The sequence below is a fragment of the Slackia isoflavoniconvertens genome (genome assembly GCF_003725955.1).
GTDB lineage: Bacteria > Actinomycetota > Coriobacteriia > Coriobacteriales > Eggerthellaceae > Slackia > Slackia isoflavoniconvertens.
In genome coordinates this window covers 115,343-162,276 of record NZ_QIBZ01000006.1, presented here as the reverse complement: position 1 = coordinate 162,276, position 46,934 = coordinate 115,343, and the positions used below count along the sequence as shown (strand labels likewise).

General features: G+C 58.6%; 45 protein-coding genes and 1 pseudogene (1 of these 46 cut by a window edge). 7 read left to right on the top strand and 39 right to left on the bottom strand.

Annotated features, from left to right (window positions below):
• Window positions 1-205, top strand: a pseudogene (locus tag DMP05_RS09820) (IS30 family transposase); the annotation flags it as partial.
• Window positions 206-457: 252 nt separating this feature from the next.
• Window positions 458-1,444: an MBL fold metallo-hydrolase gene (locus DMP05_RS04940; protein WP_123219425.1), complete on the top strand. Its 987-nt coding sequence runs from the start codon at window positions 458-460 to the stop codon at window positions 1,442-1,444.
• Window positions 1,445-1,695: 251 nt separating this feature from the next.
• Here DMP05_RS04940 and DMP05_RS04935 read toward each other — a convergent pair whose 3' ends face one another.
• The 13 genes from DMP05_RS04935 to rpe form a co-directional block, all read right to left on the bottom strand.
• Complete coding sequence (locus DMP05_RS04935; RefSeq protein WP_244595048.1) at window positions 1,696-2,256, bottom strand: YceD family protein; 561 nt, start codon at window positions 2,254-2,256, stop codon at window positions 1,696-1,698.
• 11 nt (window positions 2,257-2,267) lie between these two features.
• On the bottom strand, window positions 2,268-2,735 hold the full coding sequence (locus tag DMP05_RS04930; protein WP_114615077.1) for an ATP synthase subunit B family protein: 468 nt from the start codon (window positions 2,733-2,735) through the stop codon (window positions 2,268-2,270).
• A gap of 117 nt (window positions 2,736-2,852) precedes the next feature.
• Window positions 2,853-3,332 carry a pantetheine-phosphate adenylyltransferase gene (gene coaD, locus DMP05_RS04925; RefSeq protein ID WP_114615076.1) on the bottom strand — a complete coding sequence of 160 codons (480 nt, stop codon included), beginning with the start codon at window positions 3,330-3,332 and terminating at the stop codon, window positions 2,853-2,855.
• A gap of 42 nt (window positions 3,333-3,374) precedes the next feature.
• On the bottom strand, window positions 3,375-3,974 hold the full coding sequence (gene rsmD / locus DMP05_RS04920) for a 16S rRNA (guanine(966)-N(2))-methyltransferase RsmD (RefSeq protein WP_123219423.1): 600 nt from the start codon (window positions 3,972-3,974) through the stop codon (window positions 3,375-3,377).
• Entirely contained in the window at window positions 3,971-6,196 is a 2,226-nt protein-coding gene (locus DMP05_RS04915) for an ATP-dependent DNA helicase RecG (RefSeq protein WP_123219422.1), read from the bottom strand. Before DMP05_RS04915 ends, rsmD begins: the two co-directional genes overlap by 4 nt.
• A gap of 15 nt (window positions 6,197-6,211) precedes the next feature.
• Window positions 6,212-7,849: a DAK2 domain-containing protein gene (locus DMP05_RS04910; RefSeq protein WP_123219421.1), complete on the bottom strand. Its 1,638-nt coding sequence runs from the start codon at window positions 7,847-7,849 to the stop codon at window positions 6,212-6,214.
• A 39-nt stretch (window positions 7,850-7,888) separates the two neighbouring features.
• Complete coding sequence (locus tag DMP05_RS04905; RefSeq protein ID WP_114615072.1) at window positions 7,889-8,236, bottom strand: Asp23/Gls24 family envelope stress response protein; 348 nt, start codon at window positions 8,234-8,236, stop codon at window positions 7,889-7,891.
• A gap of 144 nt (window positions 8,237-8,380) precedes the next feature.
• Complete coding sequence (gene rpmB, locus DMP05_RS04900; protein ID WP_114615071.1) at window positions 8,381-8,569, bottom strand: 50S ribosomal protein L28; 189 nt, start codon at window positions 8,567-8,569, stop codon at window positions 8,381-8,383.
• 308 nt (window positions 8,570-8,877) lie between these two features.
• Window positions 8,878-9,615, bottom strand: a complete 738-nt coding sequence (locus DMP05_RS04895) for a zinc ribbon domain-containing protein (protein WP_123219420.1) — start codon at window positions 9,613-9,615, stop codon at window positions 8,878-8,880.
• Window positions 9,615-10,523, bottom strand: a complete 909-nt coding sequence (locus DMP05_RS04890; RefSeq protein ID WP_123219419.1) for a Nif3-like dinuclear metal center hexameric protein — start codon at window positions 10,521-10,523, stop codon at window positions 9,615-9,617. The genes DMP05_RS04895 and DMP05_RS04890 overlap by 1 nt, the downstream gene beginning before the upstream one ends.
• Window positions 10,524-10,650: 127 nt before the next feature.
• Entirely contained in the window at window positions 10,651-11,457 is an 807-nt protein-coding gene (locus tag DMP05_RS04885) for a histidinol-phosphatase (RefSeq protein WP_123219418.1), read from the bottom strand.
• Complete coding sequence (locus tag DMP05_RS04880; protein WP_123219417.1) at window positions 11,454-12,644, bottom strand: cysteine desulfurase family protein; 1,191 nt, start codon at window positions 12,642-12,644, stop codon at window positions 11,454-11,456. The genes DMP05_RS04885 and DMP05_RS04880 overlap by 4 nt, the downstream gene beginning before the upstream one ends.
• 7 nt (window positions 12,645-12,651) lie before the next feature.
• Complete coding sequence (gene rpe, locus DMP05_RS04875; RefSeq protein ID WP_123219438.1) at window positions 12,652-13,380, bottom strand: ribulose-phosphate 3-epimerase; 729 nt, start codon at window positions 13,378-13,380, stop codon at window positions 12,652-12,654.
• A 110-nt stretch (window positions 13,381-13,490) separates the two neighbouring features.
• On the opposite strand from rpe, the gene DMP05_RS04870 reads away from it, so the two are divergent.
• Window positions 13,491-13,973, top strand: a complete 483-nt coding sequence (locus tag DMP05_RS04870) for a methylated-DNA--[protein]-cysteine S-methyltransferase (RefSeq protein ID WP_114615066.1) — start codon at window positions 13,491-13,493, stop codon at window positions 13,971-13,973.
• A gap of 228 nt (window positions 13,974-14,201) precedes the next feature.
• Here DMP05_RS04870 and DMP05_RS04865 read toward each other — a convergent pair whose 3' ends face one another.
• The 6 genes from DMP05_RS04865 to DMP05_RS04840 form a co-directional block, all read right to left on the bottom strand.
• The gene (locus DMP05_RS04865; protein WP_123219416.1) at window positions 14,202-16,388 is read right to left on the bottom strand and encodes a transcription antitermination factor NusB; all 2,187 of its coding nucleotides are present in this window, start codon (window positions 16,386-16,388) and stop codon (window positions 14,202-14,204) included.
• A complete protein-coding gene (gene fmt / locus DMP05_RS04860; RefSeq protein WP_123219415.1) occupies window positions 16,389-17,342 on the bottom strand; it encodes a methionyl-tRNA formyltransferase in 954 nt (317 codons plus the stop codon).
• Between the two features lie 27 nt (window positions 17,343-17,369).
• Window positions 17,370-17,912, bottom strand: a complete 543-nt coding sequence (gene def / locus DMP05_RS04855) for a peptide deformylase (RefSeq protein ID WP_123219414.1) — start codon at window positions 17,910-17,912, stop codon at window positions 17,370-17,372.
• 228 nt (window positions 17,913-18,140) lie between these two features.
• Window positions 18,141-20,264, bottom strand: coding sequence for a replication restart helicase PriA (gene priA / locus DMP05_RS04850; RefSeq protein WP_123219413.1), 2,124 nt, complete (start codon window positions 20,262-20,264; stop codon window positions 18,141-18,143).
• Window positions 20,265-20,355: 91 nt separating this feature from the next.
• Window positions 20,356-21,618 carry a methionine adenosyltransferase gene (gene metK, locus DMP05_RS04845; RefSeq protein ID WP_123219412.1) on the bottom strand — a complete coding sequence of 421 codons (1,263 nt, stop codon included), beginning with the start codon at window positions 21,616-21,618 and terminating at the stop codon, window positions 20,356-20,358.
• A 201-nt stretch (window positions 21,619-21,819) separates the two neighbouring features.
• Window positions 21,820-23,271 (bottom strand): radical SAM/SPASM domain-containing protein, encoded by a 1,452-nt coding sequence (locus tag DMP05_RS04840; protein ID WP_123219411.1) that lies wholly within the window; start codon window positions 23,269-23,271, stop codon window positions 21,820-21,822.
• A gap of 215 nt (window positions 23,272-23,486) precedes the next feature.
• Here DMP05_RS04840 and DMP05_RS04835 point away from each other — a divergent pair, with 215 nt between their 5' ends.
• Window positions 23,487-24,083 (top strand): TetR/AcrR family transcriptional regulator, encoded by a 597-nt coding sequence (locus DMP05_RS04835; protein WP_123219410.1) that lies wholly within the window; start codon window positions 23,487-23,489, stop codon window positions 24,081-24,083.
• Between the two features lie 31 nt (window positions 24,084-24,114).
• Here the strand turns inward: DMP05_RS04835 and DMP05_RS10120 are convergent, their stop codons facing one another.
• The 6 genes from DMP05_RS10120 to DMP05_RS04805 all read right to left on the bottom strand — a co-directional run bounded on the left by DMP05_RS10120 (window position 24,115) and on the right by DMP05_RS04805 (window position 29,945).
• Window positions 24,115-24,702, bottom strand: coding sequence for an NUDIX hydrolase (locus tag DMP05_RS10120; RefSeq protein WP_244595047.1), 588 nt, complete (start codon window positions 24,700-24,702; stop codon window positions 24,115-24,117).
• Between the two features lie 6 nt (window positions 24,703-24,708).
• Window positions 24,709-24,852, bottom strand: a complete 144-nt coding sequence (locus DMP05_RS10115) for a hypothetical protein (protein ID WP_244595046.1) — start codon at window positions 24,850-24,852, stop codon at window positions 24,709-24,711.
• Window positions 24,853-24,980: 128 nt separating this feature from the next.
• On the bottom strand, window positions 24,981-26,048 hold the full coding sequence (locus DMP05_RS04820; RefSeq protein WP_123219409.1) for a 4Fe-4S dicluster domain-containing protein: 1,068 nt from the start codon (window positions 26,046-26,048) through the stop codon (window positions 24,981-24,983).
• A 79-nt stretch (window positions 26,049-26,127) separates the two neighbouring features.
• Window positions 26,128-27,711, bottom strand: a complete 1,584-nt coding sequence (gene gltX / locus DMP05_RS04815; protein ID WP_123219408.1) for a glutamate--tRNA ligase — start codon at window positions 27,709-27,711, stop codon at window positions 26,128-26,130.
• Between the two features lie 25 nt (window positions 27,712-27,736).
• Window positions 27,737-28,567: a lipoprotein intramolecular transacylase Lit gene (locus tag DMP05_RS04810; protein ID WP_244595045.1), complete on the bottom strand. Its 831-nt coding sequence runs from the start codon at window positions 28,565-28,567 to the stop codon at window positions 27,737-27,739.
• 1 nt (window position 28,568) lies between these two features.
• On the bottom strand, window positions 28,569-29,945 hold the full coding sequence (locus tag DMP05_RS04805; RefSeq protein WP_123219406.1) for an ATP-grasp domain-containing protein: 1,377 nt from the start codon (window positions 29,943-29,945) through the stop codon (window positions 28,569-28,571).
• A 156-nt stretch (window positions 29,946-30,101) separates the two neighbouring features.
• Between DMP05_RS04805 and DMP05_RS04800 the strand changes: the two genes are divergently transcribed.
• The 3 genes from DMP05_RS04800 to DMP05_RS04790 all read left to right on the top strand — a co-directional run bounded on the left by DMP05_RS04800 (window position 30,102) and on the right by DMP05_RS04790 (window position 33,762).
• Window positions 30,102-31,523, top strand: a complete 1,422-nt coding sequence (locus tag DMP05_RS04800) for a helix-turn-helix transcriptional regulator (protein ID WP_123219405.1) — start codon at window positions 30,102-30,104, stop codon at window positions 31,521-31,523.
• Between the two features lie 87 nt (window positions 31,524-31,610).
• The gene (locus tag DMP05_RS04795) at window positions 31,611-32,798 is read left to right on the top strand and encodes an Mbeg1-like protein (RefSeq protein WP_244595044.1); all 1,188 of its coding nucleotides are present in this window, start codon (window positions 31,611-31,613) and stop codon (window positions 32,796-32,798) included.
• A gap of 67 nt (window positions 32,799-32,865) precedes the next feature.
• A complete protein-coding gene (locus tag DMP05_RS04790) occupies window positions 32,866-33,762 on the top strand; it encodes a prenyltransferase (protein WP_123219437.1) in 897 nt (298 codons plus the stop codon).
• A 117-nt stretch (window positions 33,763-33,879) separates the two neighbouring features.
• Here DMP05_RS04790 and DMP05_RS04785 read toward each other — a convergent pair whose 3' ends face one another.
• The 14 genes from DMP05_RS04785 to DMP05_RS04720 all read right to left on the bottom strand — a co-directional run.
• Window positions 33,880-34,026: a helix-turn-helix transcriptional regulator gene (locus DMP05_RS04785; protein WP_244595043.1), complete on the bottom strand. Its 147-nt coding sequence runs from the start codon at window positions 34,024-34,026 to the stop codon at window positions 33,880-33,882.
• A 66-nt stretch (window positions 34,027-34,092) separates the two neighbouring features.
• Window positions 34,093-35,028: a tRNA glutamyl-Q(34) synthetase GluQRS gene (gene gluQRS / locus DMP05_RS04780; RefSeq protein WP_123219402.1), complete on the bottom strand. Its 936-nt coding sequence runs from the start codon at window positions 35,026-35,028 to the stop codon at window positions 34,093-34,095.
• A 63-nt stretch (window positions 35,029-35,091) separates the two neighbouring features.
• Complete coding sequence (locus DMP05_RS04775; RefSeq protein ID WP_123219401.1) at window positions 35,092-36,258, bottom strand: iron-containing alcohol dehydrogenase; 1,167 nt, start codon at window positions 36,256-36,258, stop codon at window positions 35,092-35,094.
• Window positions 36,259-36,344: 86 nt separating this feature from the next.
• Window positions 36,345-37,700 carry a phenylacetate--CoA ligase family protein gene (locus DMP05_RS04770; RefSeq protein ID WP_244595052.1) on the bottom strand — a complete coding sequence of 452 codons (1,356 nt, stop codon included), beginning with the start codon at window positions 37,698-37,700 and terminating at the stop codon, window positions 36,345-36,347.
• A 13-nt stretch (window positions 37,701-37,713) separates the two neighbouring features.
• Entirely contained in the window at window positions 37,714-38,166 is a 453-nt protein-coding gene (locus DMP05_RS04765) for an amino acid-binding protein (protein WP_123219399.1), read from the bottom strand.
• 242 nt (window positions 38,167-38,408) lie between these two features.
• Entirely contained in the window at window positions 38,409-38,999 is a 591-nt protein-coding gene (locus DMP05_RS04760; protein ID WP_123219398.1) for an indolepyruvate oxidoreductase subunit beta, read from the bottom strand.
• A 12-nt stretch (window positions 39,000-39,011) separates the two neighbouring features.
• Window positions 39,012-40,742 (bottom strand): thiamine pyrophosphate-dependent enzyme, encoded by a 1,731-nt coding sequence (locus tag DMP05_RS04755; RefSeq protein WP_123219397.1) that lies wholly within the window; start codon window positions 40,740-40,742, stop codon window positions 39,012-39,014.
• Window positions 40,743-40,820: 78 nt separating this feature from the next.
• Window positions 40,821-41,303 (bottom strand): FHA domain-containing protein, encoded by a 483-nt coding sequence (locus tag DMP05_RS04750; RefSeq protein WP_244595051.1) that lies wholly within the window; start codon window positions 41,301-41,303, stop codon window positions 40,821-40,823.
• A 69-nt stretch (window positions 41,304-41,372) separates the two neighbouring features.
• A complete protein-coding gene (locus DMP05_RS04745; protein ID WP_161957470.1) occupies window positions 41,373-42,782 on the bottom strand; it encodes a D-alanyl-D-alanine carboxypeptidase family protein in 1,410 nt (469 codons plus the stop codon).
• Window positions 42,775-43,200: an amino acid-binding protein gene (locus DMP05_RS04740; RefSeq protein WP_114615045.1), complete on the bottom strand. Its 426-nt coding sequence runs from the start codon at window positions 43,198-43,200 to the stop codon at window positions 42,775-42,777. The genes DMP05_RS04745 and DMP05_RS04740 overlap by 8 nt, the downstream gene beginning before the upstream one ends.
• A 16-nt stretch (window positions 43,201-43,216) precedes the next feature.
• Window positions 43,217-44,533 carry a phenylacetate--CoA ligase family protein gene (locus tag DMP05_RS04735; protein WP_123219395.1) on the bottom strand — a complete coding sequence of 439 codons (1,317 nt, stop codon included), beginning with the start codon at window positions 44,531-44,533 and terminating at the stop codon, window positions 43,217-43,219.
• Window positions 44,534-44,764: 231 nt separating this feature from the next.
• Entirely contained in the window at window positions 44,765-45,451 is a 687-nt protein-coding gene (locus DMP05_RS04730) for a CDP-alcohol phosphatidyltransferase family protein (protein WP_123219436.1), read from the bottom strand.
• A 290-nt stretch (window positions 45,452-45,741) separates the two neighbouring features.
• Entirely contained in the window at window positions 45,742-46,212 is a 471-nt protein-coding gene (locus DMP05_RS04725) for a 4Fe-4S dicluster domain-containing protein (RefSeq protein ID WP_123219394.1), read from the bottom strand.
• A 4-nt stretch (window positions 46,213-46,216) separates the two neighbouring features.
• On the bottom strand, window positions 46,217-46,934 hold the 3' portion of the coding sequence (locus DMP05_RS04720) for a hydrogenase large subunit (protein WP_123219393.1). 371 nt of this gene lie beyond the right edge of the window; the window shows 718 of its 1,089 coding nt (coding positions 372-1,089); the start codon falls outside the window, past its right edge — the gene reads right to left on this strand; its stop codon occupies window positions 46,217-46,219.

Below are 46,934 nucleotides of genomic sequence, written 5' to 3'. Positions count from 1 at the left end.
GATGTCGCAGCTCAACTCCGAGCCGAGGCCGTCCCTGGGCGGCATGTGCGCCATCGACATGCTGCTGGCGGCGCTCGGCGCCGACGGGCGCGAGCTGCTCGACGCGCTCGGCGTCGAGAAGGTCCCCTACGAGGAGCTGAACATGACGGCCGAGGCGATAGAGGCAGACCGCAGGCGCCGCGGCGAGGGGCCGCTGGTGCCGTAGCGGGCGGCCGGCAAACCGAATAGGCGGGGCCCTCCAGCCCGTCCGGATGAGTCCGAAAACCGACCCGGGCGGGCCGGCGGAGCCGTGCCCAAAACTCAGCCGAACGCCGCGATCGACCGAGATTGGAGCCATATCGACCTGGGAAGACGCAGGACGGGCGTTTGCACGCCCGTCCTGCTAACTGCGAAAACGCCGGTTACGGCACGAGTGTTCGGCTAACAATGAAAATCAACCTATCGAAAGGGGTCTCACGTGGCGGACAACCAACATTCATGCGAAATCGCACCAGGCATTTTCCTTATCAAGGTGCCCCTGCCCGAAAACCCACTCAAGCAGCTGAATTCCTACTTAATCCTCGATGAAGACCGTCCCGCGCTCGTGGACGTCGGCTTCAACCGCATAGAGTGCGAGCAGGTATTGCGCCGAGCCCTCGATGATTTTGGCCTCGACTTCCAAGACATCGATGTGCTTGCGACACACAGCCACCCCGATCACGTGGGCAACCTCGATCGCATTTGGCGTCCGAGTATGCGCGTATACGCCCATATGCATTCATTCGAAGAGCCGCGCATCATGAATAAGCTGCAGAGCAGCACGTTTTTGCCCATCGTCGATGCGGTGACCCTGTGCGCCGAATCGCAACGCCAGCCCTCGCGCGTATTCTCGACCGACCTTTCCGCCGTGAAGGGCGACTACCCCGTGACCTATCTGAAAGATGGCGACATCTTCCGCCGCGGAAACTACCGCTTCCAAGTCATCGAAACGCCTGGCCACCATATGACGCATATCTGCCTCTATGACGAGGCATCGAAAATTATGCTCACGGGCGACCATGTGCTCGAGCGCATCACCCCGAACATCTCGTCATTCATGCTCGAGACCGACGAGCTCGGCGACTTCCTTGCGAGTTTGCGGAAGGTACGCGACTACGACGTGAAATTGGCGCTCCCCGGCCACGGAGAGCCCTTCAGCGGGCTTGCGCGACGCGTAGACGAGCTCATCGCCCACCACAAGGCGCGCCTTACCGAAATGGAAGACCTTGTGCGCGCCGGCCATCACGACATCATCGACATCACGAGCAGCGCGAGCTGGAAATACCCCAATTGGGAAAGCTGGGCAATGGAGCAGAAGTTCTTCTCCCTCGGCGAAACGCTCGCCCATCTCGTGCATGCCGTGCATTGCGGGACGATACGCATGATTATTGAAGGCGAAGTCGTCGAATTCTACCTCGCGGAATAACGAGAAGGTTTCGTTTCGCTATACACGAACAAGCTTGGTCACGGCGGTTCTGCCTTGCGGCGGCCTCCCCAAGGGCCGTCTGAGTTCATGCATGCTTTTATTCAAAAGCTAAACGAAGCCAGGCGAGCGCATAGTGAGCGCAGCGAACGGTAGCGAGCCGTGGCCTTGGGGAAGCCGCCGCAAGGTAGAACCGCTCGCCCAAATATCCAACAAAGGCGCATAGAAAGAAGGACGCTTACGCGTCCTTCTTTCTATTCGAACTTGAAATTCTTAAGCGCGGCGAATTGACTCGGCTTGCCGGAATCGGTTCGCACGACATCGTCCTCGACGGGCTTGCAGCCGCAAGGGCCGTCGTTGAGGTTCGCGCCGCATTGCGGGCACAAACCCTTGCAGTCTTCAGCACACAACGGCACATAAGGCAAATCGACCAGCACGGCAGCCCTGAGGATAGGCTCGAAATCGAGCTGATTGCTCTCGGGAAGATAGTCGAACTCGTCTTCATCCATATCTTCGGGCGCTTCCGATTCGCCCGGAATAATAAGATAGGCCTCAAGCTCGCCATTCACATCGTATTCGACTTCGTCGAGGCAGCGAGAGCATTCGGTCGCAACAACGCCGGTGATGGAGCCCGTAACAAGCAAGGCACCGCCAACATTGCTCACAAAAGCGTTCCACTGCATGGTGCCAACCGTTTTGTAATGGTCGGGGCCGAAGTCAAACTCGCCCATGTCATAGGTTCCCTCGAAAGAAGAGCTCTCCGCCGGGGCGAAGAGCTCTGCAGGAACGTCTATGACCAGCGGATTATTTTCCACGGTCGCAGCCATTAGCGGCCGATTCCCTGGTTGTTCAAGCGATCGCGGCAACGGCGAACGCTCGTGATAAGCGTATCGAGGCTCTGCTCGACGTGGCCAAACACCTCGTCAGCGTAGTCTTCGGCGCCAGCGCGCGTCTGACGCTCGAGCTCGCGGGCGTCGGCCATGATGGTGTCGGCCTGCTGCTGCGCGATGCGCACGATTTCCTGCTCGCTGGCAATCGTCATAGCCTGGCTGCGAGCGTCTTCGATGAGGCGAGAGCTCTCGGCTTCCGCGTCGTCGAGGAGGCTCTGGCGCTCACGAACGATTTGGCGCGCCTGCGCGAATTCGCCCGGGAACGTATCGCGAATTTCATCCATAATCTCAAAAGCCGCGGTAATGTCGACTTGACGAAGATTGTTCTTGCCGAACACCGGTTTCGAATCCTCAAGAAGGATAGAGAGTTCCTCAATGAGACCGAGAACTCCTGTTTCGTCCATTGCATCCCTTTCATGCCTGCTGCGAATATGCTGCATTTCAATACACTGCGGAAGGCCGCAGGTTGCTTTCATTGCAATCGATAAGATACTTGGCACCTTATCGCAAGTCAAACTATTCTAGCATGAAAAACGAGCGCGCAAGGCTTTCTCCACACCAGGCGTCACAAGCTCAGAAATATTGCCATGGAACGAAGCGATTTCGCGCACGATGGAGCTCGACAGGTACATATATTGCGGCGGAGACATGATGAACACGGTCTCGATTGAATCATTCAAGCGATAATTCGCCGCGGTCATTTGGAATTCGTATTCGAAATCGGTAATGGCGCGCAGGCCTTTCACGACGAACTTGCAGTCGATTTCCTCGGCGAAATGCACGAGCAAGTCGTCAAAGCCCACAACCGAGACATTGTCCAGGTGGGCCGTGGCTTCCTTCGCGAGCGCGACGCGCTCTTCGAGCGTGAACAAGGGGCGCTTTTTGTCGCTTTTCGCAACGCCAACAATAACCTCGTCAAACATCTGAGATGCGCGGGCAATGACGTCGATGTGCCCATTGGTAATAGGGTCGAATGTACCCGGAACCAACGCTCTTCTCACGATAATCCTCCTTATATGGGAAACGCATTCCCTTCCACTGCGTTATTCCGCAGGCTCAACGTCTTCCTGAAACGAAAACAGCACGAAGCCAACCTTGGACTTGCCAAAGATTTTGTTCGCATGAATCTCAACGGACTCGCCCGTTTGCTCGATGAAACCCGCTACGTCAACCTTCGAATGGTGCTCGTAGGTTATCACTGCATCGGGCGCGAGCATACCACGCTCACGCAACGTTTGGACGAACGCCCACACTTCTTCGGTAGGATACGCATACGGAGGATCCAAAATCACGATGTCGAAAGGCGCACCGTACACGGGCGGCGTGGCAAGCACATCGGCCTGGCGAACGCGAGCGCGCTCCTGCGAAAGCTTCAACATATCGATATTGGAGCGCAATGCTTCGAGAGCAGCCTTGTCGCGTTCGAAAAACACCGCCGATTCGGCACCGCGCGAGAGACATTCGATGCCAAGGGCGCCGCTGCCCGCAAATGCATCGAGCACATGCGCGCCTTCGAGCGAGCCATAGGCCGAAATGAGCGAGCTTATGAACGATTCCTTCACGCGATCGGTAGTCGGTCGCGTATCCATTCCCGTGGGGGCTTTAAGGTTTCTGCCCTTGAAATCTCCTGCGATAACCCTCATCGCACGCCTCCTTTTTTCGCTGTGTGCGTCTTTCGCTGCGCTTCAGCGGAAAACACCGCATCCACTTCGCGCAGATAAAGCTTTGATTCAAGCGTATTCGCACGAACCTGAGTTTCCATATATTCACGCGCGTCGGCGTGAGCGGCCTCGATCACGGCCCCGTCGCGAACCACGTTCACGAGCTTGAGCACCGAGGCGCCATGTTGGCGATTGCCTAAAATATCGCCTTCGCGGCGAAGTGACAAGTCATATTCGGCGAGCTTGAAGCCATCTTCGGTTTTCTCCATAGCCGAAAGGCGCTCGCATGCCGCCTTATCGCCCGTGGCTGAAATCAAACACATGAAACCGGGTTTTTCACCGCGGCCCACGCGTCCACGCAACTGATGAAGCTGAGAAAGGCCGAATTTATCAGCGTCTTCCACAATCATCACCGTTGCATTGGGCACGTCAACGCCGACCTCGATGACCGTCGTGCTCACAAGCACATCAATCTCGCCTGCACGGAAGCGCTCCATGACCTCGCGCTTCGCCGCCGCCTTCATGCGACCGTGCAAAAGCCCCACCCTATACGCCGAAAATGTTTTCGCTTGCAGGAATTTCGCCTGAGCCTCGGCCGCCTTCGAGTCATCGCCCGAGAAATCGTCGAACGAATCGATATACACCGGCTCGTCCTGCTCTCCGGCGGTTCCGGAATAGCCGAAACGCGAGCGCTCTTTAGGGCGCGGCCCAGAAGCTTGCGCAGCCGCGCCGCCCTGAGAGCCGACCAAGGGGCACACGATATAAGCTTGCTCTCCCCTTTTACATGCCTCAAGCGCCACGTCGTAAGCGCGGCCACGCTCGCGAAAGCCATACACCTTCGTCGTGCGTGGCGGGCGCTCGAAGGGAATCTCGCGCAAATACGACTGCGTCATAGAGCCATACAGCGCCAGGGCGAGCGTGCGAGGAATGGGCGTCGCGGTCATTTCGAGCACATCGCACGCCGCACCCTTCGCCATAAGGGCTTCACGCTGGTCAACGCCGAAACGTTGCTCCTCATCAATAATCACGAGCCCGCAATTGCGGCACACCACATCGTCCACAAGCAGCGCATGCGTGCCAAAGCACACCGAAATCGAGCCCGAGGCCAAACCTTCGAGAATCGCCTCGCGTTCTGAAGCGGGCGTCGAACCCGTAAGCTTCGCCCAGGTCACGCCCGATTTTTCGAGAAGGGGTCCCAAGCCTTGCGCATATTGGTCGACGAGCACCTCAGTGGGGCCCATCATGAGAGCCTGCTCACCAGAATCGGCCGCCATAACGAGCGCAAACGCCGCCACCATGGTTTTGCCCGTACCCACATCGCCCAAAAGCATATGGCGCATGCGCTCGGGGGCCGCCATGCGCTGCGAGATATCGGCAACCGCGCGCTGTTGGTCGCCCGTCAAAGAGAAGGGCAAATGTTCCTCAAACGCCCTGCGGGCCGGGCCGTCAACGACGTGCGTGCGCGGCGAAGCATCACCGAGTTCCGCCTGCGCCTGCTGCATCAAATGCATTTCAAGCGCAAGCACTTCCTCATACACCAAACGACGGCGTGCCTGGGCTTGCTCGGCCATATCGACGGGGAAATGAATCGCGCGCAATGCTTCCGCACGCGGCATAAGGCGATACTTCGCGCGAAGCGAAGCAGGCAGCGGATCGTACACGCGCCCGAGCTGAGAGAGCGCCCCACGCACGATGCGACGCATTTGGCCTTGCGGCACCTTCTCGGATGCGGCATGCACAGGAATCACCTGACCGGTGACTTCTTCGACGTTGTCGCCATCGACCTTATCGAGGAAAGGCATAGTCATGCGCAAGAAACCGTAGTTGAACTCAACTTTGCCCGCAACGCTTACACGCATGCCGGGGGTAAGCGTTTTCACAAGCCAGGGCTGCTTGAAAAACGTGACGATAAGCGTACCCGTGCCATCGACGAGCGTGACTTCCACCAGATCGAACTTCGGCTTGGGGCGCTTGAGAACAGCCTCATGCACCGTAGCGACAATAGTGGCATTTTCGCCAATGCGCGCCTGTCCGATGGTGCAGATATTCGACATATCAAGGTAACGCTTGGGGTAATGCGCAAGCACGTCACGAATTGTCGTGGCTCCAAAACGCGACAAAGCCGCCGCCCTGCCCGACGAAACGCCCGGAATAGAAGTCACGGGTGCGTCGAGAGCCAGGGTGGCGGCCAAGCGGTCAGACATGATGCAGTTGTTGCGCTACTCGAGCGAGAACACGACGGGGTAAAGCGCCTGCTCGCCGCGATGCGGGTCAATCTCAAGGTCTTCGTAGGCCTCTTCGATGCGAGCGACCAGCGCCTCAAGGTCTTCGTCGCTGAAATCTTCGCCAGCAAGAATGGTCATGGTATCGGCGTCGTCGGCCTCCATGGTTTCAAGCAACGCGAGCACAACGTCGGAAACGTCGGAGCCAACGGCTTCAATGGAGCCATCGGCAATGCCAATGACGTCGCCATCTTTGATGGGATTGCCGTGGGCGTCTTTCGAGTCTTTGATGGCATGGGTGACTTCGCCGGTTTTCACCTCGGCGAAAGCCTCCGTCATGGCTTCGACGTTTTCTTCGAGCGAAGCTTCGCCATCGAAGCCGAACATCGCAGAGAACGCCTGCGGCACGCTCGTGGTGGCAACGACTGCGCATGGCTTCTCGGAAACCTCGACACAGGCCTGAGCAGCCATGATGATATTCTTGTTGTTGGGCAGAATAACGACCGAGTCGGCGTTGACCTTGTTGACGGCAGCAAGGATGTCGGCCGTAGACGGGTTCATGGTTTGACCGCCGGAAATAACGACATCGACACCGAGGGATTCGAAAATCTTGGCCGTGCCAGAGCCGGGAGCCACAGCAACGACGCCAAGCGGCTTGTGCTCTGCCTCGAGCTGCGCCTCGATTTTCTCGTTGCGCTCGTCGCTTTGCAGCTTCATGTTGTGGACATGCACTTCAGAGATCTGGCAATCGTGCGTAAGGAACCAGCCCAGAACCTGGTCGGGGCGGTTGGAATGCACGTGCACCTTGAAGTTGGGGTGCATGCCGACCATGAGGTCGCAGTCGCCCATGGTAGGCAGGAAGTCTTTCGCAGCATCAACGTCAATCGTGTTGGAATGCACGAGGAATTCGGTGCAGTAACGGAACGCGGAATCGACATCCCAGTCGTCAATCTGCTCGATTTCCGCCTTCGGAGCAGGACGAGACATCGCGAGCGCGTCGCCAGCGAAGCCCTCCTTGCCCGTGAGGGTTGCGGCGAACGCGTCGATGAGAATAGCCAGGCCAAAGCCGCCAGCGTCGACGACGCCGTTCTCTTTCAGCACAGGCAGAAACTCGGGCGTGCGCTGCACCGATTCATATGCGCCGTTCACGATGAAGTCGAGCGCCTCTTCGGTGCTGAGCTTCTTCTTGCGAGCCTTCTTCGCGGCGGCCGCGGTATCTTTGATTACGGTAAGAATGGTGCCCTCAACCGGTTTGCGCACGGCCTGGAACGCCACTTCGGTCGCGCGGGCGAAGCAAGAATCGAGAGACGCGGTGGTAATGCCCTCTTCTTCGAAGCCCTCAAATCCCTCGCACAAGCCGCGCAGAATCTGCGACGTAATAACGCCGGAATTGCCGCGGGCGCCCATGAGCGCACCCGTGGTGATGGTCTTGCGAATTTCCGCACTCGAAGCGCCAATCGGAAGCTTCGCAAGGTTGTCGACGACCATTTGCATGGTGAGCGACATGTTCGTGCCGGTGTCGCCATCGGGCACGGGGAACACATTGAGGCGGTTGACCTCGTCTTTGCGGTCGGAAAGCGCCTTTTGGGCAGCAGCGATCGCGTTCAGAACTTCATGCGTAGAATAGTTGCTCATATTAGGTGGTGTCTCCTCGATGACCTTTAGCAAAGCTCGCTATTTGCGAACTTTGATGCCCTGAACGTGCACTTCAATGCCATCGAGCGGCACCTGCGCAAACTCATTGAGCACATAGGTAACGTTGTCGATAAGGTTCTGCGAAACGACGGTGATGTTGGTGCCGTATTCGATAACCACATACAAATCGACGTGAATGCCAGCCTCGCGGGGCGTCACGATAACGCCGCGGCGCAGGCGGTTGGCGGGAAGAATCTTCGCGATGCCGTCTTGCAAAGAAGGCGCTGCCATGCCAACGACGCCGTAGCAGCCGAGGGCGGCGGTACCAGCGAGGTCGGCCAGCACGTCGTTAGATACGTGAAGATTGCCGGAAATCTTTTGCGTCATGAATCGTCCTTTCCCACGACTGCGAGACAAACGTTAAGTATACCCGTTTCAGCGCAGGCGCGGTGATACTTTGATACTCAAAGTACTCTTGCACACAAAAAAGCCCGCAGAAGCGGGCTTTTGCGTTTGTGCAGTTGTCGCGCTTTAGCCGCGGACGACCTTGCCGGCCTTCATGCAAGAAGTGCAGACATTCATCTTGCGGGACTTGCCGTCAACGACGACGGAAACCTTCTGAATGTTCGGACGGAAGGTACGATTGGTTACGCGGTGGGAGTGGCTGATGCTGCGACCGGCCACGGGGTGCTTACCGCAAATTTCACAAACCTGGGACATTTCTCTCACTCCATTACTTCAGATAATCTCTGATTACAGGCAAAAAAGCTTGATTACTATAACACACGATTAGAGGTCACACAAGAAAAGTTATGACTTCTTGTGTTCTGTGTCGAAAACGTGAACGGCAACCTACAAACGGTTTCCGATTCGCATCCGATCGGCTCGCGCTCGCGAGCAAAAACCAGGCCCGCACGAACGAGGATGCATCCCTGATGTTTTGAAACCCGGGAACCTGTTAAACGCTACGAGCATTTAACAGGTTCCGATAGCAAAAAAGCCAAGGTTGAAGGCCATGCAACGAACGCCTAGCCGCGATACTTCTTATCGACGACCATAAGGCGGCCGCAACTCGGGCATACCGAAAGCGGAGACTCGGCACGAAGCCCCAACACGCGACTGTGGTCGAACGTCGTGCGGCATACCGTGCAAGCATTTTCGTTCAAGGCGGAAAGCGCCACCCCGCCCTTCGCCTTCGCAATGCGCTCGTAAGTCGCAAGCAGTTTTGAGTCGTTGACGAATGCAACCATGCGATCGCGTTCAGGCTTGAACTGGTTCACCCTCGCCAGAATCTCACCGCCCTTCGCGCGGTATTCGGCGATGAGCTTTTCCTCTTTCGCACACAGCGAAACCTCAATGGTGTCGATTTCGCCCTCGAGTTTCTCCATTTGAGCGAGCTTTTCTTTGTAGCCAGCGATTTCATCGACGAGTGTGTCGCGACGCTTTTGGTAGCCCGAAAGCTCCTTGCTGTGCAGCGTAATGGAGCGGTAGTCACCGCCCGCCGTATCGATAAGGTCTTGCGCCACCTTTGATTTGCGCGCCAAATCGGCATCTTCGCCCTCGGCGTGCGCAAGCTGAGTTTGCGTATCTTTATGCATGCCCACAATGGTGCGGCGTTTTTCGGCTAGCGCCGCCTTCTTATGGCGCACGTCGAGAATCGCCATTTTCTGGGGAAGCTCGTCGAGTTGCTTGTTCAGTCGCGCGCATTCCGAATCGATCGTCTGAAGCTTCAACAGCGCCGCGATTTGCTCTTGGGTTACCTGCACTAGACCCTCCTCGTTTCGGGATGCTGCCACGCATCGTTTTGATCGAGCAACGTTATCTTCTCACGTGCAACGCCCACGCGAGCGCACGATTCGGCGAGAATTCGCGCAAAAGGCAATTCCGACACATCGTGGCCAAGCTCAATGATGCACAGGCCCTGCTGCGACGCCTCAAGCGCGGCATGGTATTTCACTTCGCCGCACACAAGCACGTCAATCCCGCGCTTCACGCACTCGGAAGCCGCATCGCCGGCGCCGCCCGTCCACGTGCATACCGTGGAAAGAGACGTATCCATGGCGCCCCACACGCGCGGTGCCCGACCGAACACCGCCATGCAACGAGCCGATAGGTCGCCGAGCGTGAGGCCCTCGCTGGCATCGACGGCACAGATTTGACCATAGCCGAGCGATTCGTCGCGAGCAAGCGGCTCAAGCACAGTCGAGGGCTTCAAGCGCAGCATGCCCGGTAGCATAGATTGCGCAGGCGCACTCACATCGAGCGCCGTGTGCCAATTCGCAAGCGCCACACCCAAGCGCGCCGCTTCGAACACCACTGAACCCGGCACGCAGGCACGAGCCGAAAGCGGCATGAACTCATCGGGAGCGTCGAGAAACGCAGGATGATGCGTCACGAGCACGTTCGCGCCGAGCTGCGCGGCTTCGCGAACGGCAGGCACCGTAGGGTCGAGCGCACAGGCCACGCCTTCGATTTTTGCCGAAGGGTCGCCCACGAGCAGGCCGGTTCGATCCCATGGTTCGGCGTCGGCCGGCGGAAACATGCGATTCAGAGCCGAGACGAGCTCGCCCACCAACGCAAGAGCCTGCGTGCCCTTTTCCGCAAGAGGCCCACGGCCCACATGGCGCAGCCCCCGCTGTTCCTCATCAATCTCGTATTCCTCTTCATTCGCCATAATCGGCCTCCTTGTCTTTCGAGCCGTATTGGTTATTCGCACCTGTTAAATGCTCGTAGCGTTTAACAGGTCGTAAGCACGTGCCAGGCGCTATAAAGAAGTCGCCTCGAAAGGCGGCTCGTCAACATCACAAATCAACCATGCGCACACCACGGCCACGCGCAGGAACGGCGAGCTGCGTATAGCCGGCAGCACGCATGTAATCGTAAGCGCGTTCGATATCGCGCGCGATGTGCTCCTTGCAATGCGCGTCGGTTCCCACCGTGCACGCAACGCCCTCGGCGCGAAACGCCTGCAAAAGCGACGGCGATGGATAGTACTCGGCGCACTCGGCATACGCGCCCGAGGTATTCACCTCGACCATGCGCCCACCCTCGCGCGCCGCTCGAGCCATACGCTCATACAAAGGCTCGAGATCGAATTCGGGCTTCGGGCTGAACTTCTTCACCACGTCGGCGTGCGCCATCACGGTAAACGGCATGTCGCTTTTCGCAGCCTCGCACCAAAGCTCGACATAACGGTTCCAGAACGCTTCAAGGTCAACCGACTTCCAACGCGACATATTCTTATGGCTCACCATAAGCCAACGGTCAACGAAATGAATCGAGCCGAGCACAACGTCGAACCGGTCAAAATCGCTCGCATGCAAAGCGCGCGTTTCGTCTTTGCCAAGCCAATCGAGCTCACAGCCCAAAAGCACGTCGATATCGTCGCGTTTCTGCTGCTCCCGCACAGCGTCAATATAGGCCTCAAGCCGCTCTGCCGGCATGGTGGAGCGCTTCGACGGGTCGAGCTCATCGGGAATAGGATAATGCTCCGTCGCCGCCATATGGGCAATGCCTGCATCGACCGCCGCTTGCACCATGTCGCCGAGCTGATCTTTGGCATGATTGCAGAACGTGGAGTGCGTGTGCATCGTTATGAGCTCGGTCATGCAATCGCCTCCTTGAACGCTTCGAAGAATGCATCTATGTCGGCTTGCGTGTTTTCCACGCCAATCGATACGCGCAGCTCGCCTTGGGCAAGGTTGCGTTCGACGCCGAGGGCGGAAAGCACGTGCGAAGGATCGAGGCTCCCCGATGCGCAGGCCGAGCCGCCCGAAATGCAGATACCGCGCATGTCGAGCTGCAAAATAAGCGTTTGGCTCTCGAAGCCGCGCACGCATACATTCACAATGTTGGGCAAGAACTCTTCGCTGCCACAAGGCACGCAAACCGACGGCACCACGCGTTTAATGGCGCCCAAACGCGCGTACAAATCGTCGCGCATGGCACGGGCGCGCGCCGCATAAGCAGGCTGCTCAGCCACAGCGAACTCAATGGCCGCCGCAGCACCTGCGATGCCGCACACGTTCTGCGTGCCGCTGCGACGCCCATTTTCCTGACCGCCACCAGGCAGATACGCCACGTAGGGCGTTTTCGCCGCAAGATAGAGCACGCCAACACCCTTCGGACCGCCCACTTTGTGCGCAGAAAACGAAGCCGCATCGACACCCCAGCCCTTCAGATCGACGGGAATTTTCCCAAGCGCCTGAACGGCGTCGACGTGAAACAGCGCGCCGGCGGCATGAGCCACGCTGCACAACTCGGCCACAGGTTCGATGGTGCCCACTTCGTTGTTGGCAGCCATAACGCTTACCACCAGGGTGTTTTCATCAACCACGCGCTTCAGTGCTTCAGGCGTTACCCTGCCCAAACCATCGTTGTCGACAAGCTCGAACTCGAAGCCGAGCGCGCGTAACATATGGCTCGTTTCGAGAACAGCCTCATGCTCGATGCGCGAGGTCACCACCTTGAACGGCCCATGCTTGCCCGCCAAACGAGCCCTTTCGCGCGCGCCAAGCGCCATGCCCACGATTGCCGAATTGTCCGATTCGGTAGCGCCGCCTGTGAATATGATTTCGTCGGGACGATGGGCCTTCAGGGCGCGAGCCACGCGAGCACGCGCGTCTTCGAGCACGGAGAACGCCTCGCGGCCAATGGAGTGAAGCGAGTTCGCATTGCCGAAAGGCGCCTGCGCTCCCGACTCCATATAAGGCGCCATGGCCTTTGCGGCCGCATCGCACAATGGCGTGGTTGCCGCGTTGTCCAAATATATGCGCTTGGTTTGCATTGCCTGCATGCCCCTTTTATGCCTGCACGTCGTTTGTCCACGGAGCCACGAAACCGTTTTTCTTGGCCTCGGCGGCGACCGCCTTCATTTCCGCAATCGCAGCCGCGCGGTCGGACGCGCCGAACACGCCGCTGCCCGCAACAAGCACGTCACAGCCCGCCGCGCACACTGCGCGCGTTGGGTCGTTCGCCTTCAAGCCGCCATCGACCTCGATGAGCGGCGAGACGCCCGCCTCACGAGCCATCTCAACGATACGGGCAACCTTGGCCTCGGTTCCTTGGATATAGCTCTGGCCAGAAAAGCCCGGGAACACGCTCATGGGCAGCACCATGTCGAGCTTCGCGATGTAAGGCTTGATGAGCTCGACATCGTAATCGGGCTTCATGGCGATGGCGGCCTTGCAGCCGGCGTCGTGAATCATATCGATTGCCAAATCAAACTGGCCGGCATCGGCGTTGAGCGCCTCAGCATGCACCGTGACGATATCGGGCGTATGCTCCAGATACCAGGGAAGCTGTTCGAGCGGGTTGGAAATCATCAAGTGCACGTCGAGCGGCAGCTTCGTGATCTTCTTCAAGCCGGCGACAAACGGCACGCCGAGCGTAAGGTTCGGCACAAAATGACCGTCCATGACGTCAACATGCACGAAGGCGGCACCGCCTTCTTCGATTTCGGCCACATCACGGGCCATATTCATGAAGTCGGCGGACAGAATTGATGGTGCGATTTTCGGCTCGGTGAACACATTGGCTCCTTGCATGCATGAATTTCGGGCGAGGCCCCTGCCTTTTCATTCATTCTAACGCAGCCGCAGCGCTTGCCGCCTATAATCGAAGAACACACGAAAGGATGACCATGCAACGCTGCACGAACTATTTTGTATACGCCATGCCCATGGGGCGACTGAGCATCGCCGCCGACGAGGCGGGCATTTGCGCGATTGCTTTTGGCGACGTTGCACACGATGGCCCGCGCCGCCCGAGCGCGCTTACGAACAAGGCGGCTACGCAACTGCAGGAATATTTCGCAGGCAAGCGCCGTTTCTTCGATATTCCCCTCTCGCCACACGGAACCGAATTCCAGCTCAAGGTATGGAAAGCCCTTGAAACCATTCCCTATGGCCAAACGCGCACGTACGCGGAAATCGCCGAAATGGTTGGCAGCCCTAAAGGCTTTCGCGCGGTAGGGCTCGCCAACAACAAAAACCCACTGCCCATTGTGGTGCCGTGCCACCGCGTTATTGGAGCCGATGGCAAGCTCGTGGGCTACGCGGGCGGAGTGAAAATCAAGAAATACCTACTCGATCTCGAGGGCATCGATACCTCGAAAATGAAATAGGTCAAGCAACGCGAAAACGAGCGATTCGATCAAAGCAAGACCGCAAAGGGCATCACGCGCGGTATTCGAACCCGACACGCACCGCCGAAAGACGGTATGCGCATGCCCGATGAGCTCCGAACGAACGTCAACCTCGCGTATTGCCCATGCGAAGAAGCCTACAGAACAAGAAAAGAGCCCCGATTGGGGCTCTCTTCTTGTGAGTTCGCGTTCAAGCGCGTCAATTCGTTATGCGCGGCGGCGCAGGCGCGCGGCGTAATGGGCGTCGGGGCCGTTCGTCGTGAGCGTGGTTTGCACCTGCTCCTCAATTTCGAACTGCTCGCCGAACTTCGTCTTCAGGAAGCGCTCGACAACCTGCTCGTTTTCCTCAGGGAAAACGGTGCAGGTAGCATAGGTGATAACGCCGCCCGGCTTCACCATCTTGGTCGCCTCAATGAGCAAGTCAAGATTAATGGAGGCCATGCTGGTGATATCTTCGGGCTTCAAGCGCCAACGAATCTCGGGGTGGCGACGCAGCGTGCCCACACCCGAGCACGGAGCATCGAGCAGCACGGCGTCAAAGCTTGCCTCGGGCAGCTTTTGCGAAAGAGTGCGCGCGTCGGCCGTGAGAGGCTCAACCGTGTCAATGCCATACGCGGCACAGCGTTCGCCAAGAATCTTGCCCTTGAACTCATGGTCGTCGACCGAGGTCATAGGCACGCAATGGCCAAATGCGCGATGCGCGGCGCTCTGGAGCAGAATGGTCTTCGTGCCACGGCCAGAGCCAATTTCGAGGAAGCTTGCGGGCTCTTCGGCAGGCATGGCCAACTGCGCCACGGTTTGCGCACCCTCGTCGGACACGAGCAGCTCGCCAGCCTCGAACAGCGCTCGCACGTCGGCGCTGCGCAGCGAACGAGCCTCCTTCACGCGATAGCAACCCTGCACGTCTTCCGACGCCTCAAGCAGCGAACCGGCCTGGTCAAAAGCCTCTTCGATCTGCTCGAAATCGCCCTTCACGGAATTCACGGCGATAAACACCGGAGCATCGGTGTTGCAGGCATGCATGAATGCGGTCGCCTTCGGCAGCGTCATTTCGTTCATGAGACGCTTGGCGAGCCACATCGGGAAGGCCTGCGAACGAGCAAGCACCTGCAGGCTCAGGTTCGGGTTGCCAAACGGGAACGTTTTCGCGCTTTCCGACATGCGGCGCAGCACGGCGTTAGCAAGGCCGCCCGCCTTGGGGGCAACGGAGCACACGAGCTCAACGCCCTGGTCAACAACTACATAGGCGGGCTTGTCGAGGAACAACAGCTCATAGGCGCTCACGCGCATAGCGTCGCGAACGACCTCGTCGATGTCGTTCGGGGTTTTCATGTTGCGGTTAATGAACTCGTCGAGCGTGCCGACCGTCGCAGTCACGCCACGCGCGATTTTCGTGGCGAACGCAGCATCTTCAGGGGAAATACCTTGGAATTTGGCGAGCACGGCAGGCGTGACTTCGGCAACATAGGCGTTGCGCTCACGCACCACGCGACCGATGGCGCAGGCAGCCTGGCGAGCAGGCGTCACATGCACTTGGCCCTTAGGCTTGCGGTAACCGCCGCCCGTGCCGCGATAGCCTTCGCCCTTGCGACGATGTTCGCGGTATTCGCTGCGAGGAGCATCATCGTCAACCTGGGCGTCGAGGCGGTCGTCATCGCGGCGCGGCTTGAAGCCACGCTTGTCGTCGTCGAAGCGCTTTTTCGGGCGGTCGCCGAAACGACGGTCCCCACGACCCTCGAACTTGCCGCCATCGCGCTTGTCAAAGCGGCAGTCGTCGCGCCTGTCGCCATCGAAGGAGCGCTCACGCTTCGGACCGCGATCGTCGCGGTCGAACTTACGGCCTTCACGGTCGAACTTGCGCTCGTCCTGCTCGAACTTACGCTCGTCACGGCTGAAGTCTTTCTTGTAGCCGCCCTTCTTGAAATCATGATCGCCGTCGCGACGATCGCCGCGAGGCTTGCGGTCGAAGTCGCGGCCGCCCTTGTAGCCGCCACGGTCGCCATCGCGGTCGAATTTACGCTCACCGTCGTGCTTCTTGTAGCCGCCACGATTATCGTCGCGCTTGAAATCGCGCTTCGGGCCTCGATTGTCGCGGTCAAACTTACGGCCTTCACCGCGATCGTCGCGATTGCCACGGCCTTTGTAGCCGCCCTGAGGCTTGCCGCCCTTGTAGCCGCCACGATTATCGTCGCGATCGAATTTGCGCTCGCCGTCGCGCTTCTTGTAGCCGCCCTGGCCCTTCGAGCCACGGAAGCCGCCTTTGTCGCCGTTGCCGCGTCCGCGAGAGTCGCCGCCCTTGCCGCGGTATCCGCCGTTGGCGTGGCCGTTGCCGCCGCGGTTGTTGTTCGGTCGGTTGCCGCGAGAATCTCCTGCGCCCTTGTTATCGTATGCCATTTACAATGTCTCCCACTCAATCTCGCCCGACTTGATGTTCTGCACGCCCGCAGCGAACGAACGAGCATCCATTTCCTTTTTCCCGTCAGGCTTTATTTCCAAAATCTCGAAAACGCCGTCGGCGCATCCGAGGAACAACCGTTTTTGCGCGAACAACACCTTGCCCTGCGCAAGGCCCGATGCGGCCTCGAAGCATGAATCGTCTTGCGAAAGCGCTGCCGCGGAAAGCACCGTGACGCCTTTGCCCGCGATGGAGCACTTCGAAGGGTGCTGCACGCCCGATGCCTGCACATGGCGAAGGTTCTCGACGCACTCGATCGCGGGGTTCAGATTCAACTCACCTTTTTCGATTTTGGGCGCCCACGTAGCATCTTCCTCAGCCTGCTTGACCCAACGCTGTACGCCATGCTCCACATCGTAGAGGGCCGAAAGCAGTGCATACGCGCCTTTGTCGGCAAGTTCGCCCGTCAAACGCTCGGCATTCATGCCCGCGATTTGGCAAGAACGGCAAATGCAGTAATCGCCCGTATCAAGACCTGCCTCCATGCGCATGATGCACACACCCGCCTCGTCGTCGCCATTCAGAATGGCGCGCTCGATGGGGGCCGCGCCGCGATACTTCGGCAGAAGCGACGCGTGCACGTTCAAGCAACCATACTTCGGAATGTCGAGCACAGCCTGCGGCAGAATCATGCCGTACGCGGCGACGCAAATAACGTCGGGATCGAGGGCGCGAAGGCGTTCGACTTCAACTTCGTCGCGAAGCGTGCGGGGTTCGAACACCGGAATATTCGCGCCAAGAGCGACTTCCTTCACCGGAGACGGCACGAGCTTCTTGCCACGGCCGCGCACCGCATCGGCGCGCGTGTACACGGCGACGACATCGTGCTGTTCCTTCAGCTCGATAAGAATGCTCGCCGCAAAATCGGGGGTTCCCATGAACACAACGCGCATGGAATCACCGCCTTTCGAAAGTGTTTGCTAGTCGATGCTCGTTTCACCCGGCTTGGCGCCTGCCGCTCGCGCGATCTCATAATCGCGCAGCGCCTTGAGGCGTGCAGCGGGCGCAGCGCTTTCGAACAGCGTTTTGCCGTTCAAATGGTCGATTTCATGCTGCAGGCAGCGACCGAGCAGGCCGTCGCCTTCGATGATGTAGTCTTCGCCGTCGAAGTCGGTGAATTTCACCACGGCGTATTCTCGGCGGCATTCAGGCACAGAAATGCCAGGGCATGAAAGGCAGCCCTCTTCTTCAGTAACCAATTCGCCTTTGAGTTCAAGAATTTTAGGATTGATGAGCGTGATGGGGTCTTGGCGGCCATCTTCCTGGTCGCAGTCAATCACGATGATGCGCTTAAGCACGCCCACCTGCGGTGCGGCAATGCCGCAGCCGTTGTTCTTGTACATCGTTTTCGCCATTTGCTTCGCGAGCTTCTTCAAGCTCTTGTCTTTGATGTCGCACTCCTCGCACACCTGGCGAAGAATGGGGTCGGGGTATTCCACCACCGGGAGCGTGTCAAAAGCCATATTCAGTTCCTTTTATCGAAAGGGCCACGAATCAGGCCCCGTTTCAACAAGCAAAGTTTGCAGTCGAGAGTATATCAAAGAGTGACAGCTGGGCCGACAAATGCGCAGATGGTACACACAAATACGCGGACGGCGGCAATAGAGGACACATGCGCGCTTGGCAAGTGGCCGATTGGGCGCTCTGCCACGTTACCCCAGCGCGACGCACTGGGGCAGAGTTCGCGCCAACTACAGTAAGCTGTACGGGTCAACGTCCACGGCGACATTGACTTTCTTGTTCGCGCGTCGCTTGCGAATCACCGGTTCGGCGAGCTTTGAGATGTCGGCCCCTGCAGGCGCCTTGATTAAAATGTGCCAGCGGTGTTGGCCGCGCAGCTTATCAATGGCGCACGGGGCCGCGCCCAGGCTCTGCCAGCCATCGCCCACAATATCGTCAATCTGCTCCTGCACGCGCTTCGCCAGCACTTCGGCTTCGGCGCGCACGGCCCCCTCTTCGGTGCCCCATACCAAAATATTCGCCAAGCGCGCATACGGCGGGTACCCGAGCATCTTGCGTTTCGGAAGTTCGTCGGCAAGAAAACGCTTACGATCGTAATGCGCAGCTGCAAGAATGGCCATCGCGTCGTGCATATAGGTTTGCACGAGCACGCGGCCCTCGAAGTGCCCGCGGCCCGCACGGCCTGCAACCTGCTCCACCAAGTCGAACGTGCGTTCCGCCGAGCGGAAATCGGGCAAGCGCAGCTGCGTGTCAGCGTTGATCACGCCCACGAGCACGACATCGTCGAAATCGAGACCCTTCGCAATCATCTGCGTACCCAAAAGCACCGCCGCACCGGGCTGGCCAAATTCGGCGAGCAGCTTTTCATGCGCATCGCGCGTCGCAGTGGTGTCGGAGTCCATGCGCACCACGCGCGGAAGCGGCCGGCCCGTTGCGCTCGCGTGGTCGTCGAGTATGCGTCGCAGCTCCATCTCCACACGCTGCGTTCCCGCACCGAACTTCTTCAAATAGGGACTTCCACACACCGGGCACGTTACAGGTGCCTGAGAGGTTTTGCCGCAATGGTGGCACACGAGCTTTCGGCCCACTTCGTGATAGGTCAGCGAAACCGAGCACGTAGTGCATTCGGGCACATAGCCGCAATCGCGACACAGCAAGAAGTTCGCGAATCCGCGCTGATTGAGCATGAGCACGACTTTGCGGCCCGCATCGACCGCGGCGAACAGGTTTTCCTGCAGCTCTTTAGCGAACATGGAACGAGAGCCGCGGCCGAATTCCTTCGCCATGTCGATAATGCGCACCTCGGGCATAGGCTTGCCATTCGCGCGCGTCGGAAGTACCACGCGATGCCACATATCGTCGACCTTGCAGCGGCACAGCGTCTCGATCGAAGGAGTCGCGCTGCCCAGCACAAGCGCGGCGCCTGTGCGCTGAGCCATCCATGCGGCCACATCGCGCGCGTGGTAGCGCGGCGCGCTTTCCTGCTTATAGGTACTTTCGTGCTCTTCGTCGATAATGATGAGGCCAAGCGTTGCCATAGGACAAAAGAGCGCACTTCTCGCACCCACGACCACGCGTTTTTTGCCTAGGCGCACCGCTTCCCACTGGTCAAAGCGCTCGCCCGCCGTCATGCGCGAGTGCATAACGGCCACGGTATCGCCGAAGCGGCCCTCGAAGCGCGACACCGTTTGAGGAGTGAGCGCAATTTCAGGTACGAGCACAATGGCGCCACGCCCCAACTCGAGCGCATGGCGAATCGCACGCAGGTACACCTCGGTTTTGCCCGACCCCGTCACGCCATCGACCACGCACGTCTCGCCGGCACAGCGGTCAATGCACGCATCGACGCACGTAAGCGCCGCCGCCTGGCCTTCGGTGAGCGCAAAGCCTTCACGCGCCTCGGCGGCCTCGGCGATGTCTTCATCGAGCGGCACAGGAGCCTCAGCTTCGCCCTTCTTCTTTCTGCGCCGCGCAGGCTTTTGTAACTCCCACATATCGCCGCGTTTCACGACCTTCGGCGCACGGCCCACGGGCGTGAGCAAATGCACACACGCGCTGAGGGGCGCCACGTATTCATGGGCGATAAATTGGACGAGTGCTGCGCCGTCTTCGTCGAAGTACGGCGAAGAAAGCACCGAGAGCAGCGGCTTGAGACGCGAAACCGAGGTAGGATCAATTTCGGAATCGGGCCGCTCACAAACCTCCATAACGTAGCCGATCGCGCGGCGCGCGCTGAATTCGACAAGCACGGCGCAACCCACTTCTACGCCGACCATATCGGCGGGAACTACGTAGGTGTAGAGGCTGTCGAGCGACTGGGTTTGTATGTCCAAAACTAAGGAAACGGTTCTCATGCAAGCGAGTATATAAGAAAAGCGAGCCCCGGATGAGACTCGCTTTCAAAATACAACATATGTTCGTGTTTGCGAAATGCGCGCGGGCGAACTACTCCAGGCCGCATGCCTTGCGCAGCGCCTCGGCCTTGTCGCGACGCTCCCACGTGAACTCGGGAAGTTCGCGGCCAAAGTGGCCATAATTGCTGGTAAGACGATAAATTGGGCGGCGAAGGTCGAGTGCGTCGATAATCGCAGCCGGGCGCAGGTCAAAGACCTCAGACACAGCCTTCTCGATATCGGCCACAGGCACATGCTCGGTGCCGAAAGTGTCGACCATGATGCTCACTGGGCGAGCCATGCCAATGGCGTAGGCGATTTGCACTTCGCAGCGATCGGCCAGGCCAGCCGCCACGACGTTTTTGGCGACCCAACGCGCCGCGTATGCTGCGGAGCGGTCGACCTTCGTGCAATCTTTGCCCGAAAACGCGCCGCCACCATGGCGGCCCATGCCGCCGTAGGTGTCGACGATAATCTTGCGACCCGTGAGGCCCGTGTCGCCCATGGGGCCACCGATGACGAAACGACCCGTGGGATTCACATAGATATCCATGTCGCTTGCGGCCTTCAGGCCTTCAGCGGCAAGCACGGGGTTAATCACATGCTCGATAAGCGCGGCCTCGAGCTGGTCATGCTCAACGCCCTCGTCATGCTGAGTGGAAATGAGCACCTTCTCGACAGCTTCGGGCTTGCCATCGACATAGCGGACCGAAACCTGGGTTTTGCCGTCGGGGCGAAGGAACGGAAGCGTACCGTTCTTGCGAACCTCGGTCAAACGCTCAGAGAGGCGATGCGCCAGATAAATGGGCATCGGCATGAGCGTGCTCGTTTCGTTGCAGGCGTAGCCGAACACCATGCCCTGGTCGCCCGCACCGGTTTCGTCTTCCTTATCGGCGGCTTCGCCGTGCTGGGCCTCCCAGCTTTCATCAACGCCCTGCGCGATATCGGGGCTCTGGCTGTGAATGGCGTTGATTACGCCGCAGGTGTCGCAGTCGAAGCCATACTTTGCGCGGTCGTAGCCGATGGAGCGAACAACGTCACGCACAATGGTGTCGACGTCGACGTAGGCCTGCGTACGAATTTCGCCCGTCACGAACACCGTGCCCGTCGTGGCAACGGTTTCGCACGCGCAGCGAACCTGCGACACGTCGGCAGGCTTTCCGCTCGGCGAAATATAGCCGGCTTTTTCGAGCTCGATTTCTTTAGCGAGAATCGCGTCCAGAATGGCATCAGAAACCTGGTCGCACAGCTTGTCGGGATGACCCTCGGTCACCGACTCGGACGTGAACAGGTAGGTAGCATTCTCGTTGGACATTCAGAATTCCTTTCTTCATCGCTGTTGGCGGGACCACCGTGGGTGTTGCCCCCGGTTGGTACCGGGATCGACGAGCCAACCCTCTTCCCCGGATCTTGATAAATACTGGTGCGACTTGCGCACAAGGTACACATAGTAGCCGAAATCGACAGCACGGCGAACCAGGCCGCCTACGCACACGAGAACGACACGAACAGGCGATTATGAACGCAGGCCACCGTTGTAATGCAGCGTTCGGCCTTCTTTCTGCAAGCGTTCGAACTTGCGCATGTCGGCCTCGGCCATGCCCTGAGTTTTCGTCATGCGCTTGCCATGCATGGGATCACGCGGGTCGTTCCACAAACGCTTGGCCACAGGCGCCCATTCCTCGCTGAACGCCTTGGTTTTCGAGCAGAGCTCTTCGGCGGTTTCCTCGTGCTGCAAATCGGTCGATTTCGCTCCGGAACGAGTGACCATTTCGGCGAGCATGCCCGAATTCTCCAGAATGGGACACGGGCGCAGGTAGTTGCCGTCGAAAGGCTGCTCATAGTAGTACTCCATGAAAATGGGCGAACGCAGCGCGTCGAGCAGGCTTACGTCATGGATGTTCGCATTCGAGTAGTGCGCGAACACGCACGGTTCCACGTCACCGGCAGCATTGATATGCAAATAACGGCGCCCGCCAGCAATGCAGCCGCCCACGAATTCGCCGTCGTCTTGGAAGTCGAGCGTGAACAGGGGCTTCGTCTGGCGCATCTCACGCACGAAGTTGTACAGGTGCTCGCGCTGAGCGGCGTTGGGAATAAGGTCGGGCGTGGAACCGTGGCCAACAGGCATGAACGAGAAGATCCACGCGAACAATGCGCCCTGGTCAATAAGCCAATCGAAGTATTCTTCAGACGCAATGGAGCTCGCATTCTGAGCGGTATAGCAGCATGAAACACCGAACGGAAGGCCGTGCTCGCGAAGCAGCGCCATGGCCTTCGACACCTTCTGGAACACGCCTTCACCGCGGCGAGCATCAGTGGCTTCCTCGAAGCCTTCAGCCGAAATTGCAGGCACGAAGTTCGCTACGCGAATCATGTCTTGGCAAAACGCCTCGTCGATAAGCGTGGCGTTCGTAAAGCAGAGGAACGCACAATCGGGATGTGCCTCGCACAGCTTGATGAGGTCGTGTTTGCGCACCAAGGGCTCGCCGCCCGTATAGATAAACACGTGCGTTCCCAAGGCTTTGCCCTGTTCGATGATAGAGTCGATGTCGTCGTAGCTCAAGTTGAGCTTATGACCGTATTCCGCAGCCCAGCAACCCGTGCAATGCAGGTTGCACGCGCTCGTGGGATCGAGCAGAATCGCCCACGGAATGTTGCACTGGTATTTGTCGCGATTCTTCTCTTGCTCGCCCCACACCATGAGGTTCGAGTCAATCAAAAACGATTTCACCAGGCGATTTCGCACGTCGGGGTTTAAATGGGCAATTTTCATGAGCAGCTGATACCAGTTGTTCTTCTCATCGATCGCATTACGAAATGCCTCGCGTTGCGAAGGGAAAAGGTTGCGAGGAGCGGCCTTGTCGACCATCTCCATCGCCTTTGGAAACCTTGTTTCAGGGTCTTCAAACAGGTAATCAACCATTTTGCACAATGCTGCATGTTTCACGGAATCCAAAGCGACCATAACATTCCCCTTTTCTCGCTGCGTTTTAGCGACGTGGCGCTTCAATGTTTTTTCTACATGTGTGGTTTTATGCCCATATGTGCATTATTATGAATTGAAGCAAAGGGGGCAATTGCCAGTATTGCTACAGGTGGCGCATAAGCAACAGAGGCTTTTAATTTGGGGTTAACTTTACCGAATTGTTGATTTCGGGTTCAAAGGGGGCGCAAGGAAATATGGAGCAGGAAAGCGGCACGAAGAAGATCGACCGGCGCGTATTGAAAACCAGCCAAGCAATAGAGGAGGCCTTGGCGAGTCTCATCCTGAAAACCGACTACGACAAAATCACCGTAAGCGCTTTGGCGAAAGAAGCCAACATCAATCGCAAAACGTTCTATCTGCACTACGACTCAGTCGACGACGTGCTCGACACCATGACGAAACGGCACGCGCAAAAAACCATGGATCGCATTAAGGCAAGCGGAGTTTTGGACACCGTGCCGCTCGATATCGATGGCGTTGCGCACGAGATTGGTGAAAGCTATCGCCAAACGCGCCTGTTCAACCCAATATTCATGGAAAAGCTTCCCATTAAGCACCTTATTTCGGCTATGACGCCCTATTGGGTCGAAGCCATTAAGCGCGAACGCGCGGCGCACGGCCTTAAGCCCCTGGAAAACACCGAGTACTATGCACGCTTCATTCTGGGCGGCATGTTCGAAGCTTATGAAAGCTGGTACAACTCGGGCGACGACGTGCCTTTTAACGAAATCGCCCGAATCGTCGCAAAAGCAATGACCCGAGGCGTCAATGGAATCTTGGAGGCGGAATAACCTGTTAAATGCTACGAGCATTTAACAGGTTCTAGCGGCAATAGGCGCGGGTTTTAGCAATAAGTTTGCGGTAGATGCGGTCGCGAATCCACGGTTCGCTCGACAGGCGGACGGCATCGTCGAGCGGCACCCACTTCAGTGCCGAATTCTCGTCGGGCTTCACCTTCAACGGATCATCGGGATTAGCCTGGGCCAAATACGTCACATTCAGATGCAAGTGCGAGCCCACATATGCGCCGCGCTTCTCATGGCCGTTCACCGTGAGCACCTCGAGCGAAAAAACATCGCCACCGTTAGAGCGGAAATCGACTCGTGGGAAAGATTCAAAACCCTGCGCGAAACCGTCTTCGCACGACGAGTCTCGCTCAAGAGGGAGTCCCGAATCTTCCAGAACGCCATCCCCTCGAGCAAGCTCGCCTTCGATCGGAATACCGCAGCCATACGGAAGAATGCGACCATGCACGCCGGTCTCTTCTTCGAGTTCGCGAAGCGCTACCGCACGCAAATCAGCCACGCCGTCGGCATGGCCGCCAATCCACGACCACGACTGGTAGATGTTGTGCCATTCGAGAAGCGTACGCTCAAAAGAGGCATCAACCGTCCATATCGATGTCGCCATATGCGCCTACGCAGAACGCTCGAAACAATTGGGGTCGCTTTTGAGAGCACGAAGAATCACCTGTTTATCGACCGATTCCTGCTCATTGAACGGCTCAAAAGCTTCAATATCGGCAATCAGTCGGGCGCGGTCGCGAGCCATCGTTTCCACATGCACTCCCCTCGTACGTCAACGCGAGACAGAGCCGATTCCCCATCCCGCATGCAAAACCGGAATCCAGCAGCTCCTCATCAAAAAAGTGGGGCAGAAGGCTTGCCTCCTACCCCACTTTCGCACGACTACTCGTAATCGGCCAGATTGGGCTCAATGGCAGGCTTGCCGGGACCTTCGGGCAAAAGGTCGGCGAAAGTCGCTTCCACGAGCGCAATCGCGTTGCGCGGACAGACCGCCTCGCACGCGCCGCAGCCGACGCAGTAGCGCGCGTCGTACTCCAAGTGACCTTCCTTGGTCGCGATACGCGCGCCGCTCGCACACCTCGCCACGCAATCGAGGCATTCCACACAAGCATCATGATCGGTCGCGCTCACGGCAACTTCGACATTTTCGGCAATGTCGGGCTTAGCGGCATAGGCCTCAAGCAACATACGGCGACGAGGCGGCATGACGCGAGTCGCCCTGCCCTTCTCGAGCGCGTCGCTCAAATACTCGCCCTCGCTCAGGTTCAACGCCTCGCGCATGCGCTCGCGTTCCTTCTTGCGGTAGGCTTCCTTCAGCGTGTCGGACTGCTTCAAGCGACGGCGACCAGAAATAATGTCAAACGCATCGTCTTTCACGCTGTCAAACGCGGCACGACGGTCGAATTCGTCATCGACCACAGCTTCTACAGAGGGCACATATTCGGGAATCTCGCGATCGAAGTGAACGTTCTCGCCCGTTTGCGCTTCGGCGATTTCAATGGCCTTGGTGAAAAGGAGCTCGCCGATTTGCGCGGCACGCGGGCAATCTTCGCAGTACTTCAAATCGCACGCCACGCACACAGGAACGTTCTGGGCAAGCAGAAGCGTCCACAGCTCGGGAGGCACGCACGCCAAGCACGGCAGAACCGTGACGTTTTTTGCCGGCTCAAAACCAGGGAAAACGTTCTCTTCGCAGGTGAGGTATACGATTTCTCCGCGCATGGCCACTTTGCGCAAGTGGTCATACAGGCGCAGAGCCGTCGCCGAGCTCGAAGAAAATGCGTCGCACACGCCCATGCACACGCCGCACTTCGTGCACGCATCACGATCGATAACAGGCGCGCCCGCCTCGTCGAACGAAATTGCTTTGGCCGGGCACGCAAGCTGGCAGCGCGTGCAATTCGCGCCGTGCGTACGCGTGCAATGTTCAGGAATCGTGAGAACTTTCATCGCTGCGAGAATCCCCCTTTAAGCAGCCTTAACAACGCAGAGCGCCCGCGCCGGGCACATTGCCGGCACGGGCGAAACATTAGAATGCGACGGCAAGCGTCGCGTCGATGCGAGCAAGCACGTCTTCGCGATTCAGCAGCTCGATGCTCTCGAACAACGGAGGGCTCACCATGTTGCCGCACACGGCAACGCGCAGCGGCTGGAACATGAGCTTGGGCTTGATGCCCATAGGCTCGCACAGCGCACGGCATGCTTCCTGCATGGGGTCGCATTCCCAGGCCTCGGCGTTGGCAAGCACCTCGCGACACGCACGCAGCGCTTCGTCGGCACGGGCGCCTTCCTTCTGCAGAACCTTCTTCACGCTTTTGGCGTCGAGCACGACGTTTTTGCCCCAGAACATGTACGGCAGCTTCTCGGCAGCATCGCTCAGGCTTGTCTCGCGCTCAGCGAGCAACGGGTAAAGCGCCTCGTAAAACGCCGGGCGCGCCTCAATGTCGGCAGCGGTTTCAGCAACGGCAGCAGCCTGCTCATCGTCGGAAAGCGCGAACAGCTCAGCCTCGGCGGCGTCAACCACTACAGCGCCCTCGGCGGCAGCCATGCCGGCTGCGCGGGCCTGCGCCAGCCACGGCGTAGACAGCTTCACCCATTCGCCGGCCTGCATGGTCTTGATGTATTGGCCGTTCATCCAATCGAGCTTGGTCTCGTCGAACACGGCGTCTTTCTTCGTGATGCGGTCGAGACCGAACTTCTCGCACAGCACATCGCGAGAAATGATTGTGGTCTCGCCGTCGAGGCTCCATCCCAGAAGAGCCAGGAAGTTCACCATCGTGTCGGGCAAATAGCCGCGCGCAGCGTATTCCTCGACGCTCGTGGCGCCATGGCGCTTGGAGAGCTTCTTGCCGTCGGCGCCCAAAATCATGGAGAGGTGCGCGAACGTCGGAGCCTCAAGGCCCAATGCCTCATAAATCAGAATCTGGCGCGGCGTGTTGGACAGGTGGTCGTCGCCACGGATCACATGCGTGATGTGCATGTTCGCATCGTCACAGACCACGGCGAAGTTATAGGTCGGCGTGCCATCGGTGCGCACCAAAATCATGTCGTCCATGACGTCGGCCGGGAAACTCATGTGGCCATACACGGCGTCGTCGAACTCGATGGGGCCATGGTTCTCGGGCACCTTCAGGCGCCACACATGCGGCTCACCTGCGTCGATGCGCGCCTGCGCTTCTTCGGCGGAAAGCGAACGGCAGGTACGGTCGTAGCCCGAATAGCCACCCTCGGTTTTCTCGGCGGCCTCGCGCTTGGCGTCGAGCGTTTCCTTCGTGCAGAAGCACGGGTACACCGCGCCGCGCTCTTTGAGCTGCTCCAAAGCAGCCTTGTAGGTGTCGAAGCGCTCGGTTTGCTTGTAGGGGCCGAAATCGCCGCCCACCTCGGGGCCCTCGTCCCAATCGAGGCCGAGCCAGCGCAGAGCGCGCAGAATGATTTGCGTGTTTTCCTCGGTGGAGCGCTCGGGATCGGTGTCCTCGATGCGCAGCACGAACGTGCCGCCCGTGGCGCGAGCAAACGCCCAGTTGTAAATAGCCGTGCGGGCGCCGCCGATATGAAGCTTGCCCGTGGGCGAAGGCGCGAAACGAACGCGCACGCCAGAGGTCGAATCTGCCATACGAATCTATCCTTCCAATAGTCTCTTAGCGCTTTTGGGTTGACCCTTTGCGCAGCAGCCTTCCTATAGTAATGCAAACAACGCAGCACGCAACCGTGACCACGAGCCAAATAGCGCCCATGCCCACCCAAAATTCAGGCGGGTACATGCAAATGAGCAAAGAATCCCAGCTGAAAGTCCATGTGCCGGCCGCGAAGAACAGCGAGTGGAATTGCGCGAAGAAGCCGTCGAAATCGATAGCAACCCACGCCGCGAGCAGCGCGAACAACGCCAAAACGGAAACGCCCGCACCTGCAAGCACACGCCCGAGCAGGCTCTTTCCGCCGCGAAACGCCGTAGCCGTGCAGCCAACGCACGCGGCTACCACGGCGGCAAGAAGCCACCATTTCGCAGCCTGCACCACGCCGAACACGTCGTCGAGATGGCTTACGGCGTCGGGCGTGAGCACGTAGCGCTCGCTCGCCGCGTCGAATGCCGTCTCAAGCGCCGCGACCTGCTCGCCAGAAAGCTCGCCTGCGGCATAGTTCGCCGTCGCATCGATTTTCGGAGCACCCTTGCCAGCCGTGCCGGAGAGCGCCTCTTGCGCGTTGATCGCGGCGATGGTGGCGTACACCGCAGCCTTATCGTTGTCGTCGATGGTGTAGTGTTTCGTTTGCACCGCGGCCGCGACGAGCTCGTCTTTCGTGAACGGCGAGGCGCCGTCGGTCGAATAAACGCTCGCGAGCGCCTTGGTGGAAACATCGGGCACAGCGCACGCCGCAAAGCCGGCCGCGATAAGGCTCACGGCCAATGCCGCCGCCGAAATCACGGCCACAACGCTCGTCACGATGCGCGACGAAGACTCACTTTTCGCCATGCTATTCATCCACCCAAATGGTCGCGGCGGTAATGCCGTGCGTCTTCTTGCAAATAACCGGCTCAGGCCCCAGTCGGCTGAATACGCCGGTGAAGCGGCCGTTGTAAATGTAGAGGCCCTCCATATTGTTATACGGCAAAGGCTTTACCGTGGCATCGGCCTCGGTGCCATACAACGGAATGGCAAGCGTTTTGAACGGCGTGCAGTAGCGCTGGACCAAAAACGGTGCGCCCGCCTTGCTATCAACGTGGGTGTCGACGATTTCGACCCACTGCTCATCGGTGTAATTCGAACCAGCGAACACGTCTTTAGAGCCGTATGCGTCGGTCGGCTTGATAATCCAGTTTTCGCGCGTAGCCTTCACGTTGCGTTCGGCCACCACGTCGCTCGTCAAAAACGAGGTGAACGGCACCGTATCGCGCACGAAGGCATTTTCCTCGTCGGTGAGCAGCGCTTGGGTTTCGGGCATATGAAGCACTTGGAAAATCTGTTTGTCGTGCACCAAATGGCCCGCGAAGCTGCCGATGAGCGCCACCTTGCGCTCGCGCACGGCCGAGATAAGCGCCTGCGACGCCTCCCAGTTGTCGATGATGTCGTTGGTCACGCTGCGGCGCCAAATGGCGTCGATTTTCGCATTGTCGCGGCCATAGAACGCCTTCTTGCCAATAAGCTCGCCGTTCTCGAACGCCAAATCGCGCACGTCGTACACCGAGCACTCAATGCCGCGTTCAGCGAACAGGCCGGCGAAAATCATGAACTCTTCGGTAATGGCGTTTTCCAAAAAGTCGACGATTGCGACATGCGGATTGGCGACCTTCGAATCGTAGGTGTCGTAGATTTTGAGGAACTCGTCGACCCATCCGGCGAACAGCTCTTCGTTGCACGTACGAACCTGGTGGGCAGCGGCGAACGCCTTGAAGGGCTCGGAATTCGCGATGCTCGCGGTGATTTCACGATTCTCGTTCATGCCCGAAGAACCGTCGGCGTTGAATTCGCAGAACTGCGCCGACATGTCATCCTCGTTCAGGAATAAGTCCACGCGCGCAAACGGCAGCAGCGCGTCGTAGCCGCGCGGCAGCAAAATAAGCTCCACCAAGCGCGGATCGATATCGTATACGTGACGATAGCTGGGGTTTTCCAAATACTCGCGCATGACCTTCGACAAAATCGAATAGGTGGTTTCGGCGATATACGCAAAACGCTCGTGCGTCTCGCGGCTATACAGGCGCGGCACGTACGACGAGTCGACAACCTCGTGGTGGTAAATCGCCGTCGAATTGTTCATGTGCTCGCGCGCGGCAAGGCGGCCCTGCGCGTCGCCGCCACGTTCAGCAACAAGCGCGAGGTATTCATCGGTGAGCTGGGCGTTAGTGGGCATGAGCTCTTCCTTCTTTCTGTCGTATACGCGCCTAGCATACGACAAGCACCCGAAGCAACGTGAAACGCGTGCGCATTCTCCCAAAGCGCACCATATCTGGCGGGCGGTCGCGCTATTATAAAAGCTCCCTATAAGCATATTCAGGAAGGCGCGCGCGTGAGCAAAACCCAAGAAGATATCCCGAAGCCGTCATGGGCGCGCATCGCCGGCTTCGCATGCTACCAGGGCTTTGTATACGCCGCATTCTATTTGGGCACGAACCATCAAATGCAACTCGGTCCCTTTTCTGTGGAACGTGCAGAATTGCTGCTTACGCTCGCGTTCATGGTCGCAGCCTTCATTGGCGAGCGCCTCGCGCCCGACGTGGCCGAGCGAGCCCTGTCGCGCAGCGGCACGCTTGCCGCGTTCGCGGCGTTCATGAGCGCCGGAGCCGCCATTTCGGCCGCGCCTGGCACCACCGCAGCCGAAGTTGCCGCAGAAGGCCTGCTCATTGGCGCTCCTATGGCGCTCACGCTTATGGCCTGGGGCAAAACGCTCGGCGCAAACCCGCCGCGCCTCGCCGCCACCGAAATTTTCGCCGCTACGGGCATTGCCGCGGCATGTTGCTTCGCGCTGTGGTTTGCGCAAGAGGAAATCGGTTTGGCACTTCGGTGCGTGCTGCCATTCGCGGGCGTGGCGTTCATGGAAATCGCCCGACACGAGCAAAGCGGCGCCACGTCGGAAACGATGCACCCCACCCCCATTAAACCAGCTCGCGCTCGCACGCTTTCCGCTCGCATGCTCGCAGGTGCTCTTATCTTTGGCTTGGCCGCGGGCTTCGTTGAGACCTACCGAAGCGACCCCGGCTCGCTTTCCACGCCCACGCTCCCCTATGCCATGTTCATCGTGGCTCTGTTCTGCGGCGGCGTTTTGGAAACGCTGCGCACCTCAGGTGAGCGCGATACATTCTCGGCGAGCTACCGCATCGCGTTCACGCTCATGCTCGCCGGCTTTTTGTTTGCGCCCGTGCTCGTGAATGTCGATATCACGGGCGACGCCATTGTGCTTGCAGGCTACCTGGGCCTGTGTGCAGCTTTCGCATCGCTGTTCTGCGCGAGCGCCCAGCTCGAAGGAACAAGCTGCGCGCTCGCCTTCGCACAAGGGTTTGCCGTGCTCTACGGCGGCGAAGCACTCGGCATTATCCTCGCAAACGGCCTCGACGCTATGAATTCGCTAAACACCACACCCTATGCCGCCATGGCCACCGCGGGCCTCGCCATGGTGTGCGCCTACGTGTTTCTGTTCACCGAGCGCGATTTCAGCGCGCTTTCCCGTGTTGTTGACGCCGCCGTCGACAATACCGAAGATGTGAAAAAGGCCATCGCCCAAGCTGCGGCGCTTTCGGCGCGCGAAACCGAGGTGCTCTCACTCGCGCTGCGCGGCCGCACCAACGAGAGAATCGCGCAGGAGCTGTTCATCGCCAAAAGCACCGCCGACACGCACCTTCGCCGCATTTACTCAAAATGCGGCGTGCACAGCCGCCAAGAGCTGCTCGACTTGGCCGAAAAAACCGCCGCCAACCTGCGATCGCGCGAATAGGAGCAGCTCATGGAAACACCCGAAATAATGAGCGAAAACGCCCGAGCGATGCGCTCGATGGCACCCAAGCAAAAGACGCAGAAATTCATGGCCGATTTCTTGCGCGAGACGCAGGAAAGCTTTATTGAAGTGCCGTTCTGCCCCGTCGACAGTCTCGTGCTTTCGTCGCTCGTGTATTTGAACCTCGACGAATACCGCTATGGAAACGTGCATGGCGCAGAATGCGTGCCCGTCATCGACATTCTTCGCTTCACGCCGCTGCGAAGCATGCTCTCGGGCGGCTGGCTCGAAGATGCCGAAGAACTGCCCGACTTTCTGCGCGCGCTCGCATGCAGCCGTCGCTATGCCGATTTAAGCGTAAGCCTGTTCGCAAACGAAACCGCCGAAATCATAGAGAAGCAGTTCTGCGCGTGCACATTCACCGTAGGCGGGAAGGACGGCGCGCCTTTGGCCTACCTGGCGTTCCGCGGAACCGACGGCACCATCGCAGGCTGGAAGGAAGACTTCAACCTGAGCTACATGCCTGTGATTCCTTCGCAGAAAACCGCCACGGCATACGTGTCGGGCGTGCTTTCGGCGCTGCCCGGCGATATGCCGATATATGTGGGCGGCCACTCGAAAGGCGGTAACCTCGCCGAATTCGCCGCGCTTACCATCGACGAGGGCGGCTACGCGCGCATCAAGCGCGTGTTCAACCACGATGGCCCGAGTTTTCTGGAAGCGCCCTCGCCGCGCATCGACGAGCCCGAATTCCAGGCGAAGCTCGACAAAACCGTGCCTGAGTCTTCCGTATTCGGGATGATTCTGGAAAGCCGCGACGACTTCCGCATCGTGCAGTCGAACGCGATGGGCTTCTTCCAGCATGTGCCATTCACCTGGATTGTGGACGGGTGCGACTTCAGCACGCAGCGCACGCTGAACAACAGCGCGAAAATGTTCGACATCACGCTTGATCGCTGGCTGCGCAGCTGCTCCCAGCACGAGCGCGAAGTATTCATCGACACGATGTACGACCTTATTACCTCGAGTGACGCGAAAAGCTGGGCCGATTTCCAGAGCAGCTTCATGTCGAATATGGCAACGTTCATGCGCGACGGCAGAAACCTTGACGACCAAACCAAGGAAGTCATGGCGCATGCAATCAAGAATCTGGGCGATGTGGCCGGTCACACGCTGCGCGAACGCCTGGGCGCAACGATTGAGCGCATGAAGGAAGCCGTGCCGTTCATCGACACCGAACGCGACGACGCGCAAAGCGCGCGCAAGAAGAACTAAAAAGACCTCGAAAGAAGAGACCGTGGAAAGCAGCACCAAACCCGAATACCAAAAATTCACCGTGAAAATGGCTGTGCAACTGGCCGCTCCGCACACCTGGCCGGCAGCGATTCTGCCCGCACTCGTGGCAACGAACGCCGCAGCGGCAACGGGACACGCGATTTCGCCGATCATGGCGTGCGTGCTGCTCGCGATTTGCATTCTTATGCAGGCATCGGTAAACACGTTCAACGACTACTACGACTTTGTGAAAGGCACCGACTCGGCCGACGACGACGTTGAGGTAAGCGACGCCACGCTCGTGTACAACAACGTGAACCCCGCGTGCGCACTGCGGCTGGGCATTGGGTTTTTGGTGGCGGCGTTTCTTCTGGGCGCCTACGTTATTTGGCAGGCCGGATGGATTCCTTTGGCGATTGGCGTTGTGGGCGCCGTGTTTGTGGTGGTGTATTCCGCAGGCAAAACGCCCGTTTCCTACCTGCCCATTGGCGAAGCCGTGAGCGGCGGCGTTATGGGCGGCCTTATTCCGCTCGCATGCTACCAGGCGCTCACAGGCGATTTGAATTGGCTCATGCTGCTGTGGGCGGTGCCCGAGATTATTGGCGTGGGCCTGATTATGATGACGAACAACACGTGCGACATTGAGAAAGACATTCCCGTTGGCCGCCAAACGCTGCCCGCGAAACTCGGTCGCGAAAAGGCACGCAATGCCCACCACGCGCTCGTAGTGGCGTGGCTTGCGGCGATCATGGTGATCGTAGGCGCGTTTTTCACGGGCGGCCTCATCGTGGTGCCGTTCATGCTGCTCGCCGCCATTCCGCTGCTGAAGGCGCTGTTCGCCAACCCGCTCAATTCGCACTCGCGCATTGGCGCCATGGCTCAGATTTGCAGCTTGAACATCGCTTTGGGCGCATTTTACGCGGCATCGATTCTTGCCAGTTCAGGAGTTTGTTTTACGCTGTAAAGTAGATAACGCGGAAATCGAGCAGGGCGCTTTACGGCGTAAATTGTCGCTCAATGCATCGTCCGTGCATGAGTTACCCTAAATACGTCGCAACACAGCCGTTTTATTCGGCTTCGATTAATTCTCGATATCGATGAATTCAGTTGGCTCAAAATGAGCGAGTTCGCTTTGCACGGCATCGAGCAGCTCTTGACGTCCATGCACGTCGAATTTGCGATAGATATGCGAGATATGGGTCTTTACCGTGCCATCGGATACATACAACGCTTCACAGATATACGGCCGACTACGAAACGCTTCCGTAAACCGCAAAAACCGTGAAGCCAAGCTCTACCGCCACTGAATTTGAACAAGATCGGGGAGTTTTTCCCGCAGGCCACCCAGGCTGAATGTTTGCAGCAGCTCTTCGGGGGTTGCGGGGTCGCAGGTCGGAGCCAAGCCCGTGATGCCCGCGATGTGGCCGACAATCGCCTCGGGTGTTTTAAAGCGCTCAAGCAGAGAATCAAGCGCGGCATCGTGATCGCGCTTCGACAGGCGGCGATCTCGCTCGCCCACCACCAGCGGAACATGGGCGTACTGCGCATACGGCAAGCCGAGCAAACCTTGCAGGTAGCGCTGCTGGGGGCTCGAGCACAGCAGGTCCATGCCGCGCACCACGCTGTTCACGCCCTGCTCGCCATCGTCAACCACCACGGCGAGCTGATACGCGAATGCCTCATCACTTCGACGAATGAGAAAATCGCCGCAATCGTGCGCGAGGTTCTGCTCGAAGCGGCCTTGAATCAAATCGTCTATCGCGATGGTTTCATCGGGCACAACAAGCCGCATCGCAGGCTTGCGCACGGCCGCCTTTTCTGCACGCTGTTCAGCAGACAGGGCGCGACACGTGCCCGCATACACGAGCTTTTCGCCATGGTGCGGCGCCGAAGCCGCATGCAAATCGGCGCGCGTGCAAAAGCACGGGTATACCAAGCCGCGCTCAACGAGCGAATCGAACGCCGCCTGATAGGCCTCGTCGCGATTATGCTGAAAATAGGGGCCTTCGTCCCACGTAAGGCCCAGCGTCTCGAAATCACGCTGAACCGCATCGATGAACTGGGGTTTCGAACGCTCGCGGTCCAAGTCTTCCACGCGAAGCACCATGGTGCCGCCCTGAGACTTCGCCACAAGCCACGCCACAAGCGCCGAGAAAATATTGCCCGCGTGCATGCGGCCCGTGGGCGAAGGCGCGAAACGGCCTTTGATATGTACGTTGCTGTTTTCCATGTTCTACAGAATAGCACTCGAGGGCGTGCCATCCGAATAAAGCACGCCCTCGCAAAAATTCGCCTACAGCGCTGCGCGGTAGATTTCCACGATGTCGTTTTCCTCAAGCGGCACGAAGCTGCCCACGCACCCAGCAGCGGCCTTCTTCGCCATTGCGGCGAAATTCTCTTCGTCCTCGATGCCGACCTCATGCAGCTTCGAAGGCAGGCCCATCTGGTTAAACAGGAAATCCTCGGTGCGCTCGATAGCGGCAGCTGCCGCCTGAGCATCATTGGCCTCGGCAATGCCGAACACCGCACGACCGTATTCGGCGAACGCGGCTGCCTTGCTCGGGTCTTTCGCGAGCACGTGTTTCATCCACACCGGCGTCAGAATGGCCAGGCCTTCGCCGTGCGTAATGTCATAAAACGCCGAAAGTTCATGTTCCATGGGATGCACGCACCACGCCACCTCGGCGCCGCTGTCGAGCAAGCCGTTAATCGCATGCGAGCCGCACCACATGAGGTTCGCACGGGCATCGTAGTTATCAGGTTCAGCCAGCGCAATGGGGCCATAATGCACGAGCGTTTTCAGAAGAGCCTCGCTCATATGCGCCTGCAATGTGGCGCCTTCAACATTGGTGAAGTAGCTTTCGAACACATGGCTCATCATATCGGCAGTGCCAGCGGCCGTTTGCTTCTTCGAGACCGAGAACGTATACGTGGGGTCGAGCACCGACATCTTCGGCACGAACAGGGGCGAGCTGGTTCCCCACTTTTCGTTTTTGCTCAAATCGGAAATAACGGCAAACGGGTCCATCTCGGAGCCCGTAGCCGCAAGCGTGAGCACGGAATACACGGGCAACGCGGCCTTGATTTTCGTGCGATCGAGCACCAGGTCCCACGCGTCGCCGTCGTATTTCGCAGCACCCGCGATAACCTTGGCCGCATCGATAACCGAACCGCCGCCCACGGCGAGCACCATGTCGATCGCGTGCTCCTTGCACAGGCGTGCGCCCTCGCGAACCGACTCGATGCGCGGGTTCGGCTCAATGCCCGAGAGCTCCACCACATGCAAACCCGCATCAGCGAGAATCACCGTGGCCTCGTCATACAGGCCGCTCTTCTTAATGGAGCCGCCGCCATAGACGAGCAGTACATTCGAGCCGCTTTCCGCAAGTTCGCTCAAATGCGAGATTTGGCCTTTGCCGAAATGAATCCTTGTGGGAACGCAGAACGTGAAATTATTCATGTGAATACCCCTTTCGAATGCCCCTCCATAGAAAGCGGGCCTTAAGAAATACTTTTCCAGGCCCGCTTTGAATGTATCAATATTGGTTATATACGCAAGTCTTGCACATGCTTCGTCTTGCCTATGGAGCGCTCGATGCCGCCAGGCTCGACGAGTTTCACCTTTGAAGCCACAAGCATGACGCTCTTGAGCTTCTCTTCGATCATGCGACGGAATGCGTCCATTTCCTCGAAGGAGTCGCTGAAGGCTTCAGGCTTAAGCTCTACATGCACCACCATGCGATCGAGGCCGGTTTCGTTATCGACCACGATGCGATAATGCGGCGTAACGCCCTCGATGGTGGAAAGCACGTCTTCCACCTGGCTCGGGAACACATTGGTGCCACGAATGATGAGCATGTCGTCGCAACGGCTACGCACCTTCTGCATGCGCGCCGTGGTACGGCCGCACGCGCACTTTTCCTTGACGACGCGCGTAAGGTCGTGCGTGCGATAGCGAAGCACCGGAATGGCATGCTTGCCAAGCGGCGTGAGCACGAGCTCGCCCTCTTCGCCGTCGGGCACCGGCTCGCCAGTCTTCGGGTCGACGACCTCCCACAGGAAGTGGTCTTCGGCGATATGCTGCATGTCGCGGCTCGCGAGGCACTCGCCCGAAACGCCTGGGCCCATGACCTCGGTCAGGCCATAGTTGTCGGTGCACACGATATGCATGCGGCTCTCGATTTCAGCCTTCAGGGCAGGCGTGCAAGGCTCGCCACCGAACAGGCCGATGCGCAGAGTGCTCTTCTCCCAGTCGACGCCCATCTTCTCGCCCACTTCGCACACATGCATGGCGTAGCTCGGCGTGGCAACGAGAACCGTAGAACCGTAGTCTTGAATCATCTGAATCTGACGCTCGGTATTGCCCGAACCCGCAGGAATCATCATGCATCCAAGGCGCTGCAGGCCATAATGAAGGCCAAAACCGCCGGTAAACATGCCATAGCCGAATGCCATTTGCACGCGGTCGCTCGGCACGACGCCCGCCATTTGAACCAAGCGCATAATGCAATCGGCCCACAAATCCATGTCGCCGCGGTCGTAACCAACGACGATCGGCTTGCCCGTGGTGCCCGAAGAGGCATGCAATTCGACGATATCGTCGAGCGATTCGGCGAACAGGCCATACGGGAACGTCTCGCGCAGGGCGTTCTTATCGGTGAAGGGAAGCTTGCGCACATCGGCCAACGTTTTGATATCGGAAGGCTTCACGCCCATCGCGTCCATTTTGTCGCGATACCACGCAACGCGGTTATACGTCCATTCAACCTGGTCGATAAGACGAGCGAGCTGAATAGCCTCGATGCGCTCACGGCTCGCGCACTCAATGGACGGGTTGTGGATGGGCAACTCATCGAAGCGCCCCTCGGCCGCCGCTTTCAGCGCGGCGCCCTTCACGGTCATGTCTGCCACGGAACTACCTGCCTTCCTGGGCATTGCTACGATCGAGGTCGACGAGCGCAGTAAGTTGCGCCTGGTCGATAAGCTCAACCGTTTCTTTCTTCAAAGCCTCTTCGGCCGCCGCCAAATCTTTCACCGAAATGGCGATATAGGTGGAAACGAGCGAATAGCTGTATTCAACGTTGATGTTCAGCTTCGCGAACACGCCCATGATGCGGGCAAGCTCGCCCGGCCTGTCGGGAAGGCGCAGGCACAAAACCTCTTTCGCGACCACGGCGCAGCCCATATCGGCCAGCACCTGCTTCGCCTTTTCGGGGTTATCAACCACGAAGCGCACAATGCCATAGTCGCCCGTATCGCTCATGCAATAGCCGCGAACCTGCACTTCGGCCTCGACAAACGCGTCGAGCACGCGAGCCACGTGTCCCGGATGGTTCTCAACGAACACGCCAATCTGAGAAATGCTCATACAGTTCCCCTTTCAAGCAATCCTTTTTTGGTTTAAACAGGGATTGGAGCGGCTGGTGTGCGTATCCGCAAGATTCCGCACGTTTAAATGTCCTGTGGGCATTTAAACCCCACTTCAATTGCGCCCGAGCGGGCGCATTGCTGCTCCGTGCAGCTGAGCGGCAATAGTAGGCTGTCCGAGCGAGCAGGACCTGCCCGAAGTGGAAACGCATGTCAGCCGCTCCAATCCTGAAGAGGAAACCCTTATGCGGAGCATTCCTCCACGAACTTTCGTCCAAGTTTGAAGGCTGCGATATTCACGTCCTTGAACTTAGCGGGAACGCGAGATTCGATAACAGAAAGCCAGGTGGCCTCGTCATAGCTGAGCTTCGTGGAAAGCGCGCCCAAAAGCACGACGTTCACAGCCTTCACGCTGCCCGCCTCTTTCGCCAAAGCCTCAGCCGGCACCAGCACGGCGCCCGCCTGCTCAAGCGATTCAACAACGCCGCTCGGAGCCTGCACGGCACCCGTAGCGACAGGCAGCGGCTTGATGAACTCATCGTTTACGAGCAGCGCGCCGCCATCTTTGAGAAACTCGATATTGCGCAGCGCCTCAACCTTCTCGAAAGAAACCAAGTAATCGACGCTGCCTTTGTCGGCAACCATCGAAGCCACCGAATCGCCCAGACGAACCACGGTGGTCACGGCGCCGCCACGCTGGGCCATGCCGTGGATCTCGGAAAGCTTCACGTCCTGGCCGCACGCCATGGCGACACGGCTCAAAATGTCGGCAGCGAGAATAGCACCCTGGCCGCCAACGCCCGACAGAAGCACAGTTTTCGTATCGTTGCTCATTTTCGGCCCTTCCTATTCCGCTTTGCCAATGCAACCGAACGCGCACGTCTGAGAGCACTGCTCACAGCCGACGCACAGGTTGGCATCGATATGGGCTTTGCCGTCTTCGTCGCGAGAAATAGCAGGGCAACCGATAAGCGTGCATGCACCGCACGCACGGCAATCGGAAGACACAACAAGCGCGGCTTCATGGGTTTTCGAAAGCAGCACGCACGGCGAGCAGAAGATAATCACCGAAAGCTCGTCGGCGTTTTGAGCCGCGGCCTTCAACGCCGCGCGAGTGGCCTTCAAATCCATCGGGTTCACCACGGCAACGTCTTCCACGCCGAGCGCGCGCACCAAACCAGGCAAATCAAGTTCGCGGCTTTCTCGATGCTGCAATGTAATGCCGTTCACCGGATTGCCCTGGTGGCCGGTCATGGCCGTGGTGCGGTTGTCGAGAATGCACACGATGCCCGCACCGCGGTTATACACCGTGTTCAAAAGCGACGTGATGCCCGAATGCGCGAACGTGGAATCGCCGATAACCGCAACCACGGGCTTATGCTCGCGGCCCTGTAAGCCCAGCTCAAAGCCGTGGCTCATTGAAATAGACGCACCCATGTCGACGCAAGTGTCCATCGCGGAAAGCGGGGCGAGCGCACCGAGCGTATAGCATCCAATGTCGCCCGTGACGATGGCCTTCATACGGGAAAGCTCGCGGAACACAAGGCGATGCGGGCAGCCAGGACACAGCGCCGGCGGACGGCCTGGCAAGTCGTCGCGCATCTCGGCATGCTCGGGGGCCTGAGCGCCGAAGGCGACTGCAATGGCGCCAGGGGTAAGCTCGCCATCGGGGCACAGCGTACCTTCAGGCTCGGAAAGCTGCACGCCCAGGGCGCGCACGCCTTCGCTCAAATAATCGCTGCCCTCTTCGATAACGTACACGTTTTCGACGGAAGCGGCAAATTCACAAATCTTCTTCGGAGGAAGCGGCCATGACATACCAAGCTTCAGGATGTCGGCCTGCGGCAGCGCCTCGCGCACGTGCTGGTAGGTTGCACCGCAGCAAATAACGCCGATTGCGCCCTCGTTGCGCTCAATGCGGTTGAATTCGCACGTTTCGGCATACTCGGTCACAGCAGCCACACGCGCATCGAGCGACACGCGACGCGGCTTGGCGTATGCGGGCATCATGACCCACTTCTCAGCATCTTTCGCATAGGGCTTCGGCTCAACCTCCACACGCTCGCCCAGCTCAACGGGGCATTTCGTATGAGACACGCGCACCGTGGAGCGAATCATGCACGGCATATCGAAGCGCTCGGACACCTCGAAGGCGTTTTTGGTGAAGGCAAGCGCTTCGGAAGAATCGGCGGGATCAAACATGGGAATATGCGCGGCGCGGGCATAAAAGCGCGAATCCTGCTCATTTTGAGAGGAATGCATGCCCGGGTCATCGGCCGCGAGAATCACGAAACCGCCGTTGACGCCCGTGTAGGCAGCGGTGAACAAGGGGTCGGCGGCCACGTTGACGCCCACGTGCTTCATGCTCGAGAGCACGCGGCGGCCAGCGGCGCATGCGCCCAAGCCAACTTCCACGGCGACTTTCTCATTCGGGCACCATTCGGCATATACGCCGGGCTGCTTCGCGAACGTTTCCATGGTTTCGGTCGAAGGCGTGCCGGGGTATGCCACGCCAATAGTGGCGCCAGCCTCCCACGCGCCGCGCGCAATCGCCTCGTTGCCGGAAATAAGCTCCATAAATCCAATCCCCCTTGGGTCGTACAAAAACTCGCTTTCGCGATAAGAAAAAGGCCCGCTAGGCGGGCCCATGGACGCCTAGCGCATGGTTGGCGTAGCCAAATACATCAGGCAGAACGTGCCAATCTGAACGATGTCGCCATCGCGCAAGTCAGCGTCTTTCACATTGAGGTTGTTTACCCACAGGCCATTGAACGAGTCGGCGTCGCTAATGCGGAAGCCGGCCGGCGTGCGCTCGATAGTCGCATGCATGCGCGAAACCGTCATGTCGTTTAGGAAGATGTCGCACTGCGGACTGCGGCCCACGGTAAGACGATCGGCCGCCAGGCGGAATGAGCTGCCGATTTGCGGGCCCTTCACGATTTTCAGAGTTGCTTCCGAAAGCAGCGCAGGGTTTGCCATCGCGGGGCTTGCCTGAGCCTGCATGTTCAGCGGCTTGAAAGCCTGGGTGCGGCCAAGCAGCTTGAACCCGCACGCCTCGCACGCGGTAGCGTCGGCAGCGACAGGCGCACCGCACACCGGGCAGTTCTGCAAAACGGTACCCATGGTCTCATCGGTCATGGCGTTCACCTCGTTATCTCTCACACCGCATCGGGCGCTGCGGCGGCGCATAGTTTCCTCAAACGCACGCTAGCGATCGCTTAAAGCCTGCGTGTAATAGCATTCCTGCGTTTCTGCCACCGTGGGCTGATGCTGAATCGAGCGAATCCAACGATCGAAGCCAACGCCGATACCTTGGAAGAAATTCGGCGCGGCAACGTCTTCGGCAGCGATGATGCCCGTTTGCGCGATTTGGTTGTCGTCCTGCATGAAAACAAGGCTGCCAATCACATCGCCCGCATGCACATCGCCGGAAAGCTCGTTGAACGTCGCCTTCGCTTGAACAGGGCCGAACGCGGCAAAGACGTTCGAGGCCAAATCAGGATCGGCGACGGTGGCATCGACGGTGACATCCACCCAATCATTATGAGCCACTTTGGCCACGAGCGGCACGTGGGCGCCAAGATATTCCACATACTGGTCGCTATTGACCAGCGAGCGTTGTGCGATATTGGCATATGCCCAATCCATAAGCGCCACGGTATCGCTGAAGCGCTCGTCGCTCGACGGCGAATCGAGCACCACGCTGTAGAGCTCGCCCGCATCGCGCGAAACGGCGCCCGCGAAGCAGTAGCCCGCATCGTCGGTCGTTCCGGTTTTCACGCCGCAAATGCCGTCGTACACGCCCATGAGCTCATCGGTGGTTTGTAGCGCAACATTGCGCGCCGTGCCGTCGGCAGACGTGACCGTTATCGTCGTCGAGCCCGCTTCAACGATGCCGCGGAACGTATCGTTCTGCATGGCGTACGACACGAGCGTCGCAACGTCGCGTGCACTCGAATGCAGATCTTCATCGCCGAACGCATCGAAATCGAGGCCATGGGGGTTCGTGTACACCGAATGGGACATGCCCAGATCGGCGGCCTTCGCGTTCATCGCGGCGACGAACGTATCGTAGCCCGTCGCGGCGTCGCCCGACATATGGGCGCCGACCGACTTCGCAATGGCGATGCCCGCATCGTTGCCCGAGGGAACCATGAGTGCATACAGGGCCGTCTCAAGCGACATGGTGTCGCCTTCCAAAAGCCCCGCGCTCGACTCGCCCACCGTGGCTGCTTCGTTGTCGACCGTCACGGTAAGGTCGAGGGGCGCGTTCTCAAGGGCCACAACTGCCGTCATGATTTTCGTGAGCGACGCGATTTTTACTTCCGCATTCACATCGCGCGAAAAATACACGGTGCCATCGGAGCCCACGAGCATGGCGTGCGTCGCCTCGATATCGGGACACGCATCAGCAGAAAGGCCGCGCGCGGCAACGGTTTTGTTGCCGATTTCATCGCTCTCGAGCACCTCGGCGAAAGCGGCCGCGGGCGCAGAAAGCGCAAACGTGCCAGCGAGCACGAACGCCGCAAGAATGCGACCCGCGCGCGAAACAACGGAAGCGCCCGCAGGTGCGAGCGCTTCGAATCTATTGCGTTGATGAGCTAAAGCCCTAATCAAGCTTATAGACCTCCTCAGCAGAAACGACATCAAAGCCAGCTTCGGAAAGCTTGCCTTCAACGGTATCGTCTACAACCTTCAAAACGTCAATGGCCGTGGCCTCTCCACGCGAAAAGCAATAGCCATATTCGATATTGGCGCCCATCGATTCGATGGTCTCGAGCAAGTGGGCCAAACCGCCCGGCTCATTAGGAACGCGCACGGCGAGCACCTTGGTAACGCTCGCACGGAAGCCCGCTTCGTCGAGCACCTTCGCGGCGGCCTGGGGCGTATCGCAGAAAACGCGCACGACGCCGAAGTCGCTCGTGTCGGCGATGAAAAGGTCATGCATGTTGATATTCGCATCGGCAAGCGTGCGGCACAGGCCAGACAGGCGGCCCTTCTCGTTTTGGATGAAAACGGTGAGCTGTTCGATCATGATTGTGCTCCCCTCGTTAGTTCTGCTGCTTCACTTCGCGCAAATCGATAACGCGCTTCGATTTGCCCTCACTGCGCTCGATAGTCTTCGGCTCGCAGAATTTAATCTTAACAGCAATCTGCAAATTCGACTTCAAGGCAGCCGCCAAACGCTTCCTCAAATCTTCGAGCGCACGAATCTCGTCGAACGGGAAGTCGGGCGCGGTTTCCACGCGCAGCTCGATTTGGTCGAGCGTGCCCTTCGTGGTGAGCACGATTTGGTAATGCGGGGTAATTTCGTCGAAGCTGTTCACGACCTGCTCGATTTGCGACGGGAACACATTCACGCCGCGAATAATGAGCATGTCGTCGGTGCGGCCCACGATGCGATCGATTTTCTTATGCGTACGGCCGCAGGCGCACTCACCCGGAATGAAGCGCGTAAGGTCGCGCGTGCGATAGCGAATGAGCGGGGTGCACTGACGCGTGAGCGTGGTAATGACGAGCTCGCCGAATTCGCCGTCGGGCACAGGCTCGAAGGTGTCGGGGTTCACGATTTCTGCTAGGAACTGGTCTTCGCACAGGTGCAAACCGTTCGCCTCGGAGCACTCCATGGCAACGCCCGGGCCCATGATTTCGGAAAGGCCATACACGTCGCAGTACTGCACGCCAAGCTTGCGGCGAATCTCGTCGCGCGTCGCTTCGCTGCAGGGCTCAGCGCCAAGGATGACGCCGGTGAGTTTGAATTCGTCCATGCTCATGCCCATTTCCGCAATGGTATCGGCGATGAGCAGCGCATACGAAGGCGTCGCGCACAGAATGGTGACGCCGAAATCTTTCATGATCTGAATTTGGCGCTTGGTGTTGCCCGTGGACATGGGAACAACCATGGCGCCCGCGGCTTCGGCGCCGAAATGCGCGCCCAAACCGCCCGTGAACAAGCCGTAGCCATAAGAAACCTGCACGACGGAATCTTCTCCGCCGCCGAGCATGTAAATGCCGCGCGCGAAGCAATCGCCCCACACCTGCAGGTCATCTTTCGTGTAGCCCACAACGGTCGCCTGGCCCGTGGTGCCCGAAGACGCATGCACGCGCACGCATTCGGAGCGGGGCACAGCGAACAGACCGAACGGATAGGCGTCGCGCATGTCCTGCTTCACGGTAAAGGGAAACTTCTTGATGTCTTCGAGAGATTCGATATGGTACGGATCGACGCCAGCCTCATCAAAGCGCTGCTTGTAGAGAGGGATGTTCTCGTAGCAGCGAACGGCAACGTCGCGCAAACGCTCGAGCTGAAGTTCCTCGAGCTTCGAGTGCTCCATGCACTCGATTTCTTCTTGATAGTACTTCGACATCGGGAAGTCCTTCCTTATGGAGAGCCTCGCGACTTCACAGCAGGCGAGCGCATGGGACGCCCGACCCAAAAAGTCGTGACGATTACTTTAGCGCACTAAAGCATGCATATGAAGAGAAATTTTGAATATCAAAGTAAAATGCCACGCTCTTCGGGGCGCGGCATAAAGAACGATTTTGTTTTAAGGAAATGGAGAGCACGCCAGAGCGCCTGCGCGCGTCGCAGATGGCCCCTATTCCGCCTTGGCCGCCTGAGCCTTCTCGGCAGCGCGCTCGGCCTTAACCTGATTCATGGCAGCAATGCCGCGAAGCACATACACCGTGGTCGTGTAGATACATAAAATGAGGCCGGCATACACGAACCAAATGCCCCACGAGCACGGCTCGGCGTTAAAGCCAGGAAGCCATGAGAAGTCGCACACGGCAAGGCCCGCAACGAGCGGCCAGTTCAAAAGCAGGCCCGCAAAGCCCACGAACAGCAGCGTGGTAGCAACTTTACCGAGGAAAATAACGGCAACGCGCGCCTTGTAGCGAGCGCCCAAGTATGCGCCGCCAACAATCAGCAGCAGGTCGCGAGCGATCACAAGCGCCACGATCCATACCGGCAGGCGCCCCACAAGCAACAGGCCAACTACGCCAAACACCATGAGCGCACGATCGACAGCGGGGTCAAGCAGACGGCCAAGCCTCGAGACGGTATGCGTGCGACGAGCGAGCTGGCCGTCAATGAAGTCGGTGGAAGCGGCAAGCGCGAAAATGAACGTTGCCAGAATATCGTGACCATCAAGCAGCAGCACCAAATACACGGGCACCATGCACAGACGAATGAACGACACCACGTTCGCCGCCGTGAAAATGCGATTGGTCACTTCGCTTTCAGGCGTATCCCACGAAGGTCGTTTCTCTTTTTCGTCGCTCATAGTCCAACTTCCACTGCTGAAAACCAAAATAAGCTCGCCGTGGCGAGCGAAAATCATTCTACACAAGCGATTTCAAATAAAAACGCACTATACCGCGTTTTCAAACATCTGGCACACAGCTGTTGAAATTAGTGCAGGAAAACTTCTGAACTGAATTGCGAAAGAGAGGGACGCCAATCTTACATAGCCACGCCTTCAAGAAAAGCGGGATCTGCCGAAAGCGCCGCTTCCGGTCTTAACAAACGCAAGCCGCCCCGGAGATTCAAGAATCATCGGGGGCGGCGTTTGAGTTATTCCTTCGCGCTTTCGACTTCTTGAGCGGCCTTTGCAGCCTTCGCGGCCTTTGCAGCCTTCGCGGCGGCGATGCGCGCCTCGCGTTCGGCCTTCTTGGCAGCTTCAGCGGCAAGCTCTTCGGGCGTAGGCTCAGGCTTGCTTTCGACCTGGCGCGTTTTCACGGGCGCAACGTGCGGAAATTCCATGCTCATGGAAAGCGCGCCCTTCGGGCATTCACGCACGCACGTGTCGCACTGAATGCAGCCGAAATGGTTGATGGACCACGTTCCGGCGGCCTTATCGACTTCGATGGCCGAGCACGGGCAACGTTTCACGCAAATACCGCACAGAATGCACTTTGCCATGTCGATTTCCACCACGCCACGATGGCCTGCGGGAATGTCGCGTTTTTCGAGCGGGTACATGACCGTTTCAGGTTTGCCGAACAGCGAGCGCAGGGTCATCTTCCCCAGTTTGAAGCTTCCCATTGCCCTACCTTTCCGAACAGCTGATACATGGGTCGATCGTCAAAATGATATTAGGAACATCTGCCAAATCGCACCCTTCGAGCGCTTTCACCATGCCGGCAAGATTCTGCGTGGTGGGCGTGCGCATGCGCATGCGTTCCAAGTTCGCTGTGCCGTTGCCCAGCGCGTAGTAGTAGCATTCGCCGCGAGGCTGCTCGAGCACGTTGCACGCCTGAGCGCCGGCCGCAGGCTTGAGCTTGCTCTTCTCGCCGATGCCGTCGTTGGGAATCTTGGCGGCGAGTTCTTTGACGATGGCGATAGATTGGTTCACTTCCGCACAACGCACCTCGACGCGGGCGAGGCAGTCGCCGCCGGTAGACGTGATGGGCGTGAAATCGCTCAGCTCGCCATAGGCGCCATGGCCCAAAACGCGGCAATCGTACGGCACATTGCTCGCACGGGCGAACGGACCGACCATGCACAGCTCGGAAGCCTGCTGCTGGCTCAGGTAGCCAACCCCGTCCAAACGGCTGCGCACCGAGGAATCCTTCAGGAAGGTCGCGCAAATTTCCTTATATTCGCCCTCGATGGAATCGAGCTTGTCGCAAATCCAACGAAGCGTGTCGGCATCGATATCGCGCACAACGCCGCCGATTTGCACGTACGACAGAATCACGCGGCCGCCCGTGGTGGCCTCGAAAATGTCGAGCACACGCTCGCGCAAACGCCAACAATGCATGAAT

What these genes read in the sequence shown, in the direction of transcription:
- DMP05_RS04930 (WP_114615077.1), bottom strand. Translation starts at nt 2,735, where the DNA reads ATGGACGAAACAGGAGTTCTCGGTCTCATTGAGGAACTCTCTATCCTT.
- rsmD (WP_123219423.1), bottom strand. Translation starts at nt 3,974, where the DNA reads ATGAGGGTTATCGCAGGAGATTTCAAGGGCAGAAACCTTAAAGCCCCC.
- DMP05_RS04915 (WP_123219422.1), bottom strand. Translation starts at nt 6,196, where the DNA reads ATGTCTGACCGCTTGGCCGCCACCCTGGCTCTCGACGCACCCGTGACT.
- DMP05_RS04910 (WP_123219421.1), bottom strand. Translation starts at nt 7,849, where the DNA reads ATGAGCAACTATTCTACGCATGAAGTTCTGAACGCGATCGCTGCTGCC.
- DMP05_RS04905 (WP_114615072.1), bottom strand. Translation starts at nt 8,236, where the DNA reads ATGACGCAAAAGATTTCCGGCAATCTTCACGTATCTAACGACGTGCTG.
- rpmB (WP_114615071.1), bottom strand. Translation starts at nt 8,569, where the DNA reads ATGTCCCAGGTTTGTGAAATTTGCGGTAAGCACCCCGTGGCCGGTCGC.
- DMP05_RS04890 (WP_123219419.1), bottom strand. Translation starts at nt 10,523, where the DNA reads ATGGCGAATGAAGAGGAATACGAGATTGATGAGGAACAGCGGGGGCTG.
- DMP05_RS04885 (WP_123219418.1), bottom strand. Translation starts at nt 11,457, where the DNA reads ATGACCGAGCTCATAACGATGCACACGCACTCCACGTTCTGCAATCAT.
- DMP05_RS04880 (WP_123219417.1), bottom strand. Translation starts at nt 12,644, where the DNA reads ATGCAGGCAATGCAAACCAAGCGCATATATTTGGACAACGCGGCAACC.
- DMP05_RS04870 (WP_114615066.1), top strand. Translation starts at nt 13,491, where the DNA reads ATGCAACGCTGCACGAACTATTTTGTATACGCCATGCCCATGGGGCGA.
- DMP05_RS04865 (WP_123219416.1), bottom strand. Translation starts at nt 16,388, where the DNA reads ATGGCATACGATAACAAGGGCGCAGGAGATTCTCGCGGCAACCGACCG.
- fmt (WP_123219415.1), bottom strand. Translation starts at nt 17,342, where the DNA reads ATGCGCGTTGTGTTCATGGGAACCCCCGATTTTGCGGCGAGCATTCTT.
- def (WP_123219414.1), bottom strand. Translation starts at nt 17,912, where the DNA reads ATGGCTTTTGACACGCTCCCGGTGGTGGAATACCCCGACCCCATTCTT.
- priA (WP_123219413.1), bottom strand. Translation starts at nt 20,264, where the DNA reads ATGAGAACCGTTTCCTTAGTTTTGGACATACAAACCCAGTCGCTCGAC.
- metK (WP_123219412.1), bottom strand. Translation starts at nt 21,618, where the DNA reads ATGTCCAACGAGAATGCTACCTACCTGTTCACGTCCGAGTCGGTGACC.
- DMP05_RS04840 (WP_123219411.1), bottom strand. Translation starts at nt 23,271, where the DNA reads ATGGTCGCTTTGGATTCCGTGAAACATGCAGCATTGTGCAAAATGGTT.
- DMP05_RS04835 (WP_123219410.1), top strand. Translation starts at nt 23,487, where the DNA reads ATGGAGCAGGAAAGCGGCACGAAGAAGATCGACCGGCGCGTATTGAAA.
- DMP05_RS10120 (WP_244595047.1), bottom strand. Translation starts at nt 24,702, where the DNA reads ATGGCGACATCGATATGGACGGTTGATGCCTCTTTTGAGCGTACGCTT.
- DMP05_RS04820 (WP_123219409.1), bottom strand. Translation starts at nt 26,048, where the DNA reads ATGAAAGTTCTCACGATTCCTGAACATTGCACGCGTACGCACGGCGCG.
- gltX (WP_123219408.1), bottom strand. Translation starts at nt 27,711, where the DNA reads ATGGCAGATTCGACCTCTGGCGTGCGCGTTCGTTTCGCGCCTTCGCCC.
- DMP05_RS04810 (WP_244595045.1), bottom strand. Translation starts at nt 28,567, where the DNA reads ATGGCGAAAAGTGAGTCTTCGTCGCGCATCGTGACGAGCGTTGTGGCC.
- DMP05_RS04805 (WP_123219406.1), bottom strand. Translation starts at nt 29,945, where the DNA reads ATGCCCACTAACGCCCAGCTCACCGATGAATACCTCGCGCTTGTTGCT.
- DMP05_RS04795 (WP_244595044.1), top strand. Translation starts at nt 31,611, where the DNA reads ATGGCCGATTTCTTGCGCGAGACGCAGGAAAGCTTTATTGAAGTGCCG.
- DMP05_RS04790 (WP_123219437.1), top strand. Translation starts at nt 32,866, where the DNA reads ATGGCTGTGCAACTGGCCGCTCCGCACACCTGGCCGGCAGCGATTCTG.
- gluQRS (WP_123219402.1), bottom strand. Translation starts at nt 35,028, where the DNA reads ATGGAAAACAGCAACGTACATATCAAAGGCCGTTTCGCGCCTTCGCCC.
- DMP05_RS04775 (WP_123219401.1), bottom strand. Translation starts at nt 36,258, where the DNA reads ATGAATAATTTCACGTTCTGCGTTCCCACAAGGATTCATTTCGGCAAA.
- DMP05_RS04770 (WP_244595052.1), bottom strand. Translation starts at nt 37,700, where the DNA reads ATGACCGTGAAGGGCGCCGCGCTGAAAGCGGCGGCCGAGGGGCGCTTC.
- DMP05_RS04765 (WP_123219399.1), bottom strand. Translation starts at nt 38,166, where the DNA reads ATGAGCATTTCTCAGATTGGCGTGTTCGTTGAGAACCATCCGGGACAC.
- DMP05_RS04760 (WP_123219398.1), bottom strand. Translation starts at nt 38,999, where the DNA reads ATGAGCAACGATACGAAAACTGTGCTTCTGTCGGGCGTTGGCGGCCAG.
- DMP05_RS04755 (WP_123219397.1), bottom strand. Translation starts at nt 40,742, where the DNA reads ATGGAGCTTATTTCCGGCAACGAGGCGATTGCGCGCGGCGCGTGGGAG.
- DMP05_RS04750 (WP_244595051.1), bottom strand. Translation starts at nt 41,303, where the DNA reads ATGACCGATGAGACCATGGGTACCGTTTTGCAGAACTGCCCGGTGTGC.
- DMP05_RS04740 (WP_114615045.1), bottom strand. Translation starts at nt 43,200, where the DNA reads ATGATCGAACAGCTCACCGTTTTCATCCAAAACGAGAAGGGCCGCCTG.
- DMP05_RS04735 (WP_123219395.1), bottom strand. Translation starts at nt 44,533, where the DNA reads ATGTCGAAGTACTATCAAGAAGAAATCGAGTGCATGGAGCACTCGAAG.
- DMP05_RS04730 (WP_123219436.1), bottom strand. Translation starts at nt 45,451, where the DNA reads ATGAGCGACGAAAAAGAGAAACGACCTTCGTGGGATACGCCTGAAAGC.
- DMP05_RS04725 (WP_123219394.1), bottom strand. Translation starts at nt 46,212, where the DNA reads ATGGGAAGCTTCAAACTGGGGAAGATGACCCTGCGCTCGCTGTTCGGC.